Genomic DNA, 56,063 nt, shown 5'->3' with positions numbered 1-56,063 from the left:
GCGGTGCAGTTCACCCGTGTCCAGTTCATAGAGCTGCCACTCCACGCGGATGCTCTTCGGTCGGACAAACTCGGGCTCAAGGCCAACGATCTCGCCCCAGCGCATGCCGGTGTAGCCCTTGACGATGCCGGCAACAAACTCGTCGTCGCGGCCGGACAGCAGCGCCATTCTCTCGGCGAGCAGCAGCGTACCAAGTGCGGTCGTGACCGCCTTCTCCGGGCCACGGTTACGTGAGCGGCCGGCACGCTTCCCCCGTCCGCGGCGCTTGGTTGCCGGATTGGAGTCGCGCAGGCCCTCGTCAACAGCGTCGGCAAGGATCAGGTGCAGTGTCGCCCGCCACGTCTTGACGCTGGATGCCGCGTAGGGCACCGCGCGTTCGTGCTTCTCCCAAGCTGCAATGTCGGTGCTCAGGATGTCGGCAACGGCGGCATCCTCGAATGCGGGGAGCAAGTGCTCTTCGATGTGCCGCCGGTAGTTCTGCATGGTGGATGCCGCCAAGTCCTGCGCGGCATACCACCCGTTGACGTAGGCACCGAAGGTGATCCGCTCACGAGGCGCCTTCTTCGTTCCGGCCAACAGCTTCGCTTCTTCGGCGTCAGCTGCCTTCTTTGCCGCGGCCTTGGTCCGGAAGCGGATGGCATCGCCATCGGCGTCGCGGACAGTGGCGTACTTGCCGGGCGCGACCTTGTACCGGCCGCGCCAGTAGCTGCCGAGGTTCTCGGCATAACCCACCTTGTTCTCCTATGAACGGGTGTGCCGCCCGGCTGAAGAGCCGGGCGGCACGCAGAATCAGGCTGCGCTGGAGTGCGGTTGGCCGCCTTGCGCCCTGCGCGGCGTCCTTGCCTTCAGGGAGGTGACGGACGCCGCCGTTGTGGTCGCCCTGTGCCGTGGTGCTTGTTTGGCTGGTACAGGAGCGACATGGCTTTCGGCGGGGCGGCTCTCGAAGATGCGCATAATCTCGGCGAAGTGCTCGGCTGTGAACCGGTAGCTCCCTGCGGGCTTGGTGAAGGGGATGCGTCCCCTGCGGGCTTGTTCCTTCACCCACCACTCCGAGCAGTGGAGAGCCTTGGCAATGTCGCTAGGAAGGTAGACAGGGGGAAGTGCCGGGGGTTCCAGTCGCGGAGCGCTCATGTGGCGGTGACTCCTCACGAGGAAGCGGGATTCGGTGACAGAATTGACAGAACCTCGCCCGCAAGCCGCTGACCTGCGATTTTAGTGCGTTTTGGATCTTTGACAGAACTGAATTAATTGCTGACAGAACCTCGCCGGGGGAGGTTCTGTCACAGGACTCCCGGCGGCGCTGCCGGGGGTTCTGTCGAGTTTTAATTCAGTTCTGTCAAAATCGCGATCATGGTCGTTCGTGCAGGTCAACGGCTTGTGCGGGGGGTTGTGTCAGTTCTGTCAGCGGTCTGGGGGTTCTGTCAGGCTCCGCGTGCGATGCGCGGGTGGGTCTCGTAGCGAGGCGAGGGCGGCCGGCCGCCGCGACCGGTGCGCGGGGGCGGGGGCTGCTGGCGGATCCAGCCGTGTTCCTCGAGCAGGGCCAGGGCGGGGTCCAGGTCGCCGATGGCGGGGAACTCTGCCCGGCGCAGCATCCGGAACAGCTCGCGCTTGGTGAACTGCGCGGGGTTGCTGGAGACGAGCTGGGCAAGGACGGTCACCGCGGATTCGTGGGCGGGGTCGGCGCTCATGACGCTGAACACGTCCAGGGCGTGTGCGGTGAAGTAGTCGCCCAGTTCGGTCGCGGCGGCCATGGTGGACGCTTCGATGGGCTTGTGCCACCCGTCCTCGGGGTGAGCGGCGAGGTGCAGGAGTCCGGCGATGCGGGCCACGGCGCCGTCCCGTTTGGATGCCCATTTCACGATCGGTGCGAAACTCCCGTCCGGACCCAGTCGCGACTCGGTGACCTTCTGGAAGGCCAGGAGCACCGCGTCGGCTTCGGGGGTGAGTTGGATGAGAGCGGGGTCGGTCCAGTCCGCCAGGGCGAGTGTCAGACCTGCCAGGTGTTTGGCGTAGGTGGCGGCCACCTGCTCGTCCAGCAGGGCGGGGGTCAGGCTGCGGGAGCCGACCAGGGACAGGGGCTTGGAGTAGAGGAAGCGGGCGAGGAGCCCGCGCCCGTCTGCTCCGTCGATGCGGCTGAGCGCGTCCAGGACTTCCGGCTGCACCGCGAGGCCGATCGTGACCGCTGGCGAGTCGACGTGCTGGGCACTGCGGCCCTGCCGGTTGACCCGGAGCATGTCTCCCGCGTGGCCCTTGAGGAACATGCCCATGTTGGGCTTGCCCGTGTAGCGGCCGGCGATGATGTCGAACAGCTCCCCTTCGGCGCTCAGGCAGGAGATGCGCCCGCCCTGCTCGTCCAGCAGGGTCCCGACGTTCTCCGGCGTCACGTCGTCCGCGACGAGTTGCGGTTCGGCGGGAACCCTCATCTTGTCGGCATCCTGAGCCAGTTGGACGGCTTCGGCGGTCAGGGTGTCGCGGTGTTCGGGCTCTGCGTTGGCCGCCTTGCCGGCGGCCTTCTCGGCCGCGGACTTGGCTAGCCTCGCCAGGGTCTCCGCCTCCGCCCTTACGGGTCCGGAGAGTTCGATCAGGGCCTTCTCCGCGTCGAGCAGCGGCTTGACCATGAGGTCGAAGACGGCGGACTTGCGGTTGCCGGGGGGCAGGGCGATGGCGGTGTAGATGTTCACGGGCTCGCGCCAGTGACCGCGTACGCACACCTTGACCCGCCCGCCGGCGGCGGTGGCGAGAACCGCCAGGGCCAGGCATCCAGCAAGGTCCGCCGGGGTCTGGGTCTCCTCGGCAACACCGCGCACCATGCCGCCCAACCAGTCGGGGAGGACGTCCACGGGGAAGGTCGGGAGCGGCGGGCGGGCACGGAGGGGGACGGGTTCGTCCCAGGCGGGGCCGGTGATCTGCTCGGGTTCGATGTGCTCGAACCCTTCCCACAGATCCGCGCCTGCGTCGTTGGTGGTCATGCGGCGGCCCTGCCTTCCGAAGCGGGGTTCAACAGCGGGCATGAGGTGCGGTGTTCGCCGTGAGCGGCGATCAGTTGTAGGACGGCGGCGCGGCCGATGGCCTGCCGCTCGTAACCGCAGGTGCACCAGGAGCGGGCGGAGGGGGTGACGCTCCAGGACGGCGGTGCGGTGATGTGGAGCCAAGCCACGGGGCGGCGCCCGTCGTCCCTGCGCGGGTCAGGGCAAACAGCAATAGGCACGCCTTCGGCGACACCCTTCGGCTCGCCCACAGCCGGCGTGTCCACAGGCTGTGGAGCGGCGTTCGGCCCGTCCGGGGTGGTGGTGATGCTCTTCAGAGGGGGATGCCGGCGGGCACTCATGCCGTCGCCCGGCAACGCTGGTTGTGGGCTACGGACCAGTCCAGAGCGCTGCGCAGAGTCGAGCGGCACTCGGACGCGGACAGTCCGGCCGCCTCCCCCGCCCCCTGAAGAGCCTGCTCAACCGTGTGCCGGGGGAGGTCGCCCCACGCGACGAACCGCCCAAGTGCTCGCGCCGCACGGAACAACACTGCTTCCCGCGAACCCGGTTGAGCCGTGGCGACGTTCCGCACCTCGGCGGTGAGCGCTACATCCGTATATCTGCTTGATTGCCCCGGTAAGGCCACTGAGGGGGTCTGAGGCGTCCTGGGGGCGGGTTGCAGGATGCTTTGGAGCCATGCGGGCAGTAAGACCGCTACAGGGCCGCACAGCGCTTCGTAGGGTCCGGCGGGGGTGTGGGATCCGGCGGCGACGACGTATCCGCCCCATGCCCGGGTGTCGACCAACTCGCCCACAGTGCCGGCCGTGTTGGCGAGGTGGGCCCCGGTCGGGGCGGTGAAGTACAGGTGGGTTCCGCCGCTCGCGGTCCGGATGCGGTAGGTGGTGGGGACGGCGTGGCCGGCGCGCTCGCAGAGCGCCCCGAAGGTTGCCGCGCCGTCAGGCGCGTCCGAACTGCCTTTGTCCTTGGGCACGTCCAGGTCGACGACCAGCAGCCCGGAAGGGCCGGTGGCGATGCCGACGTTGAACGGGCCGTGGGACCAGGTGGCGCGGATGCGGTCTGGGTCTGTGGTGGCGCGCTCCTCCCACTTGCGGTGCCTGCTCGAGCAGGGGCCGGTGCCGGGGCAGGACTGCTCGCCGTGCAGGGCGGGCCGCTTGGTGCCGGGGCGCAGGGGGAAGACGTGCCATCCGCGTTCGGCGGCGTCCAGCGCTGCGCGGAGCAGCGCGGAACGGGCGTCATGGGTCATGCTGGTTGTCTCCAGTCCTGTGAAGGGTGCTGGTGGGCAAGGGCGACCCCGTGTTCTTGGCGGAATTGGGGGGTCGCCCTTGGCGTAGCTAGTTGTTCCTGGCCCAGTAGAGGTACTGCCGGCGGACGTAGGCGCGCGGGTCGCAGGTCACGGCCGGCTGATCCAGGTCGAGCAGGTACAGGGCCGCCGCGACGGCGGTTTCGGTGGTCTCACCGGGGTTGTCGGGTTCGCCGAGCAGGGTGATGCGGTCGAGCAGGGCCGCCTTGCGCAGGTAGAACTCCCGGTCCAGTGCGGTGAAGCACTCCCGGGCGGCGAGGGTGCGGACCGTCCAGCCGATTTCGTCGAAGATGCTGGGGGCGTCCGCGTACGCCTGCTCCGGAGTCGGGAACGGCGCGTGAGTGGTGTGGGGCTGGTTCATGGGTGGTGGTCTCCTGTCAGCGCTTGGAGCCGAAGAGCTTGAGGCTGATCCCGCCCACGCTGATCGGGCCGGTGGCGGCGGCGATCTGCACGGCGGTGTGGACGGCGAAGTCGAGCAAGGCGAGCAGGGCGGCGACGGTGGCGAAGACTCCGACCGCGCCGGCCGTGGCGACGGCGAGCGGGTAGAGGTAGTGGCTCAGCGGGCGGCCGGCGTGATCGGTGGTGTGGACGACGATCACGACGGGCTGGCCGGTGGCCTGGGCACGGCGGTAGGCGTCGGCGGGGATGTGCGGGGCGAGGTTCCCGAGCGGGTCTAAGCGGGTCACGACTCCTCCTACGAGGGCATGCGGCGGGTACGAGCAGGACGTATGCGGAATCCACCGGTTCGGCAGTTCAGGGAGGCTGAGACACCCCCTGTCAGATGGGCTGTGGAGGGGGTTTCAGGGGTCTGACCTGGGGTGCCTCCCTGCCTCCCTGATGGATCATCAGTGCAGGTCAGGGCCAGGGATCCGGGTCAGGGAGGGGTTCAGGGAGTTCTCCCTGCCTCCCTGGCCCGGGAGGGGGTCGCTTCCCTTCATCCGTCGGCGGAAGCGGAACCCTCGGTGTCGCGGTTGGTGAGGGCGCGGTGGACGCGGTCGCGGCCGACGACCATGCGGCCGTCAGACTTGTAGGGCTCCGCGCCGGCGTCCTCGAGGACGCGCTTGAGGTCGCCGGGCGTCCACGCGCCGTAGGCGTCCGCGTTGAGGGTGGACAGTCGCTTGAGGACGTCGGCGGTCAGGACGCGAGCAGCGTCACCGATCACGGTGGCGATGTCGGCGAGCGGGTCGCGCTGTTCGCCGCGGTCGATGGCGTGCAGGGTGGTGACTCCGTCGCGCAGGGCCCGGGCGCGGTCGGTGATGGCCTTGGCTGCGTCGTCGTCGATGTAGTGCGTGCGCACCGTGATGGACGCCTGCCCGGCCGGGATGGCGATGCCGGAGGATGCGAGGACCAGGGTTCCCTGATCCAGGCCGGGGCGCAGCAGGTTGGGGGCGGCGCCGCCGTCGACGGCCTTGTCTCCGAGTGCCATGCGGGCCTGGGACTCGGTGCCCAGGGCGAGCGAGGCGCGGGTGTGGGCGCCCTCGCGGACAAGCTTGGGGAGGTTCTGGTCGGTGGGGTCCTGGGTGCCCTGCCACATCAGGACGTTGACCGCACGCCCCTGGTTGTGGATCTTGCGGACGGCCATGAAGTACCGGGAGTTGGATTTCGAGCCGCCGTAGGGCCGCCGCTCTTCGTCCTTGGCCGGGCACATGAACGCCATCTGTGCTTCGTCGACGATCACGATCAGGGCGGGGAACTGAGTGCCGGGCGGTGCCTGGATGCGGCGGTTCATCTCCTCGACCGCGTCCTCGACCATCTCGGTCACCTCGATCACGTGCTCGTCGGTCGGCCCCTGGATGAGGCGGGCGGCGAGGCCGTCGAACATGTTCCAGTCGCCGACGCCCTTGAGGTCGCCCACCCAGAACTCCACCGACCGGTCCAGCGCGAGCCACAAGGCCAGCGAGCGCAGGGCGACGGTCTTGCCCTGGTTGGACAGGCCCGTGATCAGCAGGTGCCGCTGGTAGAGGCTGAGCGCGGCGGTATCGCCGCGCAGGTCCTGACCCCACGGGGCGCGGCCCTTGGCGTAGTCGGCGGTCATGGTCTCGTCGGTGACCAGCGGGGACGGCCCGATCGGCTCGTCCAGCGCGCCGGAGTCGGCGACCCACAGCCGCACCGTCCGCGCCGCCTGCGGGATCGTGATGAACACCTCGTGCTCATGCCGGGACAGGTTCTCCGCGAGCTTGCGCCGACGGTTCTGCACCTCGATCGTCGACACCCCGGACGGAAGCGTGACGTCGACCTCCACCCCGCATCCGGCGATCCGGATCGGCCCCAGCATCGACGCGCCGGCGTCGCCCATCTCCTTGATGGCGTTGCGCAGCGCGGGCACTCCGAGGTCGCGCAGGGCCTTGACCACGATCGAGGGGGTGATCGGCTCGCCTTCACCGTTGCGGACAGTCGCGGGAAGCGCCCACTGGGGTGCGGCCTGCTGCTTGCTGCCGACCGCCCACAGCGCGAGCAGGGCCAGGAACGGGCCCAAGGTCACGGCCGGACCCCACACCACCGAGACGATGGTGATGATCAGGTTGATGAACTCCACGGCCGCCATGAGCGGGGTGACGACGTCGGACAGGTCCTTGGTGGCGATGGCCATGACGATGCCGAGGGCGACCAGACCGCCTATGCCCATGCCCGTGCCGACCAGCGCGCTCTTACCCGCGTCCAGGGGCGAGTGGAGCAGGTCCATGCGGCGGCGGTGCCGGGCGTCGCGGTAGCGCTGCCCGCGCTCCTCCCACTCAGCCGCGAGTTCCATGTTCCCCGCGGCTTCCGCCGTGCGCATGTACCGCTCGTACCGGGCGGCCGTGCGGCCGTCCCACGCGCGGCGGCCCACGATCCGCGCCCCACCCACCACGTACAGGCTGTGCCGGGCGAACGCCCGGGCGGCGGTCTTGGTGGTCTCGTGCGTGACGGCGTGCTTGACGGCGCGGCCGGACCGCACCCACAGCGGTGCCGGCGCCGGGTCGGGGACCACGGTCAGCGTGGTCACGACCGGGATATCGGTGCTCTTGTGCAGGCGAATGACGTTGTCACCCATGGCGGGAAGGCTCCTGACTGCGGGGAACGGGGCGGGAGACGGAGAGGGGGACGGGCGGCGTGTTCACCACCACCTCGACGGCTTCTTGGGCACGAGGTAGGGGTGGCCGTTGACCATGTGGTCGACGCACTGCGGGCAGTCCTCGCGGGGCTTCAGGTGCCGGTGTGCGCGGCGGTCGTGGGCGTGCTGCCAGCACTGCGGGCACTGACCCGGCGGCGTCTGCGCGGCGGCCATGCTCACCACCACCCGGAGGACTTCTTCGCGGCCTTGGCCTTGGCGTGCTCGTTCACGACGCGCTGCCGCTCGGTCGTGAGTGCGGCGATCTCCGCGATCAGCCGGGTCTCCGCCGAGCTCCAGGCGGTTTCCAGCTTGCGTTCCGCGCGGGTCGGGGTCTCGCCCCGCAGGACGCGGTAGGAGCCGCCGGCGAGTCCGGACAGGACGGCGCGCCGTTCGCGGCTGTCCAGCGGCCACATCTCACGGTTGCGGACCGCTTCGAGCTTGCGGGTGGTCTGCTGAATCGCCTTGTCCAGCGGGCGGGTGTCGGGCTTGCCCATCAGGCACTCCTCGAGGAGTCGGAGGGTTCGGGGTAGGCGCAGGGCACACAGGTGCCGAGGGACGGCGGGATGACGTACCCGGCGTCGCGCCGGCAGCGCGGGCAGGTGCGGCGAGCGGCGTTGGCCTTGGCCAGAGCCGCCCACCGGGCCGGCGTCATGGGCCGTACGGGCTTGGCGAGGTCGACGCGGTAGAGGTAGGCGACCAGCGGGCCGCGACGCCGGCGCGGCCGTTCGAGCTGGGCTGCCACGCCCTGACCGCCGGGGCGCAGGTCACGTGCTCGGAGTTGGCGGCGGGTGGCGTAGCCGTCCGGGGCCAGATGCCACCGGAACACCGGCAGCGTGGCCATCAGGCGACGCGCTTCCAGGCCTGCCGCAACCTGACCTCAGAGGCCGAGTGGCCGGCCGCCCGGAACCGCACGGCCATCTCCCGGTACGACAGCGCCGGCGTCTGACTGTGACGGATCTCGTCGACCAGCGCGTCAAGCTGAGCGTCCGTGAGCGCGGGGCCGGCTTCCAGGGCCGGAACGGGCTCGGTGGGGCCCCACACGGGCAGGTCCCATGCGGGTGTGACGTCGGGTGTGACGCGGGCCGTCACGCTGGTCAGCGCCCTGCCCGTACCTGCACCCTGACGCGCCGACTCCAGCGTCGACCACGCCCCCGCGAGGGTCGCGGCGGTCTTGGCCTGCACGCGGGCGACGCGCGCCCCAGCCTGAGTCACGGCCGTCAACCGCGTCTCCTCCGTGCCCGCCTCAGCCCGCAGCCGGGCACGCGCCACGGCCGCCTCGTCCCGGGCTTCCTGCTGGATGCCCCGGATCGCTCCAAGGGCGGACGGGGTGAGCGCGGTGCGCTCCCACAGCCCATGCACCAGCCACAGCGCTTTCGCCGCGACCGGAAGCCAGGCGACGGCCAGCCAGGCCCCGGACGACTCTTCGGCGAGCAGGGCGTGGGCGACCAGGACGCCGGTCGCGATGAGGCCGAATCCCCAGCCGACGGCGGTGACGCCGTTGCTGTGGTCGCCCTGCGCGGCCAGCCTGCGTTCGTAGGCGAGGGTGGCCAGCCATCCCCCGTCGATGCCGAGACCGACGACCAGCGCGACGATCCACGGCATCGCCGTGCCCAGCCACATCACCACCACGGCCAGGGTGAGAACCATCGACACGGCCGTCATGGCGACGGCCGGCAGTGCGGTCTTGGCCTTCACGCCGCACCACCCGGCGCGGTCGCGGCGGCGGTGCGGTTGGTCAGGTCCCGGCGAGCGGCCAGGACCCGGTTACGGGCCCGGCGGATCCGGCGGGTGTCGACCTCGTTCTCGGGGTGGTCCAAGGCCGTGATCTGCGCGTCCAAGAGGTCGACCTCCGCCAGGATCAGCGGGGACTCCAGCTCGATCGCGTCCAGCTCCGCATCCGTCGGCTCCATGAAGGCGGCGAACGCGGTAACAGCCTCCTGAACAGTGACGATGTGTTCCATTGGGTCGTGTTCTCCCTGGTAGGTGGAACGGCCCGAACGCGGCTCCCGGGTTGCCCCCCGGGAGCCGCTCGCCGTTGTTGTTGGCCTGCTCGGCCGAGCAGCCACGGCCCTTGACGCCTCCATAGAGAGGCGTCAAGGACCGTGAGCACTCGGGCTCACTTCGCGACCCATCGACCGCCCGTGTGCAGGCGGCTGGGTCGGCACTCTGTTGAGTTCTCAATCAATGCGCGCTCACTTCGTACTCACCCCCTGTGGTGCGGGGGCTTTCCTCCGGGCGCTGTTTGTGCAGGTCAAGCAGCCACGACTCACCTTCCCCGGTTTGCTTAGGGGGGGTTACCGTCTCGCTTGATAGGTACGGTAGGCAAACTCGAGGCTGCGCGCAACCCCCTCTCGCGATAGAGTCCACTAGCCCCCCTAGGCAACGATTGGAGAGACGTGCAAGACGACATGGAACGGGTCTCCGGGATCACGGACCCCGTTGACCGCGCGAAGGCTGCAATCGACCTCATGGCGCGGTATCAGAGCCACGTGAACGAGCTGTCGCGAGTTCGCCGGGAGGCGATCGAAGAGGCTCAGGCATCCGGGATGACGCAAGCCGAGATTGCGAAGCGACTCGGGGTCAGTCGGGGGCGCGTGGGTCAGCTCGCCTCTGCCGGACCGCCGCCAGAGCGCGCCTTCTTCGGCACGGACCTGGTCACGGTGTCGCTTGGGGGAAAGTACGAAGCGGGCAAGGGGCCCAACCAGAACCCGAGTGAGGTAGTCACCAGGGAAGACCTCAACAACTTCGAGCACGTGCGCAAGCTGCTCGGCGGCATGAAGTTGGAGACTCAGTACGAGGTGATCCCACCGACCGGGATCGTCAACCTCAACCGGGACAACCACGTCGTCATCTGTGGCCCCCGACTGTCCCCGATCGTGGCTCAGGTACTCGAGGGTGACGACAACCTTCGGTTTGCCAAGGATCACGCGTGGCACCTGGTTGACCAGGTGGCAGGCAAGGAGTTCCGGTCACCGCAGGATGAGGAAGGTTCGGCCGGCGACGTCGGATACCTGGGACGACTCCCCCGACTGGACGGGAAGGGGACGTTCCTCTACATCGCCGGTATCCACTCCATCGGAGCGAACGGGGTCGTTCACTTCCTGGAAAACAACCTGGCAGAGCTCTACAAAGAGGTGCGTACGCGCCGCTTCTCCACCCTGATTTCGTGCCGTTACGACCCGAAGACGCTCGAAGTGCTGGAGAGTCGACGCGTCACCCCGCTGTACCGACACGAAAGCTGAGAGCATGCGCGTCGCGATCGACACCCAACCCGGTGGGGCGGCTCCCAATGAGGATTGGGTGGCAGGCACGCCGGCTCTCGCCGTGGTGCTGGACGGACTAAGCACGGCGGGCCTGGACACCGGATGTCGACACGGTGTGCCTTGGTACGTGAGGAACCTCGGCAGTCAGCTTGTCGCCGCGCTCGCGGACTCGGACACCTCACTCACGGCCGGTCTGGCGCACGCCCTCGAAGGGGTGGCGGCTCTTCACCCTGAATGCGACCTCGGCAACCCCGGAACGCCCTCGGCAACGGTTGCGATCTTGCGGCAGCGAGAGGAGTACCTAGACCACCTGGTCTTGGCGGACTCCCCCATCGTGCTTGATGGCCATCAGGGCTTTTCCGTGATCACTGACCTGCGGGTGGATCGGATCCTTCCCGAGCTGAAGGCCGAAGTCGCCCGGCACGAGACCCATACGCCAGGACACAAGGAGGCCCTACGGAACCTGGTGTTCGCGCAGAGGAAGACTCGCAATACGGCGACCGGATATTGGGTCGCGGCCGCCAGCCCGGAAGCCGCGGAACATGCGCTGACCGGCAGCGTCCTCGCCGAAGACGTACGCGCCGCCGCGCTGCTCTCAGACGGTGCGGCATGCCTCGTGACGGACTACGGCATGTCGTCCTGGCCCGAAGTCTTCGCGATGCTTCGGGCCGGGGGACCTCGCGAGTTGATCGACACCGTTCGCAAGGTGGAGGCCACGGATCCCAGAGGGCAACGGTGGCCGCGCTACAAGTCCGGCGACGATGCCGCCGTAGCGTTCTGTCAGTGGTGACAGTGGCTGGTCAGTGCGCCGATCGCCCGTCTCACTCCGTCTCAGTTTCCGTCTCATTCACCCCCGTCCGGAGCCGTCCAAAGCGGTTCACGCTCCGGGCGGCCGGACGGAAATGAACGAGGTTAAACGGGTGCGGATCATGCTCTGACCAGCACGAACAGACCTCGAAAGCGAGTGCGCCCGTTCTGCCGCTGGCAGAGCGGGCGCTGCATCAAGGTAAGAACTTCCTTACCTTGCTCGCTCCGCTCACCACGCGCGACCCAACCCCCGGCCGGGCCTGCGCTCCTACCCCGTTCCAGTGTTCAGTAGAAAGAGGCCAGGGCCACGCACGCTGGAGGAACCGCTCGGTGAGGCGTCCCGGAGGCCCTGGGAAAAGCTCTAGGGAAAGGGCCAATCTATGTCTGACCAAATGAACGACGTCTTGGGGATGGTCGGTGCCACTCTCAACTGTGGTCGAGGCGGAGGGTCTTGGGTTTCCGGCGGTGACGGCGAGATGGCCTGAACAGGGGTTGCGGGACCACCCGATGCCCCGACAAGCCAAGCGAATGCCTTGCCTCGAAGATCCCAAAAAAAGCCGTTCCCGAAAGTTCCCACGTATCGCCCGCGCCAATCGGCGATGCGATTCTCATGTATGAAGGCAACCGCTTCACCTCGTGCGTTATAGATAACATCTTGGGTCATCCATGCGCGTACACGTCCATCGCGGTCGTTTATTGGATCCATGAGCGCGCCCATCTGTTCTGAGGTGCAACCGGATGCGCAGCGGGCCCCATCATGCCTGGCGAAGGCCGTCCAAACGGATATCTAGGGCCGCTTGAAATGTCGGATGGATTACAAACCCGACTGTCGCTTCGAGATTGCTGACTCTTTCAGCGAACTCGGGAAAGGTTCGCACGTAGCGAACGGTGCTTTGGCCACCAGTCATGCAGCCGATGAATCCGATATTGTATAGCAGGGATACCAGGGGGCCATACCAGTCAGACCAGGATCCGCTTGGGTTGTTCCACATTGCAGAGGTGAAGGAGGCGAGCCATTCGTTTCCCCGGAAAAATGGGTCGGCGGGCAGAAGAGCGACGTCCTCAACCCGTCGCGTGAACTCATCCTGCGACATTGGAACGACAGCACCGTTGAACATAGAAAAAACGCGATCGATGTCAGGATAGGACATCTTCCATTCGTCTCGCAGGGCCAGAAGGCGCTTGTACGAGTACGAGTCCTCCGCGTTCTTGATGTCCTCCCACGAAACCCTTTCATTTCCTGACGAGGCCGCGAACGTTTCGTTCACGAACGCGATAATGTCCCGAGGGCGCATCAGGGTTCGGGCGAGCATGTAATCGAAAGCGTCACCTCGCGTGGTATTTACCCGAGGAAGAGCATCGGCGATGGAGATGCTCTGTGCGCCTTGCTTAGCAGACGCTACGCGCATCCGGCTGCTGACTAGGTCGCGGAGCTCCGCAGGACCCCAGCGCATGTGAAAGGATAGCGAACGGAATTTCTCCTCCTGGCCACCAGTCCTGTGCCCGAAGTCCAAATTCTCGAAAATGTTCGTCCTGAGTGCGACGATTACCTTCAGATTACGAATTCGCTGCAAATCCAAGACTGCCCTGAAAAGGCAGCGGATGAGTGAATTCGCAATTTTCTCGTCCACCCAGTCTCGATCAAGGTCGTCAATTACAACGTAGGTGAAGTTTTGTCGACTGTCGAGGATGTCCTCATCGAGAACTTTAAGCATTTTATTAAGTCGTGCCATTTGGGTTTCGTTGACGATCCGCTGGAATCGATCAGTTAGCTCGCGCCGAGTCTCAGTGGAAAAGCTGTCGGCTGATCCACTGCCAATGGTTGCCGTCGCGGTCCCCGTGGCATTCGCAGAAAGTCCTAGGGATCCCTTAGCCTCCTTGTTGATTTTCTCCTCGAACTTTTCTGTGATCTCTCTTACTCGCTCGTCAGCTTCAACCCAGAAGCGATCCTGAAACTCCTCAAGGTAATCTAGCGCTTGGCGCTTCCCGGGGTCCCGCTTGATCTTCTCTCGCAGAGTGGAGAGGAAGTTTGCTTTTGCCGTAGGGGAATCCACCTTGTATCGGTGTCGAATTAGTTCAACAAGCAGCACGTGCTTCCATAGTGCGATGAACAAAGGATCGAGGCTAACCTCCAACTCGTCTAGGTAACGCATAACTCCAAGATTTGTGATGTAACTAAGCGATAGGTCTTCAGGTGCGACACGAACGACGTGATCGGGGTTTTCTTCCTGAAGTCGCTGTAGCAAGGCCGACTTTCCGCTCCCCGTGCGAGCGATCACGAAACAGCGCGGGTCCTCCTTCGAGGAAACAGTCCGGTAGTCGTCGGATTCGTAGAACGCTTCCATGAGGAGAGGGTCTGCCTCTGCCTGCTCTCCACCGATGCTGAAGTTCGATCCACGACCACCGCTAGACCGCATCCGGCCTCCCCAAAAAGGTGTGACGAAGCGCTCATGCTACTGCCGTCTGCGTGCACCGTCAGGAGTTCGGATCAGTCAACTTTGCTTGTTGTTGAACGAGTTGACATGGTCGCTCTCACCGCTTGCGCTCAAGTTGATTGGCGATCTGGATCTGCCATCCCGACTGACTGGCGGAGGCGTCCGGTGAGTGGCGGATGCGCCGGCGGCTCAACTTGCAGCATCCGTCCTGGCACCACCGCGGCCCCGGTGAGGGACGTTTGGCCAACCTGTGGCCAACTCCCCCGCCTGACTGGGTGTCGGCTGGAGAATGGCGAGGTCACAGTTCTGGAGCGACGACCGACAGATCGGTCTTGAAAGCCTTCTCCCTCTCGTGGCACTCACGGGAGGGAGAAGGTTGGGTGCTATCGAAGCGCTTCTGTGTGCAGGCGTCGGGCGGTGGCAGCGAGGAGCCGGCGAAGCTTGTCCTTGTTGACGCCGTAGGTCTTGAGGGCGTGGCAGTTGGGGCACAGGGCGATCATGTTCGAGGGGATGTCAGGTCCGTCCTTGGCCAGGTCTTCAACGTGGTCGACCTGCAAGATCGGCTGGCCCGCCGCAGTGCGTTCCTTGGGGTGGCCGGCGCACTCGGGGCTCTCGCAGTTGTCCTTGCTGCGTCGGATAACTGCCGCCCTTGCGCTGGGGTCCCGTACGAAGCGGTCAGCGAGTGAAGGCTTCTTCAGTTGTCCTCGCTTCTCGGCGTTGGCTTCTGCGTTCTGCGTCAGTCGCTGGTAAGCGTCCTTGTCGCTCTCCGAGGCATCCCGTGCTTCCGGGTCTAGGTCACTCGGGCGGTAGGCGCCTGTGTCGTCGTGCAAGGCGCCTGTGTCAGCCTCGAGCGCTTCCAGAACATCCGCCGGCCACGTATCGCGTTCTGGCGAGGGCACGGGGGCCAGTACCCAGAGAAACTCCCGGCGCCACTGCTTGTCCTTCCCGACGCCCCATCTCAACCGGCGCTGCACGATGACGGCCCACGTCTCAAAGCTGAACTGCTTCTGGAAGGGCTTGTGCCAGTAGCGCAGAGGGCGGCCGGCCGACTGATACTCGGCCATGAGCTCGTTGCCGTCGGTGATCTTCTGGTCGCCCGAGAGCCCGTCTCCGACGTAGGCGATCCAGTCTGTATCCGGCATGCGGCCATCGGCGTACGGCCCCTTGTCGTCCGAGAAGGCACTCAGGATGCCGTCGGCGGTACAGCCGATGCCTGCCATCTTCTGGCCGCCATAGGCGCGCCAGATGGCATCTCGGTCCTTGAAGCTTTCACCGAGCTGGGGGCGTAGAGCGTCGGCCCACCTGCCGGCGAGCAGGTCGTGCAGCCCGAAGTCGTTCAACAGGTCGGGCGGCAGCGGGAAGAAGTGGCGCAGAATGAGGCCGGCTGCGGCTGAGGCCGCGGCTTCAGGGTGCGATTGCAGCAGCTCGTAGTCGTCTTCTCGGAGGCCGCCGGCAGGGTCGGCCTGGTTCAGGGACTCCGGAGTGGGGCGCCGCCCGCGGCTGGTGAGGACGAGATCCTCCGCGCGATCCACGATCCACAAGTCATCGTGCACGAGTGCCCAAAACGGGTATCGCGCGCCGTCCATGCCGTCATCAACCTGGGCGTACTTCTCCAAGAGCGGGGCCACGGCATCGCGCGTAGCCAACCACGATCGCATCCGGGGGGCGCCGGCCACAGCCTGCCCGATGGCCCACAGGAGAAGCACGGGCCGGTGCAATGGTGCGCCGGCTGCGCGCCGTGCTGGCCGCACGTCTCCCACACGACGGTGAAAGGTCTTGGGCGGCTCCACAACGGTGAAGCCCTCCCGCCTCAACCAAGCCACCGCGTGCTTGAGACCACCGCTGAGCCCAGGGGACGAGGGCTTCAGTGCTACGCCGAAGTCGTACAAGTGGGCAACACCGGCTATGGCCTTCGAGTCGTACTGCCGCCCCTCGTGAACGAGCAGGTACGTTGCAGCCGCATGGAAGCGGTACTCGGCACGGAAGGCCTCCGTCCCAAGTCGGTCGTGCTCAGCAATCGCTCGCAGGATCCCCGCGCGTGTGATCTCGGAAGGCGCCATGGTCACACCGTAGATGAGGGCACTGACACAGCCTCTAGGCCGGCTGCGAGCTCTCAGTTCAGGTCATCGACGGCCCCTGGAGGCGGCGTCGGGTCGGCTGCGATGGCGGGTGTTCGCCTGATTAACGGCGTGAGCGCCTGCGACGATGTCAGCATGCCGACGCCTGGAACGCCTCTCCCCGCTGCACTCATCCCCGACTGCACCAAACCGGAAGCTCACAAAGCGGCCTACAGAAGCGCCAAGTCCGCCGACACGATCTTCGTGTGCATCGCTCGTCAGGGATCGCGCTGGAAGGTGGAGCTTGACGCTTTTTCCAGCACTGGGCCCACCATCCCGGAGCAGGCAGCAGCTGTCCTACATTCCGCAGTTGAAGTGCTGGTATCTGGTGGCACGGTGACGCAGGCCAACGTTTCACCTGACTACATCTCCATATGGGAGATCGACACCGAGCAGAAGGCACGCGAAATCGCGGCTGCGTTCCATGCCGCCATGCACGGTCTCCGGCAGCTCTACATCGCCGTTCCAGTCCCACGTAGAAGGGCCTAGCCTCTGGGGCTCGCGGTGCCTCACGCGGTGGCGGGGTGCAGCCAGGGGACCACACGCCGGTTCCTGCATCGCGCGCAGTGAGCGTGAGCGGGTCTTGGAGAATTCCTGGAGATGATCTTGCGTCGGAACCCTTGAGGCGCCAACGGAGACCGATGCTTCCCGAAGCTCTGACCTGCGCATTTGGCCGAGAACACAGCTAGGTGATCTTCCAGGGCCTAATTCGGGACGAAGAGGTCGTGGGTTCAAATCCCGCCACCCCGACAGCTGAGTAGCAGATCAGAGGGCCCTTACCGGGTAGGTGAGGGCCCTCTGGTGTTGTCGTCGCAGCATGCGTCAGCCATCCGGAGTGGAGGCCTGTTCGCGGAGCCGAACCGAATGTTGCGGCCGGTTAGTGATCCCGCTTCTCGGCTTCCGGCTATGTCTGCTCGGTGGGCTGCAGGGCGGTCTCGTGTGCGCCTGCGCTGACCAGGCCTGTTTCGTAGGCGACGATGACGGCCTGGACGCGGTCGCGGAGGCCGAGCTTGGCGAGGATGCGGGCTACGTGCGTCTTGACGGTCGCCTCGGCCAGGTGGAGGCGGGCGGCGAGTTCGGCGTTGCTCAGTCCTCGGGCCAGCAGGCCGAGGACCTCCAGTTCGCGTGGGGTGAGCGAGGCGAGGTCGCGGTGGAGGGCGGCGGTGTCGCTGCCGTGCTGGGCGAACCGCTGTACGAGGCGGCGGGTGATGGCGGGCGCCAGGAGCGCGTCGCCGGTACGGACCGTGCGGACGGCCGCGGTCAGCTGCTCGGGGGTGACGTCCTTGAGGAGGAAGCCGCTGGCCCCGGCGGACAGTGCGGCGTAGACGTAGCGGTCGAGGTCGAAGGTGGTCAGGATGATGACGCGAGGGGTGTCGGGGGCGCCGCTGAGGATGCGGCGGGTGGCCTCCAGGCCGTCCATCTCGGGCATCCGGACGTCCATCAGGACCACGTCGGGCCGGGTGCGGCGGACCCCTTCGACCGCTTCGGTTCCGTTGGTCGCCTCGGCGACGACGTCGATGCCGTCGGCGCGCAGGATCAGCCGGAATCCGGTGCGGACCAGGGTCTGGTCGTCTGCGACGAGCACCCGCAGCGGCTCGGTCACGGTGTCTCCAAGGGGATCAGGGCCTCCACACGGTAGCCGCCGGTCAGGCGTCGGCCGGTGTTCAGGGTTCCGTCGTGGACGGCGAGGCGCTCGCGCAGGCCGATCAGGCCCCGGCCGTTTCCGGTGGGCGCGCCCGCGCCCGGGTGTCCACCGGTGTCGGTGACTTCCACCCGGAGCCGCTGCGGGCCGTATTCGACGGTCACGGCGGCGGTGGCGCCGGATGCGTGCTTCACGGTGTTGGTCAGGGCTTCCTGGACCACGCGGTAGGCGGCGAGTTCGAGGCCGGGCGGGAGGAGACGGGGCGGGCCGGTCACGGTCAGGTCGACGGGCAGTCCGGTGTCCCGGACCCGTCCGACCAGCGTTTCCAGCTGGTCCAGGCCGGGTTGCGGGGCCGGCACCGCCGTCGTGTCGGCGAGGTCCGCGCCTTCGTCCGTCCCCTCGCCCTCGTCCGTCATGGTGAGCAGTCCCATGACGTGGCGCAGCTCGGTCATGGCCGCTCGCCCGCCCGACTCGACGGCGAGCAGCGCCTCGTCGGCCTCCTCGGGGGAGGTTTTCATGATCTTGCGGGCGGCGCCCGCCTGGATGATCATCACGCTGACGTTGTGTGTGACGACGTCGTGCAGTTCGCGGGCGATCCTGGCTCGCTCGTGCTCGACGGCCCGGCGCAGCGCCTCGGCCTGTTCGCGTTCCAGGGCGGAGAGCCGGGTGCGGCCCTCGTCGGTCCGGAGTTTCCAGGTACGCAGGCCGACGGCGGCCACGGCCATCGGGACCAGGATCAGCAGGGCGATGTATTCGTTGGGGACGATCGGTGTCACCGAGTTCCCCGAGGTGCCGACCAGGACGACCGACACCGGCAGCGCCGTCAGGGTCGCCACCCGGTACGGGCTGTACACGGCGGCGCTGTAGACGGCGATGACATACGCGTAGAAGGTCAGCCGCATGACGCTCTGCGGTGTCGCCAGTGTCGCGGCCGTCACGATGCACAGCACGGCGAGCGGGTAGCGGCGGCGCAGCGCCAGGGCACCCGAGGCGATGACCGCGAGGGTCACCATGAAGGCCAGGCCGCCGGGTCCGGAGGGGCGCCGAATGACGTACTCCACGCCGGGTGCGATCTCACGCACCACCACGTTGTTGGCATTGTCGATGCCGTAGTAGACGGTGGCGATTCCGAGTGCCAGGGCCACCAACGCGTCGAACTGCCAGGCGCCCCGGGTGAGTCGCAGCGGTGGACCGCTCGGGAGCCTGGCGTCGCGGACCGTCCGGCGGGCGGCTTCCCGCAGCCGCTCCAGCGTCGTACGTATGTCCGTCACTGGATCATCACCGGATCATTCTCGCCGCCCCGCGGACCCGTGGCGTCCGTCCCGGTGGTCATTTCCCACCGCACCGGATACACCACCCGCCTACATCGCAGGGATGACGTTGCCGGGACTCAACCCAGCGCGGTACCGCAATGGGTTCGGGCGGCGGACGTGTGCGGGCCGGGCCCGCTCCTAGCGTTCACGCAGCCGACTGCCGCTACCCGAGGAGCCTTTCATGACCATGCCGGTGATCGAACTGCGCGAGGTGAGCCGCCGGTACGACGACGGCCCGCCCGCTCTGCACGAGGCGTCGCTGACCGTGCGGCCCGGCGAGGCCGTCGCGATCCTCGGCCCTTCCGGCAGCGGCAAGTCCACGCTGCTCAATCTGATCGCGGGCCTGGACCGGCCCGACACGGGGACGGTCACCGTCGACGGGGTACGGGTGGACCGGCTGGGCGAAGCCGGGTCGGCGCTCTACCGGCGGGCGAAGATCGGCATGGTCTTCCAGTTCTTCAACCTGCTCGACGATCTGACCGTCACCGACAATGTCGTCCTGCCCGCGCGCCTCGCGGGTATGGCACGTGGCGAGGCGAACCGCCGGACAGCGGAACTCCTGGAACTGCTGGGCATCGACCGGCACGCCCGCACCTACCCGGGACGACTGTCCGGCGGTGAACGCCAACGTGTCGCGGTGGCCCGGGCGTTGATGAACCGGCCGGCGCTGCTCCTGGCCGACGAGCCGACCGGGGCCCTGGACACGGCTGCCGGACAGGACGTCAGCAAGCTGCTCACCGGCCTCAATGCCGAGGGCCAGACCATCGTCGTGGTCACCCACGACCTGACTCTGGCCCGGTCCTGCACGAACCGTACGGTCCGGATCGCCGACGGCCGGATCACCGAGGACGTCCGGTCGCAGGCCGTCGCCTCGGAGGCCGTCGCCTCGGAGGCCGTCGCCTCGCAGACCGTCGCCTCGCAGGCCGTCGCCTCGGAGGCCGTCGCCTCGCGGACCGTCACCTCGCAGGCCGTTGCCTCGCAGACCGTCGCCTCGGACGTCGTCCGATGAGCGCGCTCGGAAAGGTGGTGCGCTCGGGAGTGGGACGGCGCCGGGTGCAGACACTGGTGATCGGGCTCGCCACGATGATGGCGGTGGCCGCCTCCGTCCTCGGCGGAACGCTGCTCGTGATTTCCGGCGCGCCCTTCGACGACGCCTTCGCCGAGCAGCACGGCGCGCATCTGTCCGTGCAGTTCGACGCGGGCAAGGTGAGTGCCGGGCAGTTGGCGAGGTCCAAGGACGCCGAAGGGGTGAGCAGTGCGGCCGGGCCGTTCCGTACGACGACGGTCACCCCGCGGTCGGAGGGGGCGGGCCCCGAGTGGCCGATGACCGTGGTCGGCCGGGGCGATCCCGGCCGGGACGTGGACGAGGTGGCGCTGATCGACGGGCGGTGGCCCACGCGCTCCGGCGAGATCGTGCTGTCCGCCGACTCCTCGATCTTCGCGACCATGGGCATGAAGATCGCCTTCCCCGATCTGCCCGGCGGTCCGACGCTGACGGTGGTCGGTGTGGCCCGCTCGGTCACGCAGACCGCTGATGCCTGGGTGGTTCCGGCCCAGATGCCGGCGCTCATCGCGCCCGGGAGCGGCGGCTACCAGATGCTGTACCGCTTCACCGACGCGGGCACCGCCGCGCAGATCACCGCGGGCCGCAAGGCCGTGACGGAATCCATGGCGCCGGGAGCGGCCGTCGGCGAACAGTCATGGCTCACCGTCAAGAAGACCGCCGAGCAGGACACCGCCCTCTACGTCCCGTTCCTCATCGCGTTCGGCACCCTGGGCCTGGTCATGTCGGTGCTTGTCGTCGGCAACGTCGTCGCGTCGGCCGTCGGCACGGGAACGCGCCGCATCGGCATCCTCAAGGCCGTCGGCTTCACCCCCGCCCAGGTCGTGCGGGCCTACGTGGGCCAGGCGCTGATCCCGGCCGCCGTCGGCACGGCCCTCGGTGTCCTCGTCGGCCATCTGCTCGCCGTCCCCGTACTGGCCGAGACCGAGGAGGTCTACGGCACCTCGTCCCTGGCCATCGCTCCCTGGGTCGATCTGGCGGTGATCGCCGGGGTGCTCGGCCTGGTGGCGGCGACCGCCTGGGCGAGTGCCTGGCGGGCCGGCCGGCTGCGTACGGTCGACGCGCTCGCCGTCGGGCGTACCGCCTCGGCGGGGCGCGGCCGGTGGACGGCCGCTCTGGCCGGACGGCTGCCGTTGCCGCAGCCGGTCGCCCTGGGCCTGGTCCGGCCCTTCGCGCGGCCTGCCCGTGCGCTGGCCATGGGCACGGCGATCCTGTTCGGCGCCGTCGCCGTCACGTTCACCGTGGGGATGGGAGCCTCGCTCGGCGAGGTGATGAAGGCCAGGGCCCACGACGTCGCCGATGTCGTCGTGCCCGCGCCCCTGCCGGACTTCGGACCCCAGGGCCCGGCCCCCGAGAAGCAGCCCGAGGTCGATCCCGCCGCGGTCGCCGCGGGCATCGAGGCCGCCGCCGGAACCGGGAAGCACTACAGCCTCGCGACGGTACGGGCGACCGTGTCCGGCCTGACCGGCACCGTCGACGTGAACGCCTTCACCGGCGACGCCTCCTGGGGCGGCTTCGCGATGGTCTCGGGCCGCTGGATCGACACACCCGGCGAGGCCGTGGTCCCGACCCCCTTCCTGGCTGCCACCGGCACCCGCATCGGCGACACCGTCACCCTGAACGGCCTGGCCGAGCCGGTCACGGTCCGGATCGTCGGCGAGGTCCTCGACCCCCGCAACGACGGCATGCAGGTCTTCACCGACGCCTCGACCCTCACGTCCGCCCATCCCGACCTGACGGAGACGAGCCATCACATCGCGGTCACCTCGGGCACCGATGTGACCGGCTACGTCGACGCGCTGAACAAGGACCTGGCACCGCTGGGGGTCACCGCGCGGGCCGGTGGGCTCGACGCCGGCGGCGACGTGGTCGTCACGCTCAACGCGCTGTCCGCGATCCTCACGCTGATGCTCGTCGCCGTGGCCGCGCTCGGCGTGCTGAACGGCGTGCTGCTCGACACCCGCGAGCGCGTCCGGGAGATCGGTGTCCACAAGGCGCTCGGCATGACCCCCCGGCAGACCGTCGCGATGGTCCTGACCTCGGTCGCCGTGACCGGGCTGGTCGCGGGCACGCTGGGCGTGCCGCTCGGCGTGGCCCTGCACGGCTGGGTCCTCCCCGCGATGGGCGACAGCGTGGGGCTCCGCCTCCCCCGTTCCGTCATGGCCGTCTACCACCCGGCCGAGTTGCTCCCGCTCGCACTCGGCGGCCTGCTCATCGCCACGCTGGGTGCGCTCCTGCCCGCCGGCTGGGCCGCCAGGACCCGAACCGCCACGGCCCTGCGCACCGAATAGGAGGTCGGGTCGGGTACGCAGCCCGGGCGAGGCCGTGAGGGAGCGCCTACTATGGGGTAATACGGGATAGATTCTGAGGAATCGATAATGGGTCTTGGCGCCAGGTTTCCGGCGATGAAGCGTGGGTTCCTTGCCCGTGGGGCCGTAGCGATCGTGGTTGCCGGCGGGCTGGTTCTGGCTGGGGCCGGGTGTGGGGGCGGTGGGGGTGAAGGGGGCGGGGACGGGCGTCTTGACGTCGGGGTGTTGCTTCCGGGGGGCGGGGCCTCTCGGTTCGGGCAGTTCGATCGGCCGCTCATCCAGGCGAAGCTGAAGGAGCTGTGTTCCGGGTGTCCCGTCGTCATCGCCGCCACGCCCGATCCCGCGGTTCAGCGACAGCAGCTCGAGGCCATGATCGTCAGGGATGTGGACGTTCTGATCATCGCTGCCGTCGATCCCCAGTTGCTGCATTCGTCGGTCGACGCCGCTCATCGGGCCGGGATTCCCGTGGTCGCCTATGACCGGCTCGCCGAGGGGGCCATCTCCGGGTATGTGACGTTCGACGGTGCGACCGTCGGGCGGCTTCAGGGGGAAGCCCTGCTCAAGGCCATGGGTCCGCAGCCTCAGGGGCGGCAGATCGTCATGATGAACGGGGCCACCACCGATCCCAATGCCGGCTGGTTCAAGCGGGGGGCGCTCTCCGTCCTCGACGGCAAGGTGAAGATCGGCAAGTCCTACGACACCGCCGGGTGGCGGCCCGAGAACGCCTTCGTGAACATGAAGGGAGCCATCGCAGCCCTGGGGGCCGGGAACATCGACGGCGTCCTTGCCGCCAATGACAGCCTCGCCGGCGCGGTCATCTCCGCGCTCAACGCCACCGAGGTCAGACCGCTGCCGCCGGTCACCGGGCAGGATGCCGACCTCGTGGCCGTGCAGCGGATCGTCAGGGGCGAGCAGTACATGACCGTCTACAAGCCCTACAAGCCCGCGGCCGACGCCGCCGCCGAGATGGCCGTCGCCCTCGGGCGCGGGGAGTCGGTCGCGTCCATCGCCACCGGGACCGTCGACAACGGCACCACCGAGGACATCCCCGCCGTGCTCCTTCCGTCCGTCTCCGTGACCGTCGGGAACATCAAGGACACGCTCGTCAAGGATGGTATGTACACCATTGATGAGATTTGTACTCCTAAGCTGCGGTCTGCGTGTGAGGACGCAGGACTGATCCGGTGAGGAGGTGGCCTCCGTGCCTCAGCCCCTGCTCGCGCTGCGTGGCGTCTCGAAGCGGTTCGCCGCCGTCCAGGCCTTGGTGGACGTCGAGCTGGAGATCAGGGCCGGGGAGGTGGTCGCGCTGGTGGGCGACAACGCCGCCGGTAAGTCCACGCTGGTCAAGGTGATCTCGGGGGTCGGCCCCGCCGACCGGGGCGTCATCGAGTGGCAGGGTAGCGCGATCCAGATCAAGCGGCCCCAGGACGCCCAGGGGCTGGGCATCGCGACCGTCTATCAGGACCTCGCGATGTGCGACAACCTCGACGTCGTCGGCAATCTCTTCCTCGGGCGGGAGATCCATCGGTTCGGCATCCTCGACGAGGTCGAGATGGAGCGGCACACCAACGAGCTGCTGCACACCCTGTCCATCCGCATTCCCGATGTGCGGGCGCCGGTCGCCTCGCTCTCCGGCGGTCAGCGGCAGGTCGTCGCCATCACGCGCTCGCTGCTCGGCACGCCCCGGCTGCTGTTGCTGGACGAGCCCACCGCCTCGCTGGGCGTCGAGCAGACCAGTCAGCTCCTCGACCTCATCGAGACACTGCGCGACCAGGGCCTCGGGATCCTGCTCATCAGCCACAACATGGGCGACATCAAGGCCGTCGCCGACCGGGTGGCCGTCCTGCGCCTCGGCCGTAACAACGGGCTCTTCGACGTGAACACGACCTCCCAGGAACAGATCATCTCCTCCGTCACCGGCGCGGCGGACAACGCCGTCGGCCACCGTTCGACCCGCCCGGAGGAGACGTGGCCGTGAAGGGGAGGCCGCCGGCGGAGTACTTCGGCGCTGTGCGTCGGCGGCTGCATGAACGGGATCTCGGGCCGGTGCCCGTTCTGCTCGCTCTCGCCGTGACCTGGGCGGTCTTCCAGGGGCTCAACGACAACTTCCTCTCGCCGCGCAACCTGTCCGTCCTGAGCGTGGACATCGTCGGGACGGGCATGATCGCCGTCGGCATCGTGTTCGTGCTGCTGATCGGTGAGATCGACCTGTCGGTGGGGTCGCTCGCCGGGCTGTCCGGCGCCATGTTCGCGGCGCTGAACGTGAACCTCGGGATGCCGGAATGGCTCGCGGTCGTCATCGCGGTGGTCGGCGGTGCGGCCGCCGGGGGCGTCCAGGGGTTCTTCTTCGCCAAGATCGGGGTGCCCGCGTTCGTGGTGACGCTGGCGGGGCTGCTGGCCTGGAACGGCCTGATGCTCTACCTGCTGGGGACCGAGAGCAGCATCAACTTCGACGAGGACGGTCTGGTCGCCACGCTGACCAGCCACTACTTCAGTGCTGCCGTCGTCACGTACGGCGTGGCGGCGCTGGGCACGGCCGCGTACCTCCTCGTCTCCTTCCACGACCGACGGCGGCGCGACGCCGCCGGGATGCCGCACCGGGCCGTGAGCGAGATCTGGGCGCGCACGGCGCTGCTCGCGGTGGTCACGTTCGCCGTCGTCTATGTGCTGGGGCGGTTCGAGGGACTGCCGCTGGCGCTTCTGATCTTCATCGGGGCGATCGTCGCCACGGACCTCTTTCTGCGCCGCACGCCCTACGGCCGGCAGGTCCTCGCGCTGGGCGGCGGGGTGGAGGCGGCGCGGCGGGCGGGCGTCCATGTGGCGCGGGTGCGGATCGCGGTGTTCGTCGCGTCGGGGGGCCTGGCCGCGATCGGCGGTCTGTTCGTGGCGTCCCGGCTGACGTCCGCGAGCTCGGTGCCGGGCTCCGGCATGCTGCTGATCAACGCGATCGCCGCCGCCATCATCGGCGGCACGAGTCTGTTCGGCGGGCGGGGCTCGACCTGGTCCGCGCTGCTGGGGGTGCTCATCATCCAGTCGATCGCCTCGGGCATGGCGCTGCTGGGGGTCGAGCCGCCGGTGCAGTTCATGATCACGGGCGGGGTGCTGCTCGCCGCGGTGACCTTCGACTCGTTGGCACGGCGGGCCGCGGAGTCACGCGGGCGGGTCTGAGGCCCGTTCCCGGAGGCCGCGGCCGGCCCCCGGGTGGGTCTCCGTGCGCTGTGGCTTGCGGCCTCAGTGCGCCGCGCCGTCCGGTTCGTCCGCCGCTGACGGGTGAACGTATCTGCCGCGGTCGAACGGGGTGAACCAGTCGCCGATCGCCAGTGGGGGGACCGCCAGGGGGGAGCCCGCCAGGGGCGGGGTCGGAGGGACCGCCAAGGGCGGGACTCCGAGAGCCGCTTCCCTGTGGTCCTCGTCGATGCCGTCCGGCGAGTCGTCGTAGAGCCAGTCGTAGAGCCAGTCGTGGTCCAGGTCCTCGAACACGCTGCCGGCGAACGCGTCGAGGGCGGCCGAGACGTCGTCGTCGAGGAGCTCGTACAGCTCCAGGGTCATGGTCGCCTGGCCCAGCAGGAACCTCAGGGCGAGTCCCTCGGCGACGCAGCTGAGCCGCTGGAAGCTGCCGTCGGTGAAGCGGGTGGTCATGGCGATCACCGTGACCAGGAAGCGGCGGGCGAAACGGGCGTCGTACTGGAGGGCGTAGCGGTCGGGAAGGCGTTCCAGGTGCCAGAGGGGACCTTCGCACTCGGCGACGGTGGCGTCCTCCTGGGTCAGGACCTGGACGTCCTCGAACAACTCGTCCACCAGGGAGTCGGTCGCGTGGACGAGGGCGCCGGCGGCGAGTCGGGCGCTCTCGGTCGGGACGGCGTCGTCGAGCACGCCGAACACGGCCGGCGGGAAGGAGCGGAGTTCGTCCGCCAGGCTCAGCATCCGGACGCGGGCGGCCTCGGCCTTCGCCCCGGCCGCGTAGCGCTCCGCGACGCCGTCGGTCACCGGGACCTCGCTGTGCCGGGCCTTGCGGACGGCGGGGTCGTCGGGCGGTGCGTCGGGGCCGTCGGCCGCGTCGAGGCTCTCCCTGGCCAGATCCTGGTGCAGTTCGACCTCGCACCGCTCGATCTTCCAGTCGGCCAGCAGCTCCGTGCGCTCCAACAGTTCGTCGACCAGCGCCTGCACCGAGTCCTCGGCGAACTCCAGGGCCGGTGCGTCCACGATCACCTTCAGCAGGGCTCCGCCGGAGTAGACGGCCACGATGGTGTCGAGAAGTTCGACCTCCACACCGTCGGGCCCTTCGACGGCCCTGACGGACTCGAATCCGTCCTCGATGAGCGCCACCGCGCCGGCGCGCTGGAGCGGGTCCATCTCCGGAGTGCCCTCCGGGATGCTGGTGTCCACGGTCACTACGTACGTCACGTGTCCGAGCCTCGCAGGAAGGGGCCGCTCTGCGCGAGGGGATGGATCGAGGTTCGCCTGTTGGAAAGCTCCAGGCTATGCAGACGGTGAGCGGGAGGTCAGCGGAGGGTGCGCACACCCGGGGATGTTTCAGTGATCCCGATCACAACGGGAGAGGAGCTGTGCCGTCCACTCCCGTCGGACCAGCAAGGCTTGTTAGCTTTGGCCATAGCCCGGTCGCTGGTGCATCCCCCGTCACCAGCGATCGGGCCTTTGTCTGCCCAGGGGCCGAAGGCGGGGAGGCGCGGGCCGCCCGGGCGCTGGAGTCGTTCTAGCCGGCGCCACCCGGTCCGGTGCCGGCGGTCTGTGCCAGCCAGTGGGCGACCCGGCGCAGAGTGGTCTCGTCGACGTGGTCGACCAGGGCTTTGACGGCCGCCTCGTCGTCTGGGGTGAGGTCGTAGAGGCCGGCCTTGCCCAGGCCCGCCATCAGGACCTGCTGGCGGCGGTCCTCCATGCGTTCCGCGAGCTTGGCGTGGCCCTGGGAGGCGCCCGGGAGGGCGGCGCCGTCGGCGGGCGTCGGCGGGGATGCGGTCTCCGGCCCTGAGACGGCCTCCGAAACGGCCGGGTCGAAGCGCTCCCACTCCCCGGCCTCATCGACCGCCCCGACCTCCCCGCCCTTCGGGCCCCACAGGGCGACGATCGCCTCGTCGCCCCGGGCCCGTTTGACCTGGGTCATCTCGCCGATCGCGTACAGCACCGGCGTGCGGTCGGGGGAATCGGCGGCCTGCCGCCAGGACGCCGAGGGCGGGTCGTAGAACATCGCCACCCAGCGGGGAGCCCCCGGCGGCTGCGGACTCGGAGAAGGACGGGTCGAACCGGTCGAACGGGCCTCCATGGCGCTCACCCCTTCTGCGTCGGTGCCCCAGACGATATCTGACGGACCGTCAGCTATCCAGGGGCGGCATGCCCGCGACAACCCGCAACGAGGGGTCGGCGGCTTGTGGGGTCGGCAGGTCGGCAGGTCGGCTAGTCGACAGGCCAGCTAGTCGGCAGGCCAGCAGGTCGGCAGGCCAGCGAGTCGGCAGGCCGACGGGCCGACGGGTCGACGGGTCGGCAGGTCGGCGGGCCAGCGGGCCAGCGGGTCGGCAGGCCTGCGGATCGGCAGGCCCGCGGGTCGGCAGGCCCGCGGGTCGGCAGGCCCGCGGGTCGGCGGGTCGGCGAGTCGGCAGGTCGACGGGCCGACGGGTCGGCAGGTCGGCGGGCCAGCGAGTCGGCAGGTCGACGGGCCGACGGGTCGGCGGGCCAGCGGGCCAACGAGCCAACGAGCCAACGAGCCGGCGGGCCAGCGGGCCAGCGGGCCAGCGGGCCGGCGGGCCAGCGGGCCGGCGGGCCAGCGGGCCAGCGGGTCGGCAGGCCTGCGGATCGGCAGGCCTGCGGATCGGCAGGCCTGCGGGTCGGCGGGTCGGCGGCCTACTTGGCCGCCGCTGCGATCGCCGCGCGTGCGCGGGCCCGGAAGGCCTCCAGTTTGTCCACCGGCTCGGTCAGCTGCCGGCTGCGCGGCCGGATGCCGACGTCGTGCCCCGCGGCGGCCCTGCGCAGTGCGCCCACCGTGGCCTGGTCCCTCGGGACATGGCTGAACGGGTCGAAGGAGTACCAGCGCATCGCGTTCTCGTGGCTCATCTTCGCGATGTCCGAGTCCGGGACGGCGCAGTCCACCAGCACCTCGTGCAGCTGTTCCGGGGCGTCCGGCCACAGGGAGTCGCTGTGCGGGTAGTCGCCCTCCCAGGCGATGTTGTCGATCCCGATGTCGTGCCGGAGCCGGACGCCCAGCTTGTCGGTGATGAAGCAGGTCAGGAAGTGCTCGCGGAAGACCTCGGAGGGCAGCTTGCCGCCGAAGTCCTGGAGGGTCCAGGCCGCGTGCATCTCGAAGGTGCGGTCCACGCGCTCGAGGAAGTACGGGATCCAGCCCGTGCCGCCCTCCGACAGGGCGATCTTCAGATCCGGGAACTCCTTGAGCGTGCGGGACCACAGCAGGTCGGCCGCGGCCTGGACGAGGTTGATCGGCTGCAGCGTGATCATGACGTCGGGCGGCGAGTCCACGGCCGGGATGGCGAGGCGGCCCGAGGAACCGATGTGCACCGACAGCACGGTGCCGGTGTCACAGGCCGCCTGCCACACCGGGTTCCAGTACGGGTCGTGGAAGCTCGGATAGCCGAGCACCGCCGGGTTCTCCGGGAACGTCATCGAGTGGCAGCCCTTGGCGGCGACCCGCCGCATCTCGCCCGCGCACAGTTCGGCGTCCCAGATGGCGGGGAGGGCCATCGGGATGAAGCGACCGGGGTAGGCCCCGCACCACTCGTCGATGTGCCAGTCGTTGTAGGCGCGCACGAGGGCGAGCGAGAAGTCGGAGTCCTCGGTGGCGAACAGCCTGGCCGAGAAGCCGGGGAAGGACGGGAAGTTCATCTGGACGAGGATCCCGCCGGCGTTCATGTCCTTGACGCGCTCGTGGACGTCGTAGCAGCCGGGCCGGATCTCGTCCATGCCCTGGGGGTCGAGGCCGTACTCCTCCTTGGGCCGCCCGGCCACGGCGTTGAGCGCGGCATTGCCCACCGTGTTGTCGCGGAACTGCCATACATCGCTGCCGTCCTCGCGATGCACGAGGCGCGGGGCGTCGTCGCGGTACCGCTTCGGGAGGTGGTTCACGAAGACGTCCGGCGGCTCGATGATGTGGTCGTCCACGCTGATCAGGATCAGGTCGTCCCGTTCCATGCCGGTTCCTTTCGAGCGTTCGGAGCGATCGAGCAGGAGCCTCTCTGTAAACGTAAATTACATTCTCACCAGAGGAGACTCAACCTCCGGAACGTGACCACCCTTGAGAGAAAAAGGAGTTCAGACGCCGCCGACGCCGTCGCGGGCGAGCGCCGCTTCCCGGTGGTCGTTGCACACCGGGAGGGGGGCGTCGTCGGCGACCGGGTGCCGCTGATGGGCCTGGAGGGCGGCGCTGACCAGCGTCATGAGCAGGTCGATGTCCGTCTCGCACTCCAGATGGACGGTCACCCACGGCGAGCCGGGCAGCAGCCGGATGGCGCTGGAGTGCCTCAGATCCTTCTCGAACCGACGGATCGCCTTGGCGGTGAGATGCAGGTCGACACTCCGGTCGGAATGGAAGTGCGCGATCTCGACCCCGCCCGAGCGCAACGCCCGACCGGTGCCGCAGCTGGGCCGGCCCTCCGCGAGGTCCGGCCAGATCGCCAGTCGTGTCAAGGCACGCGAGGCCGCCGTCATGACCCCATCATGGGGCGATCACCGCCCGGCCACCAGAGGTTGAGGAAGGCTTAACCGGGCTGTAGCGGGACAGAGGGCGTCCCGGAGCACGGGTTCAGGGCTCGGGAGATCACCTTCAGGGGCCGGGGATCAGGCTCGGGAATCAGGTACCGGCTCGCGGCAGGTCAGTTGTTCCACGACTCGTCGTAGGGGTCACGGGGTGTCTTGGTCGGTTTGGCCGCGGTGACCTTGATGAACGGGATCGGGCCGTCGTTGACCGGGTCGCGGGTGGTGCGCGGGGTGTACGTGCCGGTGACGATCAGCCAGGTGTCCGGTTGGAGGACCGGGGGAATCGCGCCGGTCAGGCCGACCTTGACCGGCTGGGCGTCGGCGGCGCAGCAGTTGAGGGCCATGCGGATCAGGTACGGGGTGCCGTCGTGGTCCAGCGCCACGAAGCCGGTGAGTTCGACCTCGCGCCCGGTGAGGGTGCGGCCGTGGTCGTACACGGCTCGGCCCGCGTAGTCGACGACGCTGAGGGGCAGCGGGTCGGTGGCGGGGAGGGCGGGGTAGGCGAGGGGCTCCTGGAGGGCTGTGCCGGTGCGGGTCGCGCTGTACGAGCCCAGGGCCGGCGGGGCGACCAGGATCAGCGCCAGGAGGGGGAGGATCAGCAGCCAGGAGACCCGGGGTTCGGGGTGCGGGGCGTGCCCCTGGGCATCCGTCTGCTGCTGCTCGCGCTGTGTTCTCCTGCGCTCGTACCAAGCCGTCGCCAGCGCTGTCAGGATCAGGATCGCGCCTGCCGCCAGCAGCAGGGGGCGCAGGCCCGCCTTGACGTAGCGGAGGTAGAGGTCGGTGGTGCCGGCGTGCAGAAGGGCCGCGCCGAGGAGGAAGAGGACGGCCGCCTGGGACTGTCGGTTCACAGGAGTATCCATCCCGTCAGCAGCGCCGACGTGATCGCCAGCGCGAAGGTCGCCGGGGCGAAGCGCAGGGCGAAGCCCCGGCCGAACGTGCCCGCCTGCATCGCGAACAGCTTGAGGTCGATCATCGGGCCGACCACCAGGAAGGCGAGCCGGGCCGTGAGGGAGAACTGGGTCAGGGAGGCGGCGACGAACGCGTCCGCCTCCGAGCAGATGGAGAGGATCACCGCGAGGACGGCGAGGGTCAGCACGGCAACCGCCGGGTTGTCCGCCGCCGTGCGCAGCCAGCTCTCCGGGGCGACGGCCTTCAGGGTCGCCGCCGCCATCGCGCCCACGACGAGGAAGCCGCCCGCGTGCATCACGTCGTGCCGGACGGAGTCCCAGAACGCGGCCCCCTTCGTCTCGCCCTCGTGCGGCGCGTGCTCCGGCAGGCGCAGCCAGTCCGTGCGGCCCAGCCGTTGCCACAGCCAGCCCATCGCGCACGCCGCGAGCAGGCTGGCCACGAAGCGGGCCAGCACCATCTCCGGGTTGCGGGGGAAGGCGACGGCCGTCGCCGTCAGCACGATCGGGTTGATCGCCGGCGCGGAGAGGAGGAAGGCGAGGGCCGCGGCCGGGGTGACGCCCCGGCGGACCAGGGCGCCGGCCACCGGGACCGACGCGCATTCGCAGCCGGGCAGCACCGCGCCGGCCATCCCCGCGACCGGCACCGCGAGCGACGGACGGGAGGGGAGCGCGCGGGCGAAGAAGGAGGGGGGCACGTAGACGGCTATCGCCGCCGACAGCAGGACTCCGAGGACGAGGAACGGCAGGGCCTGGACCACCACCGCCACGAACACCGTCGTCCAGCTCTGCATCACCGGGGCGGACAGCGAGCGGCGGATCGGGCCCTGCAACAGCGCCAGGAGGAGCAGGACGATGGTCAGGACCAGGGGGGAGGTGAGGCGCCTGGGCTCCTCCGGCGTCCGCTCCCCCGGCGTGCGCGCCTCCGGCGTCCGCTTCTCCGGCATGAGTGCCTCTGGCGTGCGCGGGGCCGGCTCGGTGATGGCCACGGGTCGCTCCCTGTTGCCTGTTGCTCGCATTCGCTCCCTTTCATACGGAAGTTCCGGGCGGGGTGTTCACGTCCTCCGGGTCCTGCGCGGTCATCCGTGACACCTCGGTGGGACCTCCGTGGAACCTTCCGTCCCGGTGAGGCAGTCTTCTCCCTCGTGGGGAGCGTTCCGAATCAGGGTCAGCCGCCGGGGGCCGCCGGCGCGCACATGGTGGTGTGCGGCGACGACGGTCTGGCGCACCGCCTCGCCGCCGAACTGCGCGGCGTCTACGAGGAACAGGTCACCCTCGTCGTGCCGCCCACCGAGCGAACGGTACGGCCGCCGGTCGTCGGGCGGGCCCGGGCCGTGTCGGCGGCGCTGCTCGACCGCGTCGTGAGCGCCGCCGTCAGCCGGGCCGCGGGCACGGCCGCGCCCGTCGCCCCGAGCGAACCCGTCGGCGGACAGCGGACGTTGGAGGCCGTCGAGGCCACCGAGGCCGTGCTCGCCGAGGCGGGTGTGGAGCGGGCCGCCGCGCTGGCGCTCGTGTACGACGACGACGAGACCAACATCCGCGCCGCCCTCACCGCCCGCCGGCTCAACCCCCGGCTGCGGCTCGTCCTGCGGCTGTACAACCGGCGGTTGGGCCAGCACATCGAGGAACTCCTCGACCAGGCCGCCGCGTTGGTCGACGCCGGGTACTCCGGCGGCGAGGCCTCGACCACCGTCCTGTCCGACGCCGACACCGCCGCTCCCGCGCTGGCCGCGACCGCCGTCGCCGGCACCACCAGGGTCGTCCAGACGGACGGGCTGCTGCTGCGCGCCGTCGAGCGGCCGCCGCCCGGGCCCGGGGAGACCGGGGAGCCGGGGCGCGCCACGCTCGCGCTGCTGTCCGCGACCGGCAGCGACCCGGCGTTCGCGGACGGTTCCGAGGCCAGCGGCGAGCAGGGGCCGCTGCTGCTGCCGGACGCGGCGGCGGTGCGGGAGGCGGCCGTGTCCGGCAGACGCGGTTCCGTCGTCCTGGAGCAGGTCTCCTACTCCGCCGGGCCCGCGCTGCCCGCCGGGCGGGGGGTCGGGGTCGTCGCGCCGTTCGTCTCGCTGTTCTCGCGGCGGCTGCGGTGGTCGCTGGCCGGGTTGGTGGGCTGTGTGTTCGCGCTGGCGGTGGCGTTGTGGCTGGCGACCGGGATCCATCCGCTGGGGGCGCTGTATCTGACCCTGCTGGATCTGTTCGCCATCAACGATCCGGCGGTCGGGGCCACCACCGAGCGGCAGGTCCTTCAACTTCTCTCCGGGCTGGTCGGGTTGCTGCTGCTGCCGGTGCTGCTGGCGGCGGTCCTGGAGGCGCTCGGGACGTTCCGCGGGGCCGGGGCGCTGCGTCGGCCGCCCCGGGGGCTCGGCGGGCATGTGGTGCTGCTCGGGCTGGGGAAGATCGGCACACGGGTGCTGACCCGGCTGCGTGAGCTGAACATCCCCGTGGTGTGCGTCGAGGCCGGGCCCGAGGCGCGCGGGCTCGCGGTGGCGCGGCGGTTGCGGGTGCCGGTGGTGCTGGGGGACGTCACGCAGGAGGGGGTGCTGGAGGCCGCGAAGATCCACCGCGCGCACGCGCTGCTCGCGGTGACCAGCTCCGACACGACGAATCTGGAGGCCGCGTTGTACGCGCGGTCGCTGCGGCCCGATCTACGGGTGGTGCTGCGGCTGTACGACGACGACTTCGCGACGGCCGTGTACCGCACCCTGCGGGCCGCGCATCCGCAGGCGCTGACCCGCAGCCGGAGCGTGTCGCATCTCGCGGCGCCGTCGTTCGCCGGGGCGATGATGGGGCGGCAGATCCTGGGGGCGATTCCGGTGGAGCGGCGGGTGCTGCTGTTCGCCGCGCTGGATGTGGGTGGGCATGCGCAGCTGGAGGGGAAGACGGTCGGGGAGGCGTTCCGGGCAGGGTACTGGCGGGTGTTGGCACTCGATGCGGGCACCGTCCGGCGCAGGGGCGGCGAGGAGACACCCGGGGAGTCGGGACTCGTGTGGGATCTGCCCGACACGTATGTCCTGCGAGGCGAGGACCGGGTGGTGCTGGCCGCGACCCGGCGGGGGCTGGCGGAGCTGTTGCGGCGACGGCGGCGAGGGGGTTCGGGAGTTTAGGCCTCCGAACCCCCGCTCCTCGGACACCGCAGGGGCTACGGCTTGAGGTGGCGTTCTGCGAACTCCAGTTCCAGGCGCACCTGCTTGATCCTCTCGTCCACCACCAACGAGCCGTGGCCCGCGTCGTACCGGTACACCTCGTGCACCGCGCGCCGCTCCTCCAGGCGCTCCACGTAGTTGTCGATCTGGCGGATCGGGCAGCGGGGGTCGTTGACCCCGGCCGAGATGTAGACGGGCGCCCGCACCTTGTCGACGTATGTCAGCGGGGACGAGGCCTCGAAGCGGTCCGGGACCTCCTCGGGGGTGCCGCCGAGCAGCGTGCGGTCCATCGCCTTCAGGGCCTCCATCTCGTCGTGGTAGGCCGTGACGTAGTCGGCGACGGGGACGGCCGCGATGCCCACGGTCCATGCGTCGGGCTGGACGCCGAGGCCGAGGAGGGTGAGGTAGCCGCCCCAGGAGCCGCCGGTGAGGATCAGCCGGGAGGGGTCCGAGAGGCCCGAGCTCACCGCCCATTCCCGTACCGCCTCGATGTCCTCCAGCTCGATGAGGCCCACCCGGTGCTTGAGGGCGTCCGTCCAGGCCCGGCCGTAGCCCGTGGAGCCGCGGTAGTTGACGCGGACCACCGCGTACCCGTGGTCCACCCAGGCGGCCGGGGCGGCGGCGAAGGAGTCGCTGTCGTGCCAGGTCGGGCCGCCGTGGATGTCGAAGACGGTGGGGAACGGGCCGGTGGCGCCCGCGGGCTTCTGCACCAGGGCGTGGATGCGGCCGCCGGGGCCCTCGACCCATACGTCCTGCACCGGGACCGAGCCCGGGGACTTCATGCCGGGCGGGTCCAGGACCACCTCACCGGTCGTCGAGCGGACCGCCGGCGGCTGCTCCGAGGACGACCACAGGTACTCCACGCTGCCGTCCGGCCGGGCCGTGGCCCCGGAGACCGTGCCCGGCGGGGTCGGGATGCTCTCCAGCTTCCCGCTCGCCAGGTCGTAGCGGAACAGTTCGCTGCGCGCCTCGAAGCTGTGCACGACGAGCAGGCCCGAGCCGTCCGGGTACCACTCGGCACTGACGTCGCCCGGCAGGTCCAGCTTCAGGTCCGTCTGCGAACCCGTGACCACGTCCCACACCAGGGGCTCCCAGCGGCCGCGGCGCTGGTGGCCGATGAGCAGCCGGGCGTCGCCGTCGACCGGGGCGAAGCCGAGCACCTCCAGACCCAGCTCCTTGGTGCCGCCCAGGGTGTCGTCCAGTTCGGCGACCGTGGTGCCGTCCGGGCGCAGGACGCGCAGCGCGGAGTGCATCGCGTCGCCGTGCTCGGTGTGTTCGACGGCGATGAGCGAGCCGTCGTGGGAGAGGTCGCCCACGCCGGCCGACTCCCGGTGCCGGTACAGCTCGAAGGGGGGTTCGCCGGCCCGTGCCACATGGATCGTGGTGCCGTCCTCGTCCGTCGAGCGGCCGACCACCGCCGTGCGGCCGTCGCGGCCGAGGGCCAGGCCGGCCGGATAGGAGGGGTCGAGGCCGGGGGTGGCCGGCTCGTTCTCGCCGCCGTCGAAGGGCTGGCGGCGCCAGACGCCGAACTCGTCGCCGTCCTTGTCGTCGAACCACCAGATCCATGCGCCGTCCGGGGAGAGCACGCCGTCCGTCGTGCCGTTGGCCCGGTCGGTCGCCTGGCGCCGGCTTCCCGTGGCGCGGTCCCAGGCGTACAGCTCGTACGTTCCCGTCGCGTTGGACACGAACAGGGAGCGGTCCGGCGCGTCCTCCGCCCAGTCGGGCAGCGACACTCTCGGCGCCCGGAAGCGCTTCTCCCAGTCCGGCATGTCCTCGTACTGCTCGGGTGCGGCCGACCCGTTGCTCTCAGTCATGACCCCATACTGCCCGCCCACACCCCCCTTGGGACGCCAAGGCCCCCAGGCTGTGGATAACTTCCCACCACCTTCGCACCGACTTCCCACCGATGAGCCTCCTGACCGCCGCCGCCGCGTGCCTCACCCCGCGGGTCGGCGGCCGCCGCCCGCCCCGTACCGTGGGGGGCGTGTACCGGTTCCTGCTGACGCCCCGCTGGTGGGGGATCAACGTCTTCGTGCTGCTGGCCATCCCCTTCTGCCTGTTCATGGGGTCCTGGCAGCTGAGCCGGTTCGAGTCGCGGGTGGACGACCATCGCGACGCGAAGGAACAGGCCGAGTCCGCGCGTACCGACCCCGCGCGACCGCTGGCCGAGCTGCTGCCCGTGGACAAGGCGACCTCCGGCAAGCAGGCCGTCGCCACCGGGCGCTACGGCAAGCAGCTTCTCGTGCCGGACCGGGAGATCGACGGCCGGGACGGCTACTACGTGCTGACCCTGCTGCGCACGGACGGCGGCAAGGCACTGCCCGTCGTGCGCGGCTGGCTGCCCGGCGCCGCCGACTCCGCGAAGGCCCCGGCGCCGCCCGCCGGCGAGGTCACCGTCACCGGCGCGCTCCAGGCGTCCGAGCAGCCCGGCGACAACGGGGTGAGCGCCCAGGGCGGCCTGCCGACCGGACAGACCGCGGCGATCAGCGCCGCGTCGCTGGTCAACCTGGTGCCGGACGACCTCTACGACGCCTGGGTCACGCTCGACACCGCCGACTCGGGAATGACGACGGTGCCCGCGAAGGCCGCGGCCGACACGGGACTCGACCTGAAGGCGTTCCAGAACCTGGGCTACACCGGCGAGTGGTTCGTCTTCGCCGGGTTCGTGGTGTTCATGTGGTTCCGGCTGCTGCGCCGCGAGGTGGAGTTCGCGCGCGACGCGGAGCTCGGCATCCTCCCGGAAGCGGACGACGAGAGCGCCGTGGTGGTTCAGGACGAGGCCAGCACGCCCGTCCGGTAGATCGTTCCCGCGCACGCGTCGGACACCGTCGCGCTCTCCGTCGGGGAACCGCCGTCGGCCGTGTACGTCACCACGACGCTGCCGTCGGCCGTGCCGTCCTCGGTGACCAGCTGGGTCGAGGTGCCGGAGGTGGTCTCGCCGGAGGCGCCGGACTGCTCGGTCGGGGTCGGCGAGGGGGAGGCCGAACCGCCGCTGTCGCCGCCGGTGCCGCCCGTGGCGGTGCAGCCCTCGGGCGAGGGCACCCAGGCGAACTTCACCTCGTAGGCGGAGCCCGGGGCGAGCAGGTGCTGGGAGACGTAGAGGGACGGGTCGGGCAGGCCGGCTGCCGCGTCCCCCGAGACGTGTTCCAGCACGGTGATCTTCGTGGCGTCGGCCGCGCCCTGCGCGTCGTACGTCACGGAGGCGGCGCCGCCGACGGTACAGGTGGCGCTGGAGGAGTTCTGGACGCGGAAGGCGCCGTAGACGATGCCCGCCGAGTCGGCGACGTCGACCGTGGGGTCGCCGGCGGTGAGCTGGGCCGCCTGGCAGGCGGCGGCGCTCGCCGCGGACGCGGAAGTGGGGCCGGCGCCGCTGGAGGCGGTACCCGCGGACTCCTTGTCCTGACCGGGGTCGGTGGCGCCGCCCTTGCCCTGGTCACCGGTCTTGCCGGAGGAGTCGCCGACCTTGCCCGAGGAGCCGCCGTCGGGGTTCTTGCCCTGATCCACGCCTCCCTGCGCCTGTGAGGCCTGGCCGGCGATGGAAGGGTTGGCTTCGGAGCCGCCCGCGTTCGAGACATGGAGCACGGCGGGGACGGCGGTGCCGAGGAAGAGGGCCGCGGCCGCCATGCCGACGGCCGCCTGCCGCTTGCGGGCCCGCCGGACGGGGACGGCCCGCCGCAGATGGTCCAGCGTGCCGTCGCGCGGCTCCATCTCCTGGACGACGTCGTGCAGCATCCGGCGCAGTGCCAGCTCGTCCGAGTCGAGCCCTTCGGGGCCCTGGTCGTCGAGGTGGTGGTTCACGGTTGAGTTCCCAGCGTGCGATTCGTGACTGTCGTGGCTCCGGCTGGAGCCCTGCCCGGCTTCTTCGCTCACGCCGGCGCCTCCATGGCTATGCGCAGGGCGGCGATACCGCGTGAGCCGTACGCCTTGACCGAGCCCAGGGAGATGCCGAGGGTCTCGGCGACCTGGGCCTCGGTCATGTCCGCGAAGTAGCGCAGCACGAGCACCTCGCGCTGACGGCGCTGCAGGCCCTTCATCGCCTTGATGAGGGAGTCCCGCTCGAGCTGGTCGTAGGCGCCTTCCTCCGCGCTGGCCATGTCCGGCATCGGCTTGGAGAGCAGCTTCAGGCCGAGGATGCGGCGGCGCAGCGCGGAACGGGAGAGGTTGACGACCGTCTGGCGCAGATAGGCCAGGGTCTTCTCCGGGTCGCGGACGCGCTTGCGGGCGGAGTGGACGCGGATGAACGCCTCCTGGACGACGTCCTCGCAGGAGGCGGTGTCGTCGAGGAGGAGGGCGGCGAGGCCGAGGAGCGAGCGGTAGTGCGCCCGGTAGGTCTCGGTGAGGTGATCGACGGTGGTTCCGGCCGCCACGGCTTCTTCGACGCCGTCACGCTGACTGGGGATGCGGGCGGGCCGCGCTGCGGGCATCGGCGCAATCACCGGCATGCCGCCGGACGCGCCGGCCGTACGGGGCCGGAGGGTGCCGCGCGGCGGCCGGAGAGCCGCGCCGCGGGGCGCCACAGTGAGTTCGAGTACCTCTGCCACGCCAGTTGGACACACTTCCCCCCGTGGGGGTTGTACGCGTCCGGCAGCACTTTTGCGTCGACCAAGGTCACGCGCACCCGTCTCATGTGTCCCGCTCTTCCCCTGTATCCATATGAAGGGCGTCCCCACGCCCCCACACGTCCGCGGCCACCCCCCGAGGAGTGACAGCAAAGACGCTCCCCGCCCTGCGCACGGTTGCGTAGAGCGGGGAGGAAAATCTTCGGATGCCAAAGGTGTCCGATACAAGTGTTTCGGACCGTCGACCGGCTCACATTGCTCAGCTGATCCTACTGGCCGGCCAGGCTCTGGCCAGCACTTTTTCCTGTGGAAGACACGGTGGAAGACACGGGGGAAGGCACTGCAGGACCCCTCAGCGCGACAGCTCCGCCGCCACCAGCTCGGCGATCTGGGCGGTGTTCAGCGCGGCGCCCTTGCGCAGATTGTCCCCGCACACGAACAGTTCGAGCGCCGTCGGGTCGTCCAGGGCCCGCCGCACCCGGCCCACCCAGGTCGGGTCGGTGCCCACCACGTCGGCGGGCGTGGGGAACTCCCCCGCCGCCGGGTTGTCGAAGAGGACGACCCCGGGCGCCGTCGCGAGGATCTCGCGGGCGCCGTCGACGGTGACCACGTCCTGGAAGCGGGCGTGGACGGTGAGGGAGTGCGTGGTGACGACCGGGACCCGTACGCAGGTCACGGCCACCGGCAGCTTGGGCAGCCCGAGGATCTTGCGGGATTCGTCCCGCACCTTCATCTCCTCCGACGACCAGCCGTCCTCGCGCAGCGACCCGGCCCACGGGACGACGTTCAGCGCGACCGGCTCCGGGAACGGCCCGGTGTTGTCGCCGACGGCCCGCCGCACATCACCCGGGCTGGTGCCCAGCTCGGTGCCGGCGACGAGCGCGATCTGCTGCCGCAGCGTCTCCACCCCGGCCCGCCCGGCCCCGCTCACCGCCTGGTACGACGACACCACCAGCTCGCGCAGCCCGTACTCGGCGTGCAGCGCGCCCAGGGCGACGATCATCGACAGGGTCGTGCAGTTGGGGTTGGCGACGATGCCGCGCGGCCGGGTCCGCACCGCGTGCGGATTGACCTCGGGGACGACCAGCGGCACCTGCGGGTCCATCCGGAAGGCGCCGGAGTTGTCCACGACGACCACGCCCTTGGCGGCGGCGATCGGGGCCCACTGCGCGGAGACCTCGTCGGGCACGTCGAACATCGCGACGTCGACGCCGTCGAAGGCCTCCTCCGACAGGGCGACGACCTCGACCTCCTCGCCGCGCACGGCCAGCTTGCGGCCGGCCGAGCGCGGCGAGGCGACAAGCCGTATCTCGCCCCAGACGTCGGCCCGCTGGGACAGGATCCGCAGCATGACCGTGCCGACCGCCCCGGTCGCTCCCACGACCGCGAGCGTCGGTCGGCGCGTCCCCGAGATCAACGCCCGGTGCCTCCGTAGACGACCGCTTCGTCGCTGTCGGAGTCCAGCCCGAAGGCGCTGTGCACGGCGCGCACGGCCTCGTTGACGTCGTCGGCGCGGGTCACGACCGAGATGCGGATCTCGGAGGTCGAGATGAGCTCGATGTTGACGCCCGCGTCGGCCAGGGCCTTGAAGAAGTCGGCCGTGACGCCCGGGTTGGTCTTCATCCCGGCGCCGACCAGGGAGATCTTCCCGATCTGGTCGTCGTAGCGCAGCGAGTCGAAGCCGATGCCGGACTTGTTCTTCTCCAGGGCGTCGATGGCCTTGCGGCCCTCGGCCTTGGGGAGGGTGAAGGAGATGTCCGTCAGACCGGTGGACGCCGCGGATACGTTCTGCACGATCATGTCGATGTTGATCTCGGCGTCGGCGATCGTGCGGAAGATCACGGCGGCCTCGCCCGGCTTGTCCGGCACGCCGACGACCGTGACCTTGGCCTCGGAGGTGTCGTGCGCGACACCGGAGATGATGGCCTGCTCCACCGGCTTGTCCCCTTGCTGAATCTGTCGGGTCGGCTCACTGCTGACCCACGTGCCCTGAAGCCCGCTGAAGCTGGACCGGACATGGATCGGGATGTTGTAGCGGCGGGCGTACTCCACACAGCGGTGGAGCAGGACCTTGGAGCCGGAGGCCGCGAGCTCCAGCATGTCCTCGAAGGAGATCCAGTCGATCTTCTTCGCCTTCTTCACCACGCGCGGGTCGGCGGTGAAGACGCCGTCCACGTCGGTGTAGATCTCGCAGACCTCGGCGTCGAGCGCGGCGGCCAGGGCGACGGCCGTCGTGTCCGATCCGCCGCGGCCCAGCGTGGTGATGTCCTTCTTGTCCTGGCTGACACCCTGGAACCCGGCGACGATGGCGATGTTGCCCTCGTCCAGCGCGGTCCGGATGCGGCCCGGCGTGACATCGATGATCCGCGCTTTGTTGTGGACCGAGTCGGTGATGACGCCAGCCTGGCTGCCGGTGAACGACTGGGCGCTGTGGCCCAGGTTTTTGATCGCCATCGCCAGCAGGGCCATGGAGATCCGCTCTCCGGCGGTCAGCAGCATGTCGAATTCCCGGCCGCTGGGCATCGGTGACACCTGCTCGGCGAGATCGATCAGCTCGTCCGTCGTGTCGCCCATCGCGGAAACGACCACGACCACCTGGTGGCCGTTCTTCTTCGCTTCCACGATCCGCTTGGCGACGCGCTTGATGCCCTCGGCATCGGCTACGGAGGAACCTCCGTACTTCTGCACGACAAGGCCCACGTGCGCTCCTCGCTCAGTTTGTCTCTTTCCGCACATACGCCCTTGTACTGCGGTCGGCTCAGTCTAACGAGCGCCCGCATTCCACCCCCCGAGTACCGCATCGTGAGATGTGTTGGACGCCCGCTCGGGATCTCCCTTCCCCCTGAACCGGAAGTGATAGCTGTGAATTAAGTTTCAAGCACTATCGTGCGCTTGTGCACGTACTCCTGGTGGAAGACGACGAGCCGGTCGCCGAATCGCTGAGGCGCGGACTGAAGCGCTACGGCTTCGAGGTCGACTGGGTCACCACGGGCGCCGCCGCCCTCGCCCACTCCGACCCCTACGACGTCGTGCTCCTGGACCTCGGCCTGCCCGACACCGACGGCCTCGACGTCTGCAAGGCCCTGCGCGAGCGCGGCAGCGTGCCGATCATCGTGATCAGCGCCCGCAGCGACGAGACGGACCGGGTGGTCGGCCTGGAGCTGGGCGCCGACGACTACGTGTCCAAGCCGTTCGGGGTGCGGGAGGTCATCGCCCGGATACGGGCCGTGATGCGGCGCGTGCAGCCGCCGCTCGCCGCCGCGGAGAGCGGCGCGGACCGCTACGGGACCCGGCTGACCATCGACCGCAAGGCGGCCCGCGTCCACGTCGACGGCCAGGAGATCGCGCTCGCACCCAAGGAGTACGACCTGCTGTCGTTCCTCACCGAGGAGCCGGGCGCGCTGATGTCGCGCGAGCAGATCATGGAAGCGGTCTGGGACGCGAACTGGTTCGGGCCGACCAAGACGCTGGACGTGCACGTCGCGGCCCTGCGCCGGAAGTTCGCCGGCGTGATCACGATCGAGGCGGTGCGGGGCGTCGGCTTCCGCCTGGAGATCGTCAAGACGGCCGAGCCCACATGAACCGGCAGCTCATCCAGAGCTACATCCTGCTCGTCGCCGTCGCCATCCTGCTGTTCACGGTGCCGGTGGCCTTCACGCTCACCAAGCAGCTGCGGGACGACACCGAGCTGTCCGTCCAGCGCGAGGCCAACACCATGGCGCTGCTGCTGGGCAACGGCGACGCCATCTCGTGCGAGGCGCTGACCGAGGTGGCCAAGGCGTACGGCGACCGCAACCCCGGCGATGTGCAGGTGACCCCCACCGACCGCTGCGTCCCGGACCTGCCGAGTCCCACCGCCGACGCGGCGCTGACCCGGGCCGTGCAGCGCAACGACCCGACGACCGACTGGGGCTCGGACTTCATCTGGGGCAAGCGTCTGACGATCACCGTGCCCGCCGAGGGGGACGCGGCCGTACGGATCGTCTACTCGACCTCGGACATGACCAGACGGCTGTGGCAGATCTGGGGCTTCCGGGCCGGGCTCGCCGTGCTCGTCCTGGCGGCGGCGGCCGCGATCGGCGCGGTCGCCGCCCGCCGCATCACCCGACCGCTGCGCCAGCTCAACGACATGGCGACCAAGTTCAGCGACGGCGACCTGACCGCCCGCACCCCGGTGACGGGCCCCCCGGAGACCCAGACCCTGGCCCGCACCCTCAACGCGGCGGGCGAGCGCCTCGACACCCTGATCGCCTCGCAGCGCATCTTCGTCGCGGACGCCTCCCACCAGCTGCGCACCCCGCTCACGGCGCTGCGCCTCTCCCTGGACAACATCGCGGACGGCGTCGACGACGAGTTCGTCCGGGAGGACGTGGAGCAGGCGACCGCCGAGGTGGTGCGGATGAGCCGCCTGGTCAACGGGCTGCTGGTGCTGGCGCGGGCCGAGGCCAAGGTCACCGCGGCGGAGCCGCTGTCGCTGTACGACATCGTGGCCGAACGCCTCTCGGTGTGGAGACCGGCCGCCGACGAGCGCGGAGTCACCATCGCGCTCAGGGGGAGTGCCGACGACCGGCCGTCTGTGCTGGCCAGCCCCGGTCATCTGGACCAGGTGCTGGACAACGTGCTCTCGAACGCCCTGGAGGTGTCACCGGACGGCGCGGCGATCACCGTCCGGGCGGTGTCGAAGGGCGACAAGGTGGTGCTGTCGGTCCTCGACGAGGGTCCGGGCATGTCGGACGCGGAGAAGTCCCGCGCCTTCGACCGCTTCTGGCGCGGTCAGGGCCTCACCGGGCGCTCCGGTTCCGGTCTCGGCCTCGCCGTCGTCAAACAGCTGGTGACGGACGACGGCGGGACGGTGACCCTCACGGACGCTCCCGGGGGCGGGCTGTGCGTGGCGATCAGCCTTCGGGCATCACCGAGGAGTGGTGGTTGACGATCTTCCACTCACCGTTCCGCTTCTCCCACTCGTAGGTGTAGCGGGCCTTGACGACGCTCTTCTTGCCGGTGTCGTGGTCGGTCAGCGTGAACTGGTAGAGGCCCGCGTCCAGCACCGAGTTGGAGTCCAGGACGTTGATGTGGGTCTCGATCTTCTTGCCGACCGGCTTGTTCGCCAGGAAGTGCTCGAAGTAGTCGATCAGACCGGCGCGGTCGGTGCGCGGCTTGTTGGAGAGGGTGGGCAGCAGGACCGAGTCGTCGGCGTAGAGGTCGGCGACCTTCTCCGGGTCACCGGTCTGGATCGCGGCGTTCCAGGTGTCGAAGAGGGCGACGACCTGCTTCTTGGAGGGCTTCGAGGGCTTGCTGTCGCCTGCCGCACTGATCCCGACCGTCACCGTGGCGGCGGTGACGACGGCGGTGGCGGTGACGAGGGCGGCGCGTATGCGGGTCTTGCGGGTCATCGCAACTCCTGTGCGGCTTGTGCCTGTTGGGATGACTCAAGACTCGCGTCCGGCCGGTTAGGGCCCGTGCAGCCGCCGTACAGGGGACGTACAACGCCCCTCCAATTCCTCCGGCGGATCCTCAGGCGGACGGCTGCCTGCCCCGGACCAGGCTGACGCCGGCCCCGAGGGAGACGACCCCCATGCCGACGGCCGTCAGCACGCCCTGCGATCCGTCGACCACGAAGGGGGCGGCGGCGGCGACCACGAGGTTGAAGAGGAAGAGGAACCACAGGACGGGGCGGGAGGAGAGCAGGGACTTCATGGCGTCGCGTTCCTTAGCGTCGGAAAGTTTCGGCGGGTTTCGCCGGCGAGATCAACGATCCCGTCTCCGACCTGCGCAAACGAGGGAGCGCACTCCCGATTCGAGGGTGTAGACAGGTACACCATGACGTTGCTGGCGGGGATCGTGCTGCTGGGCTCGTGCGTGCAATGGCTGACCGGGATGGGCTTCGCGCTGGTGGCCGTGCCGGCGCTGATCCTGCTGCTGGGCCCCTCCGAGGGCGTCGTGCTGGCGAACTGCGCGGCGGGCGCGATCAGCGTGGTGGGACTGGCGGGCGGCTGGCGCCGGGTGCGGCCGGCCTCGATGGTCCCGCTGTGCGCGGCGGCCGTCTGCACGGTCCCCGCCGGCACCTGGGTGACTCGCCGACTCCCCGAGCCCGCCCTGCTGTTGGGCATGGGCGTACTGGTGACCGCCGCGGTCCTGCTGATCATGCGGGGCGCCCGCGTCCCCGCGCTGCGCGGCACCCGGGGCGCGCTCGTGGCCGGCGCCGCGGGCGGCTTCATGAACTCGGCGGCGGGCGTCGGCGGCCCCCCGGTCTCCCTGTACGCCGTCAACGCGGGTTGGACGGTACGGGAGTTCGTGCCGAACGCGCAGTTCTACGGCGTCGTCGTGAACGCCTTCTCGGTGGCCGCGAACGGGGTGCCGAGACTGGCCGCTCCCCAGTGGGCGTCGGTGGCCGTGGCGATGGCCGTGGGCGCGCTGATCGGCCACGCGCTCGCGGGCCGGCTGCCGGAGAAGCTCGCCCGACTGCTGGTCCTGGGACTGGCGTTGGCGGGCGGGCTGACGGCGATGGGCAAGGGGTTCACCGCGCTCGTGTGAGCGTCCTGCGCTACGGTCGCCGGATGGACGTTCTGCGCTATGTCGCCTTCTCCACCGACCCGGCCGGGGGCAACCCCGCGGGTGTCGTGCTCGATGCCACCGGGGTCGACGACGCGACCATGCTGGCCACTGCGGCGGAGGTCGGCTACTCGGAGACGGCGTTCGTGGTGCCGTCCGACGACGGTCTCGCCGTCCGGTACTTCAGCCCGCTCGCCGAGGTGCCGTTCTGCGGCCACGCGACGATCGCCACCGCCGTCGCCCACGCCGACCGGCACGGCGCCGGGACGCTGAGCCTGCGCACCGGCGTGGGTGTCGTCCCCGTCACCACGGCCGTGGCCGACGACGGGACCACGGTGGCGACCCTGGTGAGCGTCCCGCCGCGCACGGCGGCCCTCCCGGAGGCGGACCTGGCCGAGCTGCTGGCTGCGCTGCGCTGGTCCGCCGACGAGCTCGACCCGGCGCTGCCGCCCCGCGTCGCCTACGCGGGCGCCTGGCATCCGGTGATCGCCGCGGCCGACCGGGGCCGGCTGGCCGACCTCGACTACGACCTGCCCGCGCTCACCGCGCTCATGGCCCGGCACGGCTGGACCACGGTCGACCTGGTCCGGCGGGAGTCTCCGACGGTCTTCCACGCCCGCAACCCGTTCCCGCCCGGCGGGGTCGTCGAGGACCCGGCCACCGGCGCGGCGGCCGCGGCCTTCGGCGGCTACCTCAGGGAACTCGAACTCGTCACCGCCCCGGCGACCTTGACGATCCGCCAGGGCGAGGACATGGGCCGTCCGAGCGTCATCACGGTGACCGTCCCCGACGGACGGGACACCGGCATCGCGGTCACCGGCGCGGCCGTACCGATCTGATGCGGGGAGGGGCCGGGAGCCGGGTGCGGCTCAGGTGGCCGGGCGTACGCCGAGGCGCTCGCCGATCTCCTCCGCCATCACCCGGCCCGCCTCGAACTCGAGGGTCTCGTCGCCGAGCGGGGTCTGGTCGGTGTCCAGGCCGTCCAGCTCCTCCAGGGGCTGGTTCAGGCGCACGTGCGCGAGCACCGAGTGCAGGGCGCGCAGGGTCGCCGAGGCCGTGGAGCCCCAGTTGGAGAAGTAGGAGAACTGCCACCACCACAGGGCCTCGGTGGTGCGGCCCGCGCGGTAGTGGACCATGCCGTGGCGCAGATCGGCGATGACGTCGGCGAGGTCGTCGGAGATCCGGGCCGGCACGGGCGCCTTGCGCGGCTCGTACGGGTCGAAGACCTCCGAGTAGACGTCCACCGGCTCCAGCAGGCGGGCCAGGTTCTCACGGAGTTCGTCCGCGTCCGGCTCGAAGCCCGGGTCGGGCTCGTAGCGCTCGTCCGGGAGGATGTCCTCGTGGGCGCCCAGGCGGCCCCCGGCCAGGAGCAGCTGGGAGACCTCCAGGAGAAGGAAGGGGACCGCCGAGCCCGGCTCGTCGCCCTTCGCCACCTCCGTGACGGCTACCAGGAAGCTCTCGACCTGGTCCGCGATCTGGACCGCGAAGTCGTCCGGGCTCAGGCCGGTCGCGTGCAGCGTGGCGTCAGACATCTAGGAGTCGTCTCCCCTCGAAGGCGCGGCCGAGGGTGACCTCGTCCGCGTATTCCAGGTCGCCACCCACCGGGAGGCCGCTGGCCAGGCGGGTGACCTTCAGGCCCATGGGCTTGATCATGCGGGCGAGGTAGGTGGCGGTCGCCTCGCCCTCCAGGTTCGGATCGGTGGCCAGGATCAGCTCCGTGACCGAACCGTCGGCCAACCGCGCGAGAAGTTCTCGTATACGCAGGTCGTCGGGACCGACTCCCTCGATGGGGCTGATCGCGCCGCCGAGGACGTGGTACCGGCCGCGGAACTCGCGCGTGCGCTCGACCGCGACGACGTCCTTCGGCTCCTCCACGACACAGATGACGGAAGGATCCCGGCGGGCGTCACGGCAGATGCCGCACAGCTCCTCCTGCGCCACGTTGCCGCAGGTCGCACAGAAGCGGACCTTCGCCTTGACCTCCATCAGGCACTGCGCGAGCCGCCGTACGTCCGTCGGTTCCGCCTGCAGGATGTGGAAGGCGATCCGCTGCGCGCTCTTGGGACCGACGCCGGGCAGCCGCCCGAGCTCGTCGATGAGGTCCTGGACCACGCCTTCGTACAACGGACTGCCGTCCTTCCTGAGGGTTCCTTGCCGTACGTACGGTAGTTGGCCGGGGCCGGTCTTAGAAAGGCAGTCCCGGGATACCGCTGCCGCCGCCCAGGCCCTGGGCCAGCGGGCCGAGCTTCTGCTGCTGGAGCGTCTGCGCGTTCTCGTTGGCCGCGTGGACGGCCGCGACGATCAGGTCGGCGAGGGTCTCGGTGTCTTCGGGGTCCACCGCCTTCGGGTCGATCTGCAGGGCGCGCAGTTCGCCGGATCCGGTCACCGTGGCCTTGACCAGGCCGCCGCCCGCCTGTCCGTCGACCTCCGTGTTCGCCAGCTCCTCCTGGGCACGGGCCAGGTCCTGCTGCATCTTCTGGGCCTGCTGAAGCAGCTGCTGCATATTGGGCTGGCCGCCACCGGGAATCACGTTTCGGCTCCTGTCTGCCTTCTTGTCGCTGTCTGCCACTGAGCCTACGTGCTCCATGAGCCCGTCGCCCTGTCACTCTTTCGAGTGAGTCACTTCGCTGTCCTATACCTGATCAAGGCATCATTCCGGGCGGAAAAGCAGCGAAAGCTGCCTCTTCGCCACCCATTGGGCGGTAGTAAGGGTCCGGCACATCAGCATCACGCGTTACGCGGAGTGACCGAGTCAGTAGGGAGTGCGGGTGGGTCAGCAGCCGGAGATGCAGCCCGAGGGTCCGCCTCAGGACGGGTGGGGCGAGGGCGCGGCCGGGCTGCGGCCGGGCGACCTGACCGGGCGGGCGTTCCCGCTCGGGGACTGGGGCGAGCCCGCCGAGCGGCTCGACGAGCTGTACCGGTGGGTGGAGCGCGGGGCGCTGGAGACCGCCGCCTGGTACCTCGCCGACCGGGTGTGGAAGCGGCGCGGCGCGCGCGTGCTGCGCACCGGGGCGGCGGCGGGGGCGGTGTGCGCGGCCGCGCTGCCGCTGCTGGACCTCACCCGGGTGCTGGGCGGGGTCGCCCCCTGGGGGTATCTGGCGCTGCTGCTGGCGGTGGCCTGTGTGGCGGTGGACCGGTTCTTCGGGGTGACCTCCGGCTGGATAAGGGACGTGGCCACCGCGCAGGCCGTGCAGCGCCGGCTCCAGGTGCTCCAGTTCGACTGGGCGTCGGAGAGCGTCCGGGAGGTGCTGGGCCCGGCCGACGGCACGGCGAGCGAGGCGGCCGAGCGGTGCCTGGCGGTGCTGCGGCGGTTCTCGGAGGACGTCACCGACCTGGTGCGCACGGAGACGGCCGACTGGATGGTGGAGTTCCGGACCGGGCCCGCGCCCATGGGGATCCAGGCGGCGGTCGCCTCCGGCGGACGCTCGGACGGTTCGGGATCGGGCCGCTTCCCGATGCCCCCCGGAGTGAACGCCCGCCCGAACATGCCCAGACAGCGACCGCCGGAGCCCCGCTGACCCCGCCCCACAAGTCACCCCCGTCACCCCCGTCGCCCCACGCGTCACTGGCGCGCCTCGTCGGCGCACAGCCGTAGTCCCTCCGGCGTCCAGCACGGCAGGTGGCCGTGCGTGCGGATCACGTCCTGGCCGTTGCCCCGGCCGAGATAGGTCAGGAAGCTGGAGGCCAGGGAGTCGGCCGGCGGGCGGCCGTAGGTGTAGGCGTACTCGATCTCGCGGTACGGGTAGGCGCTCGTGCCGTGTTCGATGGCGTCCACGGAGGGCGCCTCGCCGTCGAGGTCGACCGGGTGCAGTCCCCTGGCGTCGTCGGCCAGGTTGAGCTCGCTGTAGCCGATCGCGCCCGGGGTGGCGGCGACCGTCGACAGCACCTGGTCGGTGGAGTCGAGCTCGCAGCGGACGACGGGGGCCGTCGGGTCGTCCTTGTGGCGGCAGTCGACGGACGAGTTCGCGATCTCGCCCCGGCCGCCCAGCACCCGCCGCTGGAACACCTGCCGGGTCCCGGAGTTGGCGTCCCGGCTGACCAGGACCACCGGCAGATTCGGCCCTCCCACCTCGTCCCAATTGGCGATCTCCCCGCGGTACAGCCGCCGCACGTCCGCCGTCGAGAGGCTCTTCAGCGTCACGTCGTCATGGACGACCAGTGCGAACACGGACACCGCGACGCGGTTCTCGCTCAGCTGGTCGACCCCGGCCGGCCTGGGGCCGTCGGAGAAGGCGACGACCGGCGGCGAGCCCTTCTTCCTCGCGGCGCCGGCGGCGACGAGTTCGCGGATGCCGGCCGTCGAGCCGTGCGGGTCCACGGTGAGGTGCGCGCCCTCGCAGTCGCGTTCGTACTTGGCCGCCACCTCCCGGATCACCGGGGCGAACGCGGTCGAGCCGGTGACCGTGAGCGTGCCGCGCGCGCAGCCGATCGGCGGTGGGTCGTCCCGGACGACGACGATCGCCGCGAGGGTGACCACGCAGACCGTGAGCAGGATGGAGATCAGCCGGGACGCCCGGCTGAACAGGGGCGGGGTGTCGTCCGGGGTAGCGCTCCGGTTGGGGTGCACCTCGCCGTCGCGCAGCCCGCCGTAGAGCCGGATCCCGCGGCCCACGTCGCCGCCGGACAGCAGCACCAGCAGCTTGAAGTGATCGCGGGGGTTGAGCGGGACGCGCGGGATGCGCAGGGTGTCGCCGTCGTAGCCGAAGCCGCGCTCCGCGATGAAGTGGTCCATCAGATGGCCGAACTCGGTCGGCTGGGTGACCGACACCCCGCGGATCGTGCGGTCGGTGAACACGGCGGTCAGGCCGTGGAGTTCGGGGCCGGTGTAGTCGTCACGGGCGATGCCCTGCGAGCCGTCGTTCTCGATGCGCAGCAGGACGAGCGTCGCGTCCGACATGCCCGGCGCCTCGTCGAAGAGGCCGAGCCGACGGTTGGGCCGGCCGGATCTGACGTCGTCGCCCACCGGGTTGTCCATCTGCACGCGGTAGCCGACCCGCTTGCGGCGCGGTGTCCGGCGCTCGAACCAGACCATGACCCCGGACGCGACGATGCCGACGAAGGCCGTTCCCACGGCCACGATGTTCTCGGCGTTCAGCCAGTCCACTGTGGGTGCCCCCGCAACTCCCGACAGTCGGTCGTGAGTTCACCGTACGGGCGTTCCGATACGGGGGCCGGTGAGGTCGTCGGACGTTCGCGGAACGTTCATCCGCGGCTGTACGTCAGCTTCTCCCCCGTGCCGGTGTTGACGCGTTGCAGACGGCCGTCGGCGAGCAGGGTGACCTCCGAGGCGGCGCCGGGGCTGCACGAGGAGAGGGGCTCGCCGGCGGTGACCTTGGAAGGGCCGATCTTCAACGGGCCCTCGCCGCCGGGCCGCCCGGAGAGGTCGGCGCTGAACTCGCAGTGGTAGGCGTCCCCGTCGGCGACGAGGACGAGCACCGCGTCGCCGACCTGGCCCTGCGAGATGGTCAGCCGGCGGGTGTTCGAACCGCTCTCGTTGTCGATGGTGGTCGTCCAGGCGCCGAGGTAGCGCGCCGGGACCACCCCGTCCGTCGGGGAGGCGGACGCGGAGGGCGAGGCGGACGCGGACTCGGATCCGCCCGGGGTGGGCAGCTCCGAGGCCTTCGGCGAGGAGGACGTCGATGCGCCGGACGCCGGGTTCGCGGTGGTGTCGTCGTCGCCGTTCATGAACGCGTACACCGAGCCGCCGGCGGCGATCGCGACCACCAGGGCGACCAGCACCAGCAGGGCGGTCGCACGGCCGCTGCGGCGCGGCGGCTCCTCGGGGTCGACCGGACCGGCGGGTCCGGCGGGCCCCCCGTACGGGTCGTAGGGCGGGGTGGCGCCCGCCGCGTACGGGTTGTAGGGCGCCGGCCCGCCCGACGGCTGGTGCGGATAGCCGTAGCCCGGGGCCGGGGCCGCGGCCGGATGCGGCCGGGGGTGGCCGTACGCCGGGTGGGCCGGGCCGGCGTCCGCGCCCGGCCGGGGCGGCTGCGGCGGGATGCGGTCGAACCCGGCGACCAGCGTGGGGCGGTGGTCCGGCGCGAGCGCGTCGCCGCGCGGGCCGGAGTGCTCCGGCGCGGCCTCGGGGTACCCCGCCGGGTACCCGGCGGGGTACCGCTCCGCGCCCTCGGGGTCCTCCACCTCCAGCAGCCGCACGGCGTGCCGGCCGAGTTGGGCCACCAGGGCGCCGGGCAGCCAGGGGTCGCGGGAGCGGCCGTCGGAGACGGTGTCGTCGACGCCGGTGAGCTCCAGGACCCGGTCGAGGGAGGGACGGGCGGCCGGGTCCTTGCGCAGACATGCGCGGACCAGGTCGGCGATGCCCTCGGGGACGCCCGACAGCTCGGGCTCCTCCTCCGCGATGCGGAACATCAGGGCGTGCACCCCGCTGTCGGCGGAGCCGAAGGGAAGGGCGCCGGTGGCGGCGTAGGCGATGACCGAGCCGAGGCAGAAGACATCGCTCGCCGGGGTGACTCCGTCGCCGCGCAGCTGCTCGGGGGCCATGAAGCCGGGCGAGCCGACCACCGCGCCGGCCTGGGTCAGCGGGCCCTCGCCGGTGACGCTCTCCAGCGCCCGCGCGACGCCGAAGTCGATCACCCGGGGTCCCTCGATGGTGACCATCACATTGGACGGCTTGAGGTCGCGGTGGACGATCCCGGCCGCGTGGATGTTGGTGAGCGCGTGCGCGAGCCCGGCGGCGAGGATGCGCACCGACCGCTCGGGCAGCGGACCGTGGTCCTGGCTCACCACCTGCTGGAGGCTCGGCCCGGCGACATAGCCGGTGGCGACCCAGGGCACGGCGGCCTCGGTGTCCGCGTCCAGGACTGGCGCGGTCCAGAACCCGCCGACCCGCTGCGCGTTGCGCACCTCCTGCCGGAACCGCGCCCGGAACTCCTCGCGCGCGGCCAGCTCCCGCCGGACCAGCTTCACGGCGACCGTCCGCCCCCGGTCCGAGCGGGCGAGGTAGACCTGTCCCATGCCGCCCGCCCCCAGTCGCGCGAGCAGCCGGTAGCCGCCGATGCGCTGCGGGTCCCCCGGGCCCAGCTTCTCCATCGCAGCGCCGCCTTTCCCCCACATGTGTGATCGAGACATGTGTATTTCCAGCCGAGAATAATCCGGCCGTTCGGGGAGTAGGGGCGCGCGGTGTCTACGGTTCCGTAACGGGAACGTCCGCGACGGGCGATTCCGCGGCGGGAACCGCCAGGCCGTCCAGGACCTTGGACAGGCGTTCCAGCAGGCGGACGGCCTCGGCGAGCTCCGCCTCCCCGAACTCCTGCGCCAGCCGGTCGGCGAAGGCCGTGTGCCCGGGGTCGATGCGGGCGATGGCGGCCCGCCCCTGCGCCGTGGGCGCGAGCAGCTTGGCGCGCCGGTGGGCGGGGTTGGGCCGGTACTCGGCGAGAGAGCTCTCCACCAGCAGGTCGGCTATGCGCTGCACGCTCTGCCGGGTGATGCCCATGGCGCGGGCGATGCCGGACACCGGCAGCGGGTCGCCCAGCACCGCGCCGAGCACCTGCCACCGGGCGGCGGTGAGCCCGGCGGGCCCGGCCAGCTCCTCCGCGACGGCGAGGAACTGGCCGTTCAGCCGGAAGACCCCGAGGGCGCTGCGGCTGAGCAGTTCCTGACGTTCCCGGCTCACTGGACCCCGGCCTTCGCCAGCACCGCGTACGCCTCGGCGTCGGAGTCGTGGAACAGCCGGTACCAGGCGTCCAGCACCTCGCCCTCGTACACGCCGAGGAGCCGGAGGATCTCACGCGCGAAGGCGACCGGCTCGGTCGGGCCCGCGGTGATCAGACCCCGGTCGGTGACGGCGTCCGCGTCGACGTACCGGTCGCCGCCTCCGTAGCCGGTGGCGGCCAGATAGAAGGAGACGGCGCCGGTGTGGTCGCGGTCGTCCAGCAGGCCCTCGCGGGCGAGGCCGGCGGTGGCCCCGCAGATCGCGGCGACGGGCGTACCGGCGTCGAGGAACGCCCGTGCGGTGCGAGCGAAGGGGGCCAGGTCGTCGGAGGTGTCCCAGAGGTCCCCGCCCGGCAGGATCAGCAGCCGGGCGTCCTCGGGGCGGACGTCGGCCAGGGCCAGGTCGGGCTGGATGCGCAGGCCGCCGACGCTGACGACGGGTTCGCGGGTGGGGCCCACGGTCCTGATCTCGTATCCGGCGCGGGCGAGGTACGCCGCGGCGAGGCCGGTCTCCCAGTCGGCGAGGGCGTCGTACACGGCCAGGTACACCGGTGTGCGATCGCCGTGGTCGCTGCGGTCGTTGTGGTCGCTGTTCATGGCTTCTCCTCGGCCGACAATCCCTGACAGATGAGCGATGACAGATGAGCTATGACAGGATGCTGTCACTTAGGCAGCATGCTGTCAATGAGCTTCCGTCTCCTCCCATGCCCGACAACCTGTCGCGGAATCGCCCCCGCCACGGCACAGGACGCCGATACCGCTTCCGCATCGCGGACTTCTACGCTTGCCGGCATGACCCCTCAGACCGACCCCCGGACCGGCGCCGCCGTGAAGGCCGCGGACCGCGCGCATGTCTTCCACTCCTGGTCCGCCCAGGAGCTCATCGACCCGCTCGCCGTGGCCGGCGCGGAGGGGTCCTACTTCTGGGACTACGACGGCAACCGCTACCTCGACCTGACCAGCGGGCTCGTCTACGCGAACATCGGCTACCAGCACCCGAAGGTCGTCGCCGCGATCCAGGAGCAGGCAGCGCACCTGGCCACCTTCGCGCCCGCCTTCGCGATCGAGGCCCGCGCGGAGGCGGCCCGGCTGATCGCCGAGCGGACCCCCGGCGACCTGGACAAGATCTTCTTCACCAACGCCGGGGCGGACGCCGTCGAGCACGCCGTGCGCATGGCCCGGCTGCACACCGGCCGCGCCAAGGTGCTCGCCGCCTACCGCTCGTACCACGGCGGCACTCAGCAGGCCGTGAACATCACCGGCGACCCGCGCCGCTGGGCCTCCGACACCGCGACGGCCGGGGTCGTGCACTTCTGGGCCCCGTACCTGTACCGCTCCCGTTTCTACGCGGAGACCGAGGAGCAGGAGTGCGCACGCGCACTCGAGCACCTGGAGACGACGATCACGTTCGAGGGCCCGGGGACGATCGCCGCGATCATCCTGGAGACCGTTCCGGGCACCGCCGGGATCATGGTGCCGCCGCCCGGCTACCTCGCCGGGGTCCGTGAGCTCTGCGACAAGCACGGCATCGTCTTCATCCTGGACGAGGTCATGGCCGGGTTCGGCCGCACCGGCGAGTGGTTCGCGGCCGACCTCTTCGACGTGACGCCCGACCTGATGACCTTCGCCAAGGGCGTGAACTCCGGATATGTGCCGCTGGGCGGCGTCGCGATCTCCGGCGCGATCGCGGACACCTTCGGCAAGCGGCCCTACCCGGGCGGTCTGACGTACTCCGGGCACCCGCTGGCCTGCGCGGCCGCCGTCGCGACGATCAACGTCATGGCCGAGGAGGGCATCGTCGACAACGCCAGGAACCTCGGCGCGTCCGTCGTCGGACCGGGGCTGCGGGAGCTGGCCGAGCGGCACCCCAGCGTCGGCGAGGTGCGCGGGGTCGGCATGTTCTGGGCCCTCGAGCTGGTGAAGAACCGGGAGACGCGCGAGCCGCTGGTCCCCTACAACGCGGCCGGCGAGGCCAACGCGGCCATGGTCGCCTTCGGCGCGGCCGCCAAGAAGGCCGGGGTGTGGCCGTTCGTCAACATGAACCGCACCCACTTCGTGCCGCCGCTCAACGCCTCCGAGTCCGAGGTGAAGGAAGGCCTCGCGGCCCTGGACACGGCGCTCTCGGCAGCCGACGCGTACACCGAGTAAAGGACCGAGCAGGGATACGTCAGGGACTGATCAGGGACAGATCAGGGGCGAGTCCGGGCCGTTACGCGTATAAGGCCTTGATTTCGTCGAACGCGTAAGGTGGCGTGCTCGTACATACCGACGAGCACGCCACTTTTCTCGCCCCTGACGATGGAGACTCCCCGACGATGCCCGGCAGCACCGGCAACGGAGCCGTGACGCGCAGCACCCTGCGACAGCAGATCGCCGACGCGCTGCGCGACGAGGTGCTGGCGGGGCGGCTGCAACCGGGGCAGGAGTTCACGGTGAAGGAGATAGCCGAGCAGTACGGCGTCTCCGCGACCCCCGTCCGCGAGGCCCTCGTCGACCTCTCCGCCCAGGGCCTCCTGGAGGCCGACCAGCACCGGGGCTTCCGCGTCCACGAGTACTCCGTCGAGGACTACAAGGGCATGATCGAGGCGCGCAGCCTGATCATCGAGGGGATGTTCCTCGCCCTGGAGGACGGCCGCCATCACCAACGCAACTTCCAGGAGCCGCGGACGGCGGCCGCCATCGCGGGGGTGCGCCGGCGCGGCGACGAGGCGCAGCGGGCCGCGGCCGCCGGAGACCTCACCGTCCTGATCGGCTACGACCTGCGGTTCTGGCGCGAGCTGAGCGCCCTGTTCGGCAACCCCTATCTCGCCGACTTCCTGCACCGGCTACGGGTGCAGTCCTGGGTGTGCACGGTGCAGCACCTGCGCCGGCTGACGGATCTGCGCGGCAGCCTGTGGTCCGGCCACACCGAACTGGCCGACGCCCTGTACGCCCGCGACACCGCCACCGCCCGCGTGATCCTCGCCGCGTACAACGACGACTCCATAGCCCTGATCGAACGACTGGCGGCGGAATGAGGGCGAACGCCCCCAGCACACCGGTGGAACTGTCCGTCGTCATCCCTGCTTACAACGAGGAACGCCGGCTCGGCCCCACCCTGGACGCGGTCGGCCGCCACCTCGACGCGACCGGGAGTCACTGGGGGACCTGGGAGATCCTGGTCGCCGACGACGGTTCCACCGACGCCACCCGC

At 70.1% G+C, this 56,063-nt stretch carries 53 protein-coding genes (2 of these 53 cut by a window edge); 18 read left to right on the top strand and 35 right to left on the bottom strand.

The genetic code is table 11. From position 1 onward, the window contains the following. From ABZ725_RS12200 to ABZ725_RS12150, 11 genes are all read right to left on the bottom strand, one after another. Nucleotides 1-732 carry the 5' end (the start) of a LacI family DNA-binding transcriptional regulator gene (locus ABZ725_RS12200; protein ID WP_358802575.1) on the bottom strand. The gene continues 774 nt to the left of window position 1, outside the view, so only the first 732 of its 1,506 coding nucleotides appear in the window; the start codon lies at nucleotides 730-732; its stop codon lies off the left edge, out of view. Nucleotides 733-1,421: 689 nt separating this feature from the next. Beyond that, nucleotides 1,422-2,969, bottom strand: a complete 1,548-nt coding sequence (locus ABZ725_RS12195) for a YfjI family protein (protein WP_358802574.1) — start codon at nucleotides 2,967-2,969, stop codon at nucleotides 1,422-1,424. 355 nt (nucleotides 2,970-3,324) lie between these two features. After that, on the bottom strand, nucleotides 3,325-4,230 hold the full coding sequence (locus ABZ725_RS12190) for a bifunctional DNA primase/polymerase (RefSeq protein WP_358802573.1): 906 nt from the start codon (nucleotides 4,228-4,230) through the stop codon (nucleotides 3,325-3,327). An 88-nt stretch (nucleotides 4,231-4,318) separates the two neighbouring features. Beyond that, the gene (locus ABZ725_RS12185; protein WP_358802572.1) at nucleotides 4,319-4,648 is read right to left on the bottom strand and encodes a hypothetical protein; all 330 of its coding nucleotides are present in this window, start codon (nucleotides 4,646-4,648) and stop codon (nucleotides 4,319-4,321) included. 16 nt (nucleotides 4,649-4,664) lie between these two features. Beyond that, entirely contained in the window at nucleotides 4,665-4,973 is a 309-nt protein-coding gene (locus tag ABZ725_RS12180) for a hypothetical protein (RefSeq protein ID WP_358802571.1), read from the bottom strand. A gap of 248 nt (nucleotides 4,974-5,221) precedes the next feature. Continuing rightward, nucleotides 5,222-7,318, bottom strand: a complete 2,097-nt coding sequence (locus tag ABZ725_RS12175; protein ID WP_358802570.1) for an ATP-binding protein — start codon at nucleotides 7,316-7,318, stop codon at nucleotides 5,222-5,224. Nucleotides 7,319-7,381: 63 nt separating this feature from the next. Beyond that, on the bottom strand, nucleotides 7,382-7,552 hold the full coding sequence (locus ABZ725_RS12170; protein ID WP_358802569.1) for a pRL2-8: 171 nt from the start codon (nucleotides 7,550-7,552) through the stop codon (nucleotides 7,382-7,384). A gap of 2 nt (nucleotides 7,553-7,554) precedes the next feature. Continuing rightward, the gene (locus tag ABZ725_RS12165; RefSeq protein ID WP_358802568.1) at nucleotides 7,555-7,872 is read right to left on the bottom strand and encodes a hypothetical protein; all 318 of its coding nucleotides are present in this window, start codon (nucleotides 7,870-7,872) and stop codon (nucleotides 7,555-7,557) included. Beyond that, nucleotides 7,872-8,219 (bottom strand): RRQRL motif-containing zinc-binding protein, encoded by a 348-nt coding sequence (locus tag ABZ725_RS12160; RefSeq protein WP_358802567.1) that lies wholly within the window; start codon nucleotides 8,217-8,219, stop codon nucleotides 7,872-7,874. The genes ABZ725_RS12165 and ABZ725_RS12160 overlap by 1 nt, the downstream gene beginning before the upstream one ends. After that, nucleotides 8,219-9,073, bottom strand: a complete 855-nt coding sequence (locus ABZ725_RS12155; protein ID WP_358802566.1) for a protein spdB — start codon at nucleotides 9,071-9,073, stop codon at nucleotides 8,219-8,221. Before ABZ725_RS12155 ends, ABZ725_RS12160 begins: the two co-directional genes overlap by 1 nt. Then, complete coding sequence (locus ABZ725_RS12150; protein WP_358802565.1) at nucleotides 9,070-9,339, bottom strand: DUF6284 family protein; 270 nt, start codon at nucleotides 9,337-9,339, stop codon at nucleotides 9,070-9,072. The genes ABZ725_RS12155 and ABZ725_RS12150 overlap by 4 nt, the downstream gene beginning before the upstream one ends. A 435-nt stretch (nucleotides 9,340-9,774) precedes the next feature. Here ABZ725_RS12150 and ABZ725_RS12145 point away from each other — a divergent pair, with 435 nt between their 5' ends. Beyond that, the gene (locus tag ABZ725_RS12145; RefSeq protein ID WP_358802564.1) at nucleotides 9,775-10,620 is read left to right on the top strand and encodes a sigma-70 region 4 domain-containing protein; all 846 of its coding nucleotides are present in this window, start codon (nucleotides 9,775-9,777) and stop codon (nucleotides 10,618-10,620) included. 4 nt (nucleotides 10,621-10,624) lie between these two features. Next, complete coding sequence (locus ABZ725_RS12140; protein WP_358802563.1) at nucleotides 10,625-11,431, top strand: hypothetical protein; 807 nt, start codon at nucleotides 10,625-10,627, stop codon at nucleotides 11,429-11,431. A 772-nt stretch (nucleotides 11,432-12,203) separates the two neighbouring features. Here the strand turns inward: ABZ725_RS12140 and ABZ725_RS12135 are convergent. Beyond that, complete coding sequence (locus tag ABZ725_RS12135) at nucleotides 12,204-13,793, bottom strand: hypothetical protein (RefSeq protein WP_358802562.1); 1,590 nt, start codon at nucleotides 13,791-13,793, stop codon at nucleotides 12,204-12,206. Between the two features lie 473 nt (nucleotides 13,794-14,266). After that, nucleotides 14,267-15,943 (bottom strand): HNH endonuclease signature motif containing protein, encoded by a 1,677-nt coding sequence (locus ABZ725_RS12130; RefSeq protein ID WP_358802561.1) that lies wholly within the window; start codon nucleotides 15,941-15,943, stop codon nucleotides 14,267-14,269. 129 nt (nucleotides 15,944-16,072) lie between these two features. Between ABZ725_RS12130 and ABZ725_RS12125 the strand changes: the two genes are divergently transcribed. Next, on the top strand, nucleotides 16,073-16,489 hold the full coding sequence (locus tag ABZ725_RS12125) for a hypothetical protein (protein WP_358802560.1): 417 nt from the start codon (nucleotides 16,073-16,075) through the stop codon (nucleotides 16,487-16,489). A gap of 415 nt (nucleotides 16,490-16,904) precedes the next feature. Here the strand turns inward: ABZ725_RS12125 and ABZ725_RS12120 are convergent, their stop codons facing one another. Both ABZ725_RS12120 and ABZ725_RS12115 read right to left on the bottom strand, forming a co-directional pair. Then, entirely contained in the window at nucleotides 16,905-17,603 is a 699-nt protein-coding gene (locus ABZ725_RS12120; RefSeq protein WP_358802559.1) for a response regulator transcription factor, read from the bottom strand. Further along, a complete protein-coding gene (locus ABZ725_RS12115) occupies nucleotides 17,600-18,892 on the bottom strand; it encodes a histidine kinase (RefSeq protein WP_358802768.1) in 1,293 nt (430 codons plus the stop codon). Before ABZ725_RS12115 ends, ABZ725_RS12120 begins: the two co-directional genes overlap by 4 nt. Nucleotides 18,893-19,136: 244 nt before the next feature. On the opposite strand from ABZ725_RS12115, the gene ABZ725_RS12110 reads away from it, so the two are divergent. From ABZ725_RS12110 to ABZ725_RS12090, 5 genes are all read left to right on the top strand, one after another. Next, nucleotides 19,137-19,964, top strand: a complete 828-nt coding sequence (locus ABZ725_RS12110; RefSeq protein WP_358802558.1) for an ABC transporter ATP-binding protein — start codon at nucleotides 19,137-19,139, stop codon at nucleotides 19,962-19,964. Further along, the gene (locus ABZ725_RS12105; protein ID WP_358802557.1) at nucleotides 19,961-22,309 is read left to right on the top strand and encodes an FtsX-like permease family protein; all 2,349 of its coding nucleotides are present in this window, start codon (nucleotides 19,961-19,963) and stop codon (nucleotides 22,307-22,309) included. Before ABZ725_RS12110 ends, ABZ725_RS12105 begins: the two co-directional genes overlap by 4 nt. Before the next feature lie 87 nt (nucleotides 22,310-22,396). Next, nucleotides 22,397-23,515 carry a substrate-binding domain-containing protein gene (locus ABZ725_RS12100; RefSeq protein WP_358802556.1) on the top strand — a complete coding sequence of 373 codons (1,119 nt, stop codon included), beginning with the start codon at nucleotides 22,397-22,399 and terminating at the stop codon, nucleotides 23,513-23,515. Between the two features lie 13 nt (nucleotides 23,516-23,528). Beyond that, nucleotides 23,529-24,305 (top strand): ATP-binding cassette domain-containing protein, encoded by a 777-nt coding sequence (locus tag ABZ725_RS12095; RefSeq protein ID WP_358802555.1) that lies wholly within the window; start codon nucleotides 23,529-23,531, stop codon nucleotides 24,303-24,305. Beyond that, nucleotides 24,302-25,495 carry a sugar ABC transporter permease gene (locus ABZ725_RS12090; RefSeq protein ID WP_358802554.1) on the top strand — a complete coding sequence of 398 codons (1,194 nt, stop codon included), beginning with the start codon at nucleotides 24,302-24,304 and terminating at the stop codon, nucleotides 25,493-25,495. The genes ABZ725_RS12095 and ABZ725_RS12090 overlap by 4 nt, the downstream gene beginning before the upstream one ends. 63 nt (nucleotides 25,496-25,558) lie before the next feature. Here ABZ725_RS12090 and ABZ725_RS12085 read toward each other — a convergent pair whose 3' ends face one another. The 6 genes from ABZ725_RS12085 to ABZ725_RS12060 form a co-directional block, all read right to left on the bottom strand. Beyond that, nucleotides 25,559-26,731, bottom strand: a complete 1,173-nt coding sequence (locus ABZ725_RS12085; protein ID WP_358802553.1) for a hypothetical protein — start codon at nucleotides 26,729-26,731, stop codon at nucleotides 25,559-25,561. A 310-nt stretch (nucleotides 26,732-27,041) separates the two neighbouring features. Then, nucleotides 27,042-27,605, bottom strand: a complete 564-nt coding sequence (locus ABZ725_RS12080) for a hypothetical protein (RefSeq protein ID WP_358802552.1) — start codon at nucleotides 27,603-27,605, stop codon at nucleotides 27,042-27,044. A 575-nt stretch (nucleotides 27,606-28,180) separates the two neighbouring features. After that, entirely contained in the window at nucleotides 28,181-29,479 is a 1,299-nt protein-coding gene (locus ABZ725_RS12075; protein WP_358802551.1) for an amidohydrolase family protein, read from the bottom strand. A 120-nt stretch (nucleotides 29,480-29,599) separates the two neighbouring features. Continuing rightward, on the bottom strand, nucleotides 29,600-29,995 hold the full coding sequence (locus tag ABZ725_RS12070; RefSeq protein WP_358802550.1) for a luciferase family protein: 396 nt from the start codon (nucleotides 29,993-29,995) through the stop codon (nucleotides 29,600-29,602). 164 nt (nucleotides 29,996-30,159) lie between these two features. Beyond that, entirely contained in the window at nucleotides 30,160-30,891 is a 732-nt protein-coding gene (locus ABZ725_RS12065; protein WP_358802549.1) for a TIGR03943 family protein, read from the bottom strand. Beyond that, on the bottom strand, nucleotides 30,888-31,895 hold the full coding sequence (locus tag ABZ725_RS12060) for a permease (RefSeq protein ID WP_358802767.1): 1,008 nt from the start codon (nucleotides 31,893-31,895) through the stop codon (nucleotides 30,888-30,890). The genes ABZ725_RS12065 and ABZ725_RS12060 overlap by 4 nt, the downstream gene beginning before the upstream one ends. 249 nt (nucleotides 31,896-32,144) lie before the next feature. Here ABZ725_RS12060 and ABZ725_RS12055 point away from each other — a divergent pair, with 249 nt between their 5' ends. Further along, the gene (locus ABZ725_RS12055; protein WP_358802766.1) at nucleotides 32,145-34,049 is read left to right on the top strand and encodes an NAD-binding protein; all 1,905 of its coding nucleotides are present in this window, start codon (nucleotides 32,145-32,147) and stop codon (nucleotides 34,047-34,049) included. A 35-nt stretch (nucleotides 34,050-34,084) separates the two neighbouring features. Here ABZ725_RS12055 and ABZ725_RS12050 read toward each other — a convergent pair whose 3' ends face one another. Next, nucleotides 34,085-35,902, bottom strand: coding sequence for a prolyl oligopeptidase family serine peptidase (locus ABZ725_RS12050; RefSeq protein ID WP_358802548.1), 1,818 nt, complete (start codon nucleotides 35,900-35,902; stop codon nucleotides 34,085-34,087). A gap of 170 nt (nucleotides 35,903-36,072) precedes the next feature. Between ABZ725_RS12050 and ABZ725_RS12045 the strand changes: the two genes are divergently transcribed. Then, nucleotides 36,073-36,888, top strand: a complete 816-nt coding sequence (locus tag ABZ725_RS12045; RefSeq protein ID WP_358802765.1) for an SURF1 family protein — start codon at nucleotides 36,073-36,075, stop codon at nucleotides 36,886-36,888. Here the strand turns inward: ABZ725_RS12045 and ABZ725_RS12040 are convergent. The 4 genes from ABZ725_RS12040 to ABZ725_RS12025 form a co-directional block, all read right to left on the bottom strand. Then, the gene (locus ABZ725_RS12040) at nucleotides 36,858-37,886 is read right to left on the bottom strand and encodes a hypothetical protein (protein ID WP_358802547.1); all 1,029 of its coding nucleotides are present in this window, start codon (nucleotides 37,884-37,886) and stop codon (nucleotides 36,858-36,860) included. The genes ABZ725_RS12045 and ABZ725_RS12040 overlap by 31 nt on opposite strands. A 68-nt stretch (nucleotides 37,887-37,954) precedes the next feature. Continuing rightward, nucleotides 37,955-38,530, bottom strand: coding sequence for a SigE family RNA polymerase sigma factor (locus tag ABZ725_RS12035; protein WP_079664898.1), 576 nt, complete (start codon nucleotides 38,528-38,530; stop codon nucleotides 37,955-37,957). 469 nt (nucleotides 38,531-38,999) lie between these two features. Continuing rightward, a complete protein-coding gene (locus ABZ725_RS12030) occupies nucleotides 39,000-40,061 on the bottom strand; it encodes an aspartate-semialdehyde dehydrogenase (RefSeq protein WP_358802764.1) in 1,062 nt (353 codons plus the stop codon). Continuing rightward, on the bottom strand, nucleotides 40,061-41,347 hold the full coding sequence (locus ABZ725_RS12025; RefSeq protein WP_351910334.1) for an aspartate kinase: 1,287 nt from the start codon (nucleotides 41,345-41,347) through the stop codon (nucleotides 40,061-40,063). The genes ABZ725_RS12030 and ABZ725_RS12025 overlap by 1 nt, the downstream gene beginning before the upstream one ends. Nucleotides 41,348-41,541: 194 nt before the next feature. Here ABZ725_RS12025 and ABZ725_RS12020 point away from each other — a divergent pair, with 194 nt between their 5' ends. Continuing rightward, on the top strand, nucleotides 41,542-42,228 hold the full coding sequence (locus ABZ725_RS12020; RefSeq protein ID WP_358802546.1) for a response regulator transcription factor: 687 nt from the start codon (nucleotides 41,542-41,544) through the stop codon (nucleotides 42,226-42,228). Beyond that, complete coding sequence (locus ABZ725_RS12015; protein ID WP_358802545.1) at nucleotides 42,225-43,577, top strand: HAMP domain-containing sensor histidine kinase; 1,353 nt, start codon at nucleotides 42,225-42,227, stop codon at nucleotides 43,575-43,577. The genes ABZ725_RS12020 and ABZ725_RS12015 overlap by 4 nt, the downstream gene beginning before the upstream one ends. Here the strand turns inward: ABZ725_RS12015 and ABZ725_RS12010 are convergent. Further along, the gene (locus ABZ725_RS12010; protein WP_358802544.1) at nucleotides 43,543-44,040 is read right to left on the bottom strand and encodes an SgcJ/EcaC family oxidoreductase; all 498 of its coding nucleotides are present in this window, start codon (nucleotides 44,038-44,040) and stop codon (nucleotides 43,543-43,545) included. The two genes, ABZ725_RS12015 and ABZ725_RS12010, sit on opposite strands and share 35 nt — an antisense overlap. 121 nt (nucleotides 44,041-44,161) lie before the next feature. Continuing rightward, nucleotides 44,162-44,344, bottom strand: coding sequence for a hypothetical protein (locus ABZ725_RS12005; RefSeq protein WP_358802543.1), 183 nt, complete (start codon nucleotides 44,342-44,344; stop codon nucleotides 44,162-44,164). A 123-nt stretch (nucleotides 44,345-44,467) separates the two neighbouring features. Between ABZ725_RS12005 and ABZ725_RS12000 the strand changes: the two genes are divergently transcribed. Both ABZ725_RS12000 and ABZ725_RS11995 read left to right on the top strand, forming a co-directional pair. Next, entirely contained in the window at nucleotides 44,468-45,181 is a 714-nt protein-coding gene (locus ABZ725_RS12000) for a sulfite exporter TauE/SafE family protein (RefSeq protein WP_358802542.1), read from the top strand. Between the two features lie 23 nt (nucleotides 45,182-45,204). Next, entirely contained in the window at nucleotides 45,205-46,038 is an 834-nt protein-coding gene (locus ABZ725_RS11995) for a PhzF family phenazine biosynthesis isomerase (protein ID WP_358802541.1), read from the top strand. A gap of 30 nt (nucleotides 46,039-46,068) precedes the next feature. Here the strand turns inward: ABZ725_RS11995 and ABZ725_RS11990 are convergent, their stop codons facing one another. From ABZ725_RS11990 to ABZ725_RS11980, 3 genes are all read right to left on the bottom strand, one after another. Further along, nucleotides 46,069-46,731: a DUF5063 domain-containing protein gene (locus ABZ725_RS11990; RefSeq protein WP_351910319.1), complete on the bottom strand. Its 663-nt coding sequence runs from the start codon at nucleotides 46,729-46,731 to the stop codon at nucleotides 46,069-46,071. Beyond that, nucleotides 46,724-47,323, bottom strand: a complete 600-nt coding sequence (recR, locus tag ABZ725_RS11985; RefSeq protein WP_351910317.1) for a recombination mediator RecR — start codon at nucleotides 47,321-47,323, stop codon at nucleotides 46,724-46,726. The genes ABZ725_RS11990 and recR overlap by 8 nt, the downstream gene beginning before the upstream one ends. A gap of 61 nt (nucleotides 47,324-47,384) precedes the next feature. Next, a complete protein-coding gene (locus ABZ725_RS11980; RefSeq protein WP_351910315.1) occupies nucleotides 47,385-47,729 on the bottom strand; it encodes a YbaB/EbfC family nucleoid-associated protein in 345 nt (114 codons plus the stop codon). Between the two features lie 238 nt (nucleotides 47,730-47,967). On the opposite strand from ABZ725_RS11980, the gene ABZ725_RS11975 reads away from it, so the two are divergent. Next, the gene (locus ABZ725_RS11975) at nucleotides 47,968-48,717 is read left to right on the top strand and encodes an SLATT domain-containing protein (RefSeq protein ID WP_358802540.1); all 750 of its coding nucleotides are present in this window, start codon (nucleotides 47,968-47,970) and stop codon (nucleotides 48,715-48,717) included. Between the two features lie 44 nt (nucleotides 48,718-48,761). On the opposite strand, the gene ABZ725_RS11970 is transcribed toward ABZ725_RS11975, so the two are convergent. The 4 genes from ABZ725_RS11970 to ABZ725_RS11955 all read right to left on the bottom strand — a co-directional run bounded on the left by ABZ725_RS11970 (nucleotide 48,762) and on the right by ABZ725_RS11955 (nucleotide 53,467). Further along, entirely contained in the window at nucleotides 48,762-50,303 is a 1,542-nt protein-coding gene (locus ABZ725_RS11970) for a substrate-binding domain-containing protein (RefSeq protein ID WP_358802539.1), read from the bottom strand. Nucleotides 50,304-50,401: 98 nt separating this feature from the next. Beyond that, complete coding sequence (locus ABZ725_RS11965; protein WP_358802538.1) at nucleotides 50,402-52,249, bottom strand: protein kinase; 1,848 nt, start codon at nucleotides 52,247-52,249, stop codon at nucleotides 50,402-50,404. Nucleotides 52,250-52,343: 94 nt separating this feature from the next. Further along, nucleotides 52,344-52,832, bottom strand: coding sequence for a MarR family transcriptional regulator (locus ABZ725_RS11960; RefSeq protein ID WP_358802537.1), 489 nt, complete (start codon nucleotides 52,830-52,832; stop codon nucleotides 52,344-52,346). After that, the gene (locus ABZ725_RS11955; protein WP_358802536.1) at nucleotides 52,829-53,467 is read right to left on the bottom strand and encodes a type 1 glutamine amidotransferase family protein; all 639 of its coding nucleotides are present in this window, start codon (nucleotides 53,465-53,467) and stop codon (nucleotides 52,829-52,831) included. Before ABZ725_RS11955 ends, ABZ725_RS11960 begins: the two co-directional genes overlap by 4 nt. A 195-nt stretch (nucleotides 53,468-53,662) precedes the next feature. Between ABZ725_RS11955 and ABZ725_RS11950 the strand changes: the two genes are divergently transcribed. The 3 genes from ABZ725_RS11950 to ABZ725_RS11940 form a co-directional block, all read left to right on the top strand. Further along, on the top strand, nucleotides 53,663-55,018 hold the full coding sequence (locus ABZ725_RS11950) for an aspartate aminotransferase family protein (protein WP_358802535.1): 1,356 nt from the start codon (nucleotides 53,663-53,665) through the stop codon (nucleotides 55,016-55,018). A 167-nt stretch (nucleotides 55,019-55,185) separates the two neighbouring features. Beyond that, nucleotides 55,186-55,887: a GntR family transcriptional regulator gene (locus ABZ725_RS11945; RefSeq protein ID WP_351910466.1), complete on the top strand. Its 702-nt coding sequence runs from the start codon at nucleotides 55,186-55,188 to the stop codon at nucleotides 55,885-55,887. Further along, nucleotides 55,884-56,063: the beginning of a dolichyl-phosphate beta-glucosyltransferase gene (locus ABZ725_RS11940; RefSeq protein WP_358802534.1), read on the top strand. 2,280 nt of this gene lie beyond the right edge of the window; the window shows 180 of its 2,460 coding nt (coding positions 1-180); it begins with the start codon at nucleotides 55,884-55,886; its stop codon lies beyond the right edge, outside the window. Before ABZ725_RS11945 ends, ABZ725_RS11940 begins: the two co-directional genes overlap by 4 nt.

It is taken from the genome of Streptomyces sp. NPDC006872 (genome assembly GCF_040635845.1).
GTDB lineage: Bacteria > Actinomycetota > Actinomycetes > Streptomycetales > Streptomycetaceae > Streptomyces.
The sequence above is the reverse complement of the archived record's forward strand: the minus strand, read 5'-3'. Positions and strand labels throughout refer to the sequence as shown.

Excerpts from the sequence above, each read along its gene's own strand:
- ABZ725_RS12050 (WP_358802548.1), bottom strand. The coding sequence starts at position 35,902 with ATGACTGAGAGCAACGGGTCGGCCGCACCCGAGCAGTACGAGGACATG.
- ABZ725_RS11955 (WP_358802536.1), bottom strand. The coding sequence starts at position 53,467 with ATGAACAGCGACCACAACGACCGCAGCGACCACGGCGATCGCACACCG.
- ABZ725_RS12110 (WP_358802558.1), top strand. The coding sequence starts at position 19,137 with ATGACCATGCCGGTGATCGAACTGCGCGAGGTGAGCCGCCGGTACGAC.
- ABZ725_RS12010 (WP_358802544.1), bottom strand. The coding sequence starts at position 44,040 with ATGACCCGCAAGACCCGCATACGCGCCGCCCTCGTCACCGCCACCGCC.
- ABZ725_RS12190 (WP_358802573.1), bottom strand. The coding sequence starts at position 4,230 with ATGACCCATGACGCCCGTTCCGCGCTGCTCCGCGCAGCGCTGGACGCC.
- ABZ725_RS11945 (WP_351910466.1), top strand. The coding sequence starts at position 55,186 with ATGCCCGGCAGCACCGGCAACGGAGCCGTGACGCGCAGCACCCTGCGA.
- ABZ725_RS12160 (WP_358802567.1), bottom strand. The coding sequence starts at position 8,219 with ATGGCCACGCTGCCGGTGTTCCGGTGGCATCTGGCCCCGGACGGCTAC.
- ABZ725_RS11995 (WP_358802541.1), top strand. The coding sequence starts at position 45,205 with ATGGACGTTCTGCGCTATGTCGCCTTCTCCACCGACCCGGCCGGGGGC.
- ABZ725_RS12005 (WP_358802543.1), bottom strand. The coding sequence starts at position 44,344 with ATGAAGTCCCTGCTCTCCTCCCGCCCCGTCCTGTGGTTCCTCTTCCTC.
- ABZ725_RS12055 (WP_358802766.1), top strand. The coding sequence starts at position 32,145 with ATGGTGGTGTGCGGCGACGACGGTCTGGCGCACCGCCTCGCCGCCGAA.
- ABZ725_RS12170 (WP_358802569.1), bottom strand. The coding sequence starts at position 7,552 with ATGGCCGCCGCGCAGACGCCGCCGGGTCAGTGCCCGCAGTGCTGGCAG.
- ABZ725_RS12135 (WP_358802562.1), bottom strand. The coding sequence starts at position 13,793 with ATGGAAGCGTTCTACGAATCCGACGACTACCGGACTGTTTCCTCGAAG.
- ABZ725_RS11965 (WP_358802538.1), bottom strand. The coding sequence starts at position 52,249 with ATGGAGAAGCTGGGCCCGGGGGACCCGCAGCGCATCGGCGGCTACCGG.
- ABZ725_RS12060 (WP_358802767.1), bottom strand. The coding sequence starts at position 31,895 with ATGCCGGAGAAGCGGACGCCGGAGGCGCGCACGCCGGGGGAGCGGACG.
- ABZ725_RS12000 (WP_358802542.1), top strand. The coding sequence starts at position 44,468 with ATGACGTTGCTGGCGGGGATCGTGCTGCTGGGCTCGTGCGTGCAATGG.
- ABZ725_RS12105 (WP_358802557.1), top strand. The coding sequence starts at position 19,961 with ATGAGCGCGCTCGGAAAGGTGGTGCGCTCGGGAGTGGGACGGCGCCGG.
- ABZ725_RS12070 (WP_358802550.1), bottom strand. The coding sequence starts at position 29,995 with ATGACGGCGGCCTCGCGTGCCTTGACACGACTGGCGATCTGGCCGGAC.
- ABZ725_RS12165 (WP_358802568.1), bottom strand. The coding sequence starts at position 7,872 with ATGGGCAAGCCCGACACCCGCCCGCTGGACAAGGCGATTCAGCAGACC.
- ABZ725_RS12140 (WP_358802563.1), top strand. The coding sequence starts at position 10,625 with ATGCGCGTCGCGATCGACACCCAACCCGGTGGGGCGGCTCCCAATGAG.
- ABZ725_RS12015 (WP_358802545.1), top strand. The coding sequence starts at position 42,225 with ATGAACCGGCAGCTCATCCAGAGCTACATCCTGCTCGTCGCCGTCGCC.
- ABZ725_RS12130 (WP_358802561.1), bottom strand. The coding sequence starts at position 15,943 with ATGGCGCCTTCCGAGATCACACGCGCGGGGATCCTGCGAGCGATTGCT.
- ABZ725_RS12075 (WP_358802551.1), bottom strand. The coding sequence starts at position 29,479 with ATGGAACGGGACGACCTGATCCTGATCAGCGTGGACGACCACATCATC.
- ABZ725_RS12195 (WP_358802574.1), bottom strand. The coding sequence starts at position 2,969 with ATGACCACCAACGACGCAGGCGCGGATCTGTGGGAAGGGTTCGAGCAC.
- ABZ725_RS12175 (WP_358802570.1), bottom strand. The coding sequence starts at position 7,318 with ATGGGTGACAACGTCATTCGCCTGCACAAGAGCACCGATATCCCGGTC.
- ABZ725_RS12080 (WP_358802552.1), bottom strand. The coding sequence starts at position 27,605 with ATGGAGGCCCGTTCGACCGGTTCGACCCGTCCTTCTCCGAGTCCGCAG.
- ABZ725_RS12185 (WP_358802572.1), bottom strand. The coding sequence starts at position 4,648 with ATGAACCAGCCCCACACCACTCACGCGCCGTTCCCGACTCCGGAGCAG.
- ABZ725_RS12035 (WP_079664898.1), bottom strand. The coding sequence starts at position 38,530 with ATGCCGGTGATTGCGCCGATGCCCGCAGCGCGGCCCGCCCGCATCCCC.
- ABZ725_RS12100 (WP_358802556.1), top strand. The coding sequence starts at position 22,397 with ATGGGTCTTGGCGCCAGGTTTCCGGCGATGAAGCGTGGGTTCCTTGCC.
- ABZ725_RS11950 (WP_358802535.1), top strand. The coding sequence starts at position 53,663 with ATGACCCCTCAGACCGACCCCCGGACCGGCGCCGCCGTGAAGGCCGCG.
- ABZ725_RS11990 (WP_351910319.1), bottom strand. The coding sequence starts at position 46,731 with ATGTCTGACGCCACGCTGCACGCGACCGGCCTGAGCCCGGACGACTTC.
- ABZ725_RS12150 (WP_358802565.1), bottom strand. The coding sequence starts at position 9,339 with ATGGAACACATCGTCACTGTTCAGGAGGCTGTTACCGCGTTCGCCGCC.